The sequence below is a fragment of the Elusimicrobiota bacterium genome (assembly GCA_041660925.1).
Classification (GTDB): domain Bacteria; phylum Elusimicrobiota; class Elusimicrobia; order UBA1565; family UBA1565; genus JBAZUV01.
Genome location: JBAZVI010000001.1, coordinates 571772 through 613526, shown reverse-complemented (window position 1 = coordinate 613526; position 41755 = coordinate 571772). Strand labels below are relative to the sequence as shown.

The window sequence follows — 41755 nt, the reverse complement described above, 5'->3', positions numbered from 1 at the left end:
GCGCTTTCGGCCTGCGGCTGCGTTGCTCGTCGCTCAGATAGCTCAAGCTATCCTCGCTCCTCGCGCCTTGCCTCGGCTCGAAATCGCCCGGCCAAAACGCACGCTATTACTCGGACGGACTCCTAGGAGGCGCTCAGCAGCGCCGAATTGCGGCACTCCGCGCCGCGGCGGGGGGAAAGGAAGGCGAAGACGGGCGTGAAGGCGGAGATCCTCAGGCAGCGGCGAGCATCGACCGACCCCGCCGCGCGCAGCGCGCGGCGCAGGGTGCCGGCGTCGTTGAGCGTCACGAGCACGTCGGAGTCCTCCAACATCGGGTGGGAAGAGTCCGCGAAAACGAGCGTGCCGCGCACGCGCGCGCGCGGCAGTCCCAGCCGCCCGGCCTTGTAGTAGGGATCGGTGTAGAGGGAGAGGACGGGGCTGATCCACCAGTCTTTCGGTCCGCTCGTGCCGTCGAGGAACACCACGAGGCGCCGGGTCTCGTCGGCGACGGCGCGCACGTCCTGAGGCGTGGCGAAGGTCCCCTCGTGGATGAGCGCCTCGAGCCGGCGGCCGCCGTTCAAGGAGACGGCGCAGAGCGCGAGCAGCAGCGCGAGCGCCGACGCCCGGAGCCGGGCGGGGCGGGCCGTCTTTTCGCGCAGGGAGCAGTAAAGCCCGAGGACCGCCAACGGCGGCGCCGCGCCCGCCAGCCACTGCACGTAGTGATGGATGTGGCTCTGGTTGCGGAAGACGCAGACCCAGGCGAGGGCCGAGAGCGCGGCCATCCCTCCGAAGAGCGTCAGCGCATGCGCGCGGCGGCGGAAGCGGGCGAGGGCGTAGGCGAGGCACGCGCAGGCCGCGGCTAGGGCGCCCCAGCCGAAGTTGCTCCCGGCGAAGGCGAGCTGGTTCCCCGCCCACGCGGACAGGGAGACGCTCTCCAGGCCCGAGTTCATGCGCAGGACGGCCTGCGCCCGCATGCCCGCCGCGTCGGCGCCGAGGGCGTGGAGGAGGAGGACGTTCAAAGCGGCCGACGCCGCGGCGACGGCGAGGGCGCGCGGAGCCAGGGCGTCGCGGCGCACCCAGCGGAGATAGGCGAGGATCGCCGCGCCCATCGGGTAGGCGGCCCAGCCGGCCTGGAAGAGGAGGAAGAAGAGGACGGGGAACAGCCGCCGGGCGGTCGGCCGCTCGAGTTCGTAGAGACAGAGCAGGACGGCCCACGTGAAGAACGACACGAGGACCTCATGCTTCCAGGCGTCCTGGTAGTTGTAGTAGAGGGGCAGGAGCAGATGGAGCAGCGTCGCGGCGAAAGCGAGCAGGGGGTCGTCGGCCGCGCGCAGGAGGAGGAGGAACACCAGGGCCGTCGTGAGCAGCGAGAAGAGGAGCGAGAAGCTGCGCGGGGCCCAGAAGCCGTAGCCGGTGAGCCGGGTACAGGCGTTGAAGAGGAGGGAGGGGAGGACGGGGTGATGGGCGTAATGCTTCGCGGACGCGACCTCCCCGTCCGCTCCGTACTCGAAGCGCTTGAGGCCGAAGACGTCCAGCGGACCGCGGCGGGAGGGCTCCTGACTGTGGATGGCCCGCAGCAGGAAGCCCGCGCTGTCGATGTCCCAGTGCGCGCGGCCGTCCAGGAAGGGCTTGTTGAGGCGCGGCAGGGAGATCAGGACCTGGACGGCGAGGAGGCCGGCCAGCAGGAGCAGGCGTCTGTGAAGCATGGAGCCATTCTATCACACCGGGCTCCGTCGGCCCGATCCGCGGTTCTCTCAGACCCCGGGCGGCGGAGGGGTCTTCTTCAGGTGCGCACGGAAGGCGGGCCAGACCTTGTAGGCCGCGAAGGCGTAGGCGAGGCCGAGGAGCATCGCCATCGAGTTCCCGGAGTTCGCTCCCAGGAAGACGTTCGAGAGGTCCTGCAGGGCGTAGAAGCCGTTGTGCAGGCCGTGCATGGCGATGGAGCTCTTGAGGCCGCCGCGCATGTAGGCCCAGGAGAGCATCAGGGAGCCCGCCAGGCGGATGGCGAAGAAGACGGGGTCGGCGGTCTCGTGTCCGACGACGAAGAGCAGGGACGTCGCGAGCGCGGCGATCCACGGAGCATGGCGGCTCAGCGGCGTCAGGACTTTCGTCAGCCAGCCCATGAGGCCGGCGCGGATGAGGAACTCCTCGATGACCGGGGCGACGACCGCCGCCTTGAGCGCGCCGACGAGATGCATGACGGGCTCGACGGTTCGAGCGGCGCTCGGCGGCAGATAGTTGGGGTGCGGCGTGTAGCCGGTGAGGAGCCCGATGAGCGGCGGGAGGGCGTACTCCATGAGGAGCTGGAGCGCGACGAGGACGGACCCGATCCCGAACGCTTCCTTCCATCCGACGGAGGGGGCCGGGACGGGCTTCGGCGCGGAAGGGGAGGCCGCGGTCTTCCCCGCGGCGCTCAGGCCCGTGACGGACGCGTCCGAAGGGGCGGCCGGGACGGCGTCCTCGGCGAAGGCGCGCGCGCGCGACGATTCGAAGAGGCGCGAGAGGATGGAGGAAGATTTCTCGCCGGAGGCGTCCTTCGAGAGAGCGGTCCCCGTCTCCTGCAGGGTCTGGATCGCGGCGGGCTGCTCCTCTGCGGCGGCGGCCGGGGCGGCCGCCGCACCGAAGGCGGGGCGCGCGATCGCGCCGGGGACGACGGCCGCCGGCAGGGCGAGGGGGAGAGCGGCGACGACGGAGCCCTTCGCGGCGGACTCCCCCGTACGGAGCGTCGGGACGAGGCCGGAGGGGAGAGCGATGCCGGCGCCGGAGAGCGTCAGCGTCGGAGAGAGGCCCGGAGTGCTCGCGGCGAGGTCTCCGGTCCGGACCGTTGCGGCGAAGACCGGGACGGAGACGGGTGCTCGGAGCGGGGCGGCGGCGACGACCTGGGCCATGGCGCCGGCGGGAGCGCAGAGGGAGAGGGCCCCCGCGAGGAGCAGGCACAGCGAGCGGCGAAAGAGGTTCGTTTCCATGCTCAGAGGATACCGGATGACGGCTTCCTGCGCGTGGGACCATCGCGCACGTCGGAGGGCCTCATGCGGCCTAGGGGTTCCGTAGGCCCGTGGCCCGAGAGGGGGGGGCCGGCTATTTCGAGGCGGAGACGACGGACCAGTCGGCCGACTTCCCGCCGGCGGGGCGGGCGTGGAGGGTGAAGCTCCCGGTCCGGCCTTTGAAGTCCTGCCGGAAGGTCAGCGCCGCCTCGCCGCCCTCCTTCTTGAGGCCGACGTACTTCAGCACGAGCCCTTCGTCGGCCGCGTAGAGCATGCTGCGCGGCATCCACTCCGTGAAGGCCTCTCCATCGGAGGCGAAGAGGCGGGAGTAGTCGGCGGCGGCCTTCACGGCGTCGTCGCGGAGCTTGCGGCGGTAGAGGGCGCGCAGGCGGAGGAAGCCCTCGAGGACCCGCGGGCCGAGCCGTTCGAGCGGGGCCCCCTCGCGGCGGCCGACGAGCCGGTAGTCCTCGCCGTCGAGCTGGCGCGCGAGGAGCGCCTTCTTGTCGCCGGAATAGAGCCAGGACTCGTCGAGGATGGAGAGGGTCCCGTCCGGGCCGCGCTCGAAGCTCACGCCCGTGACCGAGTCGTCGCGGGAGAGCGTGCCGTCGGGGTCGAAAAGGGCGAGCGTGAGGGCCGCGTGCCGCGCTCCGCGCCGGAAATGCGCGAGAGGGACGAGCTTCCAGCCCGTGCGCGGTTCGCTCTGGAGGCGCAGGGCCGTCTCCACGGAGCGCTGCTCCTCCCGCAAGGGGAGCTCCCGCGCGCGGACGCGCAGGGACGGCGCGGAGCGCGCGCTCGGCGAAGCCGCGGCGTCGGGAAGGGGCGCGGCTTTCGGCGCGGGAGCCGCGCCCTCGCGCAGGCCTTCGACGACGTCGCGCAGATGCTCGCCGTCCTCGGCGGCGACGAACTTGTAGAGCAGGCGGCGGCCTTCGGCGACGACCTCGACTTTCGGCGCCGGCTTGGAGGTGCGCACGACGAAGGCCGGCAGGCCCATCCCGTAGCCGTCGAGCTCGAAGACGTCCCCCCGCTCCGTCCGGGCCCGGCGCATGGACTCGCGCATGAAGTCGAGGTCGGCCGTCACTCCGCCGAAATCGGGGTCGTCCTTCGCGACCGCTTCGACGCGCACGAGACCTCCGTCCCTGGGCGGCGCCTTCCCCGCCCGGGTCCAGCGCTCGAAGTTCTTCGGCGAGAGCAGGAGCAGCTCCGTGCCCTGCCGGCGGCCCTTGAAGGCGCGGGTGAACGCGTAGTCGAGGGGCAGGTCCAGCCGCCAGCCGAGGACGCCGTCGAAGGGATAGGTCTGGAGGGGCCGCCTCGTCGCGGCCGCCGCGCCGGCGGGGAGGAGCGTGATTCCGAGGAGCGCGGCGAGCGCGATGCGCATGGGTCGATTATACCAAGACTTCTCGACGGGAGACTTGAGGCGCGCCCCCCGCGATTGATACGATAGCGCCCGCCATGTGCTTCTCCGCGAACGCCAGCTTCGCCGCGAGCGCCGCGCTCATCCCGGGCGGCGGCTTCTGCGTGCTCTCCGTGCTGCGCGCGCGCAAGTACCGCTATCTCCCGCTGAGCGTGGTCCCCGTGTTCTTCGGGGTGCAGCAGTTCTTCGAAGGGCAGGTCTGGCGCGCGCTGGCCTACGGCGACGCCGGGCAGGCCATGTGCAAGATCTACTCCCAGCTCTTCCTCTTCTTCGCTCTGTCCTTCTGGCCGGTCTGGATGCCTTTCCTCGCGATGACCGCCGAGAAGCGTCCGCGCTGGCGCCTCTTCATGGCCACGATGATGGTCGTCGGGCTCGCGCTCGGGGACCTCATGTTCGGCCCGGTGGCGAGCGACACGACGGGCTGGCTGAAGACCGTCGTGGTCTGCAACTCCATCTCCTATAAGTACACCGGCGCGCTGATGTTCCAGACCGTGACGACCGACCTGATGCGCTTCCTCTATCTGCTGGTGGCGGGAGCCCCGCTGCTGCTGTCCTCGGACGTCATCGTGAAGCGCTTCGGCGTCCTGCTCGTCGTTTCCGCCGTCGCGTCGCACCTCTTCTTCACCTATGCGTTCTCCTCGGTCTGGTGCTTCTTCTCCGCCGTGATGTCGGGTTATCTCTGCTGGGCCCTGCGCAGCACGACGGAGCCTTCCTTCTTCCGCCTGCCGAACTTCGGCTTCAACTTCCGTTAACGGGCCGGGAATCCCCGTTCGGGGATCCCCGGATTCATTTCCGCTTCAGCCACTCGTCCATCATCAGGGCGGAGGTGATGTCTCCGACCACGTTGATGGCGGTGCGGGACATGTCCAGCACCCGGTCCACGCCCATGATCAGCGCGATCCCCTCCAGCGGGATGCCCACCCCGCCCATGACCGTGGCGAGGATGGCCATCCCGGCGCCCGGAGCTCCCGGCGTGCCGAGCGAGGAGGCCAGCAGCACGGCGAGGACGTAGAGCAGGGAGGCGGGGGGGAGCGCGACGCCGAACGCCTGCGCGAGGAAGAGCACGGCCACCGCCTGGTAGAGGGCGGTCCCCTCCATGTTGACCGCGGCGCCCATGGTGATCATGAGGTTCGCCACGGGGGGGGAGACCCCGAGCTTCAGAGCGGCCTTCAGCGACACCGGCATCGTGGCCGACGAGCTGGCCGTGGAGAACCCGGTCAACATCGCATCGCGCAGGCTCGAGAGGTAGGCGAGCGGAGAACGCGCGGCGCAGACCTTGACGAGGACGCAGTAGAAGCCGAGCAGGAGCGCCAGGCCCAGCAGGACGGTCCCCACGTAGGCGCCCATCCCCGCGAGCGCGGAGATCCCCGCGCCCGAGAAGAGCCTCGCCGTCATGCCGAAGACGGCGAGCGGCGCGGAGAACATGATCCCTTGGACCACGCGCATGACGAGGCCCTGCGCCGCGGCCGCGCCCTGCACGATCTTCCGGCCGGCCTGCCGCGTCCGTTCGGAGCGCGTCATCCCCAGCGCGAGGACCGTGATGCCGGCGAGCACCGCCATGAACACGATCTGGAGGGTGTTCCCGGTCAGGAACGGGGTGAGGGGGTCGGAGGGGACGATGCCGGCGAGGAAGGCCCCCAGGCCGGGGGGCGCGGCGGCCGCGGCACGGGCCGCTCCCGCCGCCGGCAGGGCGAAGCAGCGGCCCGGCTGCAGGAGCGTCGCCAGCCCGATGCCGATCCCGCAGGCGACCGAACTGGTGAGGACGAAGTAGAGGAGCATCTTCCAGCTGAGGCTCCCGAGCTGCTTGGGGTCTTCGTGGCCGCCGATGGCGCCGATGACGGAGGAGAAGACGAGGGGCCCGGCGAGATGGCGCAGGCTGGAGATGAAGAGCCCGCCGAACGCCTGCGCGCCGGAGACCGCGGCTCCGAGGGCCGGGAAGGTCGGAGCGAGGATCCCCGCGCCCGCGCCGGCGGCCAGCGCGACGAGGATCCAGAACCAGAGCTGGCGGACGACCCCGCGCTTCGCCGGGGCGGGGCCCTCCGCGGACGGGGGGGCGGGCTCCGCGCGCGCCGCGGAGGCGGTCCGTCCGGCTCGGAGTCCGGAAGGCGCGGCGGTCTGGACGCCCGAGAGAGGGACCGGCTCCGCGCCGGCGGCGCCGCGTCGCGACGCCTCGAAGAGGCGGGAGAGGAGCGAAGGGGCGCGTCGTTCCGCGGAGTCCTTCGCGAGGTCCGTGCTCGTCCTGTGCAGGGACTCGAAGGCCGTCGGGACGCCCTTCCCGGACGCGGTCGCGGGAAGCGGCGAGGTCCGCGCGAGCCCGAGCGTCATGCTCTGCGACGGGAACGCCGCGGGGAGGGCGGCGGTCGGGAGCGCGGCGCCGGGGGGCGTCTTCACCGCGGCCTGCGCCGCGGGCGTGAGCCGGAGGGAGGGGAGGGGCGTGAGCGCCGCTCCCGTCCATGAGACGAGGGGGAGCGGCATGGTGACGGGGAGCGGGGAGAAGAGGCCCGTCGCGGACGGAGCCGCCCCCGCGACGAGGGCGTTCACCGTCGGGGAGGCGTTCGCCGAACGGACGACGCTCACGACCTGGGGTAGCGCCTCGCTCGATTGCGCGAGGACGAGCGCGAGCGCGAGAAGGGCGGCGAGCGGACGGCGCAGAGGGGCCATCGTCATCGACGCCACGATAACAAGGAAGGGGGGATGGCGATATGGGCCGGATGGGCCCTGCGGCGGTCTCTTACGGCCTACGCCGCAGGGGGGGGCTGGAGGGCGTCGAGGACGCGCAGGAAGTCCTTCGCCGACTGCAGGCGCTTGTTCAGGTCGGGGTCGAGCGCCCGGTCGACGAGCTCGTCGACGGCCTTCGGCAGGGTCCGCAGGACGGCGGAGGGCTTCGCGTAGGCGCGCTCCATCTTCTGCGCGAGCGCGTGCGAGCCGAAGGGGCGCGCGCCGGTGAGCATCTCATAGAGGACGACCCCGAGCGAGTAGACGTCCGAGGCGGGAGTGACGAGGCCCTCTTCGGCTTCCGGGGGCATATAGGCCGGCGTGCCGGCCACGGTCTGGGTGCGCGCCATGGGCAGGCCGGCGGGAAGCGTCCCCCCCTCGGCGCCTCGCGAGGCGGAGGCGTCGTCGCCGATGCGCCGGGCGATGCCGAAGTCCATGACCTTCACGAAGCCCTCGTCGGTGACCATGATGTTCGCGGGCTTGAGGTCGCGATGCACGATGCCCTTTCCGTGCGCGAATTCGAGCGTCTCGCAGACCGTGCGCAGGATCTCCTGGACCCGCGGCAGCGGGAGGCGCTTCTGCTCGGCGAGCAGGTGGGCGACGGTCTTCCCCGAGAGGAGCTCGAAGACGAAGTAGAGCCCCTCGTGCAGGTCCAGGATCTCGAAGACCGCCACGATGCCCGGATGGTGGAGGCTCGCGAGCGTGCGCGCCTCTTTGATGTAGAGTTCGCGGCCTTTCGAGCCCGGCGGCGCGTCGTCGAGATAGACGCGCTTGATGGCGACGACGCGGCCGAGCGAGTGGTCCCGGGCCTCCCAGACCTGCCCCATGCCGCCCTTGCCGATGACGCGCAGGAGCTCGTACTTCCCGCCGAGCCGCTCCTCGGCGGCCGATGCGGCGACGGGGCGGGCGCGAGGGGTGGGGACGGAGGCGGAGAGGCGGCGGCTGATGGTCGTCGTCGCGTTCAGGAGGCGGCGGCGCAGGAGCCAGAAGCCGGCGCCGACGAGCCCGACGAGGAAGAGGAGGAAGGCCTCCTCGATGGGGAAGCGGGTCCGGCGCGCGGAAACGGCCTCGAGCAGCTGCCAGCTGTCGTCGGACTCGGGGTCGAAGATGCGGTCGCCCGCCTTGGCCGAGCGCAGGCGGCCGTCGTACTGCGCGGGGTCGAGCCGGGCCGCCTCCTCGAGGGAGCGCAGGCCCTCCTCGCGGCGGCCGAGGGCCTCGAGGGCGGCGGCGCGGATGTAGTGGGCGGCCGCGCTCGAGGGGTTGAGCTGGAGCGCGCGCTCGGCGCTCTCCAGCGCTTCGGCGTACTTCTTGAGCCGCAGTCGGGACCAGGAGAGCTCCTCCCAGGCGGCGCCGTCGTTGGGGTCGAGCCGCGTCGCCTCGCGAGCCGACGCCTCCGCCCGCTCGTAGAGGGCGCGGCGCTTCGCGGAGGGGGAAGAGTCGGCGAGTCGGTTGAGGGAGAGGGCCTTGAGCGTGTGCGCCTCGGCCGTGGGACGGACTCCCAGGGAGAGTTCGGCCTCGGCCAGCACGCCGTTCCAGTCGTTGAGGCGGAACTTCGCGCGCGCCGTCCGCAGATGCGCCTCGGCGCGCGATTCGGCGAGGGCGTCGGCGTCGCGCTTCATGCGCGGGACGGCGACGCGCCCGTCGACGAAGGCGGGGCCGTCGCCCACGAGGCCGCGCGGCATCTGGGGAGCGTTCGTCGGGGCGGCGGGGCGGCCGCTGCCGCGCCGGGCGAGCTCGCGACGGATCTCGTCCTCGCTCATCGGCCGCGCGTTGCCGAGCCCGGGGACGTAGTAGTTCTGGACGGGGGCCTCGTTGCTCCTCCCCTTCGGGGCCGCGCCGCCGGGGCGACCGTACTCGATGCCCGCGGGGTTCGTCGCGCCGGCGGAGCGGTCCTCGGGGGTGATGAGCGAGAGACTGTCGCCGCCGGGGCCGCCCGACGAGCCGGAGCTCCCCAGGGCGGCCGGGGAGCCGTCGGGCGCGGTCTCGACGCCGTTCTTCGAGAGCTTGCGCTGCGCCTCTTCGACGCTCGAGCGGGTCGGGAAGATGGAATCCTTCCCCGGAGCGAGGTTGTCCGCGGAGGCGGCGGCGGGATAGGAGCCGCCGGAGGAGCTTTTCTCCTTTTCGTCCTTCGAGGGGGTGCCGGAGCCGGCCACGGCTCCGCCCGTCAGCGCGTTGAAGAAGCCCGCGACCTTCCCGCCGAAGGGGCCGTCCTTGTAGGCCTGCTGGCCGACGCGATAGTCGTCGTTCCAGGCGCCGGCGCGCGCCGGCGGCGCGGCGAGGAGGAGGGTGAGGCTCAGGAGCGCGGGGACGGCCGGACGCATCCTCATGAGGTTAGTATCCGACTCCGGACACGGGGTGTCAAGTGACCTCGGGCCTTCCTCTCAGCGCGCCTTCTCGGCGTGCACGAACTCCGTTTCGAGGTAGGGTTCCCCATCGGTGCCCCAGGGGGGGCGCAGAGTCCCGCGGACGAGCACGGGGTCCTTGGCGCGCAGCGAGGAGACGACGGCCTTGTCGCGCGAGGACAGCTTGCCGTAGCGGCAGCGCAGGCGTTTCCCCGCCTCGACCCAGAAGTATTGCGACGCGGCTCCGACCTCTCCTCCGCTCACGAAGGCGCCGCGCACGGACACGCGCGTGTCCAGGAGGTCGTTGCGGCGCAGAAGCACGTCGGGGGCGGTCGCGGGCCGGCCCAGCAGCTCCCGCTCCGTCTCCGCGAGCTTCGCGCGGACCTCTCCCTCCCGTCCGGCGGAAGGCGACTGCAGCGCCTCGAGCAGCGCGCCGCGCGCCGAGTCGAAGTCCCTCTCCCGGATGTGTCCGAGGGCGCGGTCATACGGGCTCTCGGCGGAACGGGCCCCGTCGAGCGCGACCTCCCCGCCCCCCGGAGGGGGGCTGTGGGCGCCCCCGCTCGGGGGAGCCTCTTCGGCGGGCTCCTGCGGCTCGTCGCCGCAGGCCGCCAGGGCGCAGGCGAAGGCGCAGACGAAAAGGAGGATCGGGATCTTGCGCGCGGACGCGGACAGGTCGGGTGTCATCGGGCCCTCCGGGTCCTAGTGTAGACTTCGGTCCCGGTCCCGTCAAGAGAGCCGCGCGGAGAATGGTATCATGGCGGCGATGATGCTCCTGACGCTCGCGCTCATCCTCGGGACCGTTCCGGCGTCCGCGGCGGACGCGGGAACGGGCGCCGGAGTCGCCGTCTCCACGGTTCCGGCGGCGGCCCGGACCCCCGAACTGCGCGTCGTCTGGCCCGCCGAAGGCGCCCGCTACCCGTACCTGCGCCGCAGCTTCGTCTTCGGCACCGCCGGTCCCGGGGCGACCCTCGCGGTCAACGGCTCGACCGTCCCCCTCCAGCCCGACGGGGCCTTCCTGGCGATGGCGCCTTTCTCGACGGGGACCTTCGCCCTGCGCTTCGAGGCCCTGCGCGAGGGGGCGACGGCCTCCCTCGTGCGGACCGTCCAGGTCGCCGAGCCCTTCGAGGCCGGCGGGATGAAGAAGGCCGAGGCCCTCGAGCCGCATGAGGACCTGCTCCTGCTCCCCGGCGACTGGCTCTTCGTGCGCGCGCGCGGTCCGGCGGGCGTCGAGGGGCGCTTCCGCGTCGGCTCGCTGGCCAAGGACCGTCCTCTCGTCGAGGTCTCCAGCGGCGTCTACGAGGGCCGCTGGCGCGCCGAGGCGGGCGACCTCGGCCGCGACCTTCTCGTGGAGGTCCAGCTCCGCGGCAAGGACCTCAAGCTCAAGGACGAGGCGCCGGGCAAGGTCACCGTCCGCTCCTCCGGACATCTGGAGGCGGCGGTCACCGCCGCGCGCAGCACGATCCTGCGCTCCGGGTCCGGCGGCTACTCGCTCTTCCTCCCGCCGGGGATCGCGCTCCCCGTCTCCGGCCGCGCCGGCGGCCTCCTGCGCGTGCCGCTCGCGCCCGACTTCGAACTCTGGGCCGACACCGCGCAGGTCCGCGCGGCGCCCGAGGGCTCCGCGCCCGCGCCCGGCACGGTCGGGCGCTACCTGGGCGTCTCGGTCTCGAGCGACGCGGTGAAGCTCTCGGTCGCGGTCGACCGGCCGCTGCCTTTCGAGGTGAGCCACCGCATCGAGCCCTTCGAGCTCGAGGTCCGCTTCTTCGGCGCGCGCCAGCGCCTCGACCGCGTGCGCTATGCGGCGGAGGACCCGGTCCTCACGGAGGTCGTCGGGCGGCAGGAGGGGACCGAGACCGTCCGCCTGCTCGTGCGCACGCGTCTGCGCTGGAGCGCGGGTTACGGCGCCTACTACGAGAAGGGCCGTTTCGTGCTCGAGCTCCGCCGTCCGCCGGACCTCGCCGGGACGGGGAGTCCGCTCAAGGGCCGGCGCGTCGTGCTCGACCCCGGGCACGGACCCGACCGCGGGGCGCTCGGTCCCCGCGGTTCGGAGGAGCAGAACCTCAACCTCGCGCTGGCCTTCCGCCTGAAGTCCCTGCTCGAGGCCGAGGGCGCCGAGGTTTTTCTGACCCGCGCGAGCTCGGCCGGGCCGGCCCTCGCCGACCGCGCGTTCATCGCCTGGGACCTTCGCGGCGACGTCCTGCTCAGCATCCACAACAACTCCATCGGCGTCGAGGACGATCCTTTCGCCTCGCCGCTGGGCTACATGACGCTCTACTACCAGCCGCAGAGCCGCCCTCTGGCCGAGGCCGTCCACGCCTCCTACCGCCGCCTCTCGCCCCTGCCCGACAACGCGCTCGTCTGGGGCGACCTCGCCGTCTGCCGAGCGACCTGGATGCCGGCGGTGCTCACCGAGTCGGCCTACGTCCTTCTCCCCGAGCAGGAGGCGATGCTTCTCTCTGCCGACGGGCAGGAACGCTTCGCCCGCCAGCTTCTCGAGGGCCTGCGCTCCTACTTCGAGGCCTGGAGGAAGGTTCAGAAGGACTATCCGGACGACCGGCGCGCCGTCCGGGGCCCGACTCCTCCTCGGCCCTAAGACCTATACCCTCTAGGGCCTTTTCCGGCCGAAAAACACCCTGTTCGACCCATACGGGCTTGCGGCGTCGCGAGTATCATTAAGGAACGCGATGCATACGACGCGCCCGGAGACACCTCACATGCCCTTCTCCCGTCTCATCGCCGCGATCCTCTCCGCCTCCATCCTCCTGACCTGTCCCGGCCCCGGCGTCGGCGCCGCGCTCGCGCAGACCGTGAGCGGCTCGGCGAGCGGGACCTCGGCCGCCGGCAACACCGGGGTCGCGGGGGTGCAGACGGGCGCGGCCCCGCTGCAGCCGGGCGTCTCCGGGACGCCCGCACTGAAGCTCTCCCCCGTCGTCGACCTCTCCCTTTCGAATGCGCCGACCCTCAAGACCCCCGCGGCGCAGGCCTCGGCCCTGCCCGTGGCCGTCTCCGCGGGGCGCGCCCTCGTGCCCGCCGCGCAGCTCCCCGCCGCCGTCCGGCTTCCGGCCGTGAAGAAGGCCGTCGTCGTCCCTGCCGTGAAGGCCGCGGCCGGCGAGCCGGTGAAGGAGAGCCCGCGTGAGAAGCTGCTGTCCGTGGCCGGGGAACTCCCCGCCATGCTGCAGGGGGGGGAGAACTCCGCGAAGGTCGAGGCCGCGCGTCCCTTCGACGCGAACGGCTTCACCCGCCGCGCCGCCGAGTCCGTCCCCGTCGTGCGCGCGCAGACGGAGACCCGCCGCCCGGGGCTCGGGCGCTCCGCGTCCTCCGATGCCGTCGAGACCGTGGTGCCCGCCCCGTCCGACTTCCCGGTCTCCCCGCGCTCGGGCCTGCAGTGGCAGCGAGCCCTCCCCGCCGTCGTCGTCGGGGCCGCCATCGGCCTGCTCGCCCTCGAAGAGGCCTTCTCCGGACCGCTCGCACTCGGGCTGATCGCGATCGCGGTCTACGGCGCGCTCTTCACGGGAGGCGATCGCGGCTACCGGACCAACCCGCCTCCTTCCGGGAAGCGTCCGGCGCCTCCGCCCGCTCCGCCGGCGCCCGCACGCTCGACTCTGAAGAACGTCCTCCCCGGCGTCCTCGTCGGCACCGCCGCCCTCGGCCTGCTCGCCGCCTTCGGCCTCGTGACGCCCTACGCCGCCGCCCTTCCCATGTTCCTGCTCGCCGGGACCCTCTCGGGCGACTCCGAGGCGCCCCCCGTGGAGAAGGCGCTCGCCGAGCTCCAGCGCCGCTGGGGGAAGGGCGAACGCGTGAGCGAAAAGGACCTCAAGGGCATCGTCGTCGCGGCGGGGATCGCCAGCAAGAGCCTCCTCGTCGACGCCGCCGTCGAGCGCGGCCTCCTCATGCCCATGGCCAACAAGGACTATCTGCGCCTCGGCATCGAGTCCCTGGGCCGCAAAGCCATCCCCGGCCGCTCCGAGACCTTCGACGACTCCAGCGCCAACGAGCTGCTGCGCCAGGCGCTCGCCGACAGCCTCTCGGCGAAGAGCGAAAGTCATGCCGCCGCCGCCTACCGCATCCTGCTCGCTCTTCAGCAGTACGCGACCTACAAGAAGGACTTCGCGCAGGCCCATCCCAACGAAGCCCTCGCCAACCAGATGTTCACGAACGCCGCGCTCAACACCGTGAAAGCCCTGCTGGGCGAGGCGGCGAGCGGTCTGCGCGGCCTGCCCGACACCGACAGCCGGCACGATCCTTTCGACGAGCTCGGGAACTGGGTCAACGGGCAGTATGCGGCGGGCCGCTACCAGCCCACGCCGATGCCCGCGAAGGCGCTGAAGGCCGCTCTCCGGCTGCTCGGCAGCGCCGAGGAGCGGCCCGGCGTCGGCGACGAGTACCTCTCCGCCTACCGGACGGTCGCGGGCTACCTGCGCGACCACCTGGGCCGGCCCGGCCCCGACGCCGCGCCGGAAGCGCCGCGCACCGCCGACGCCGAGGACGTGCGCGAGCTCCGCGGGGAGCTGATCGCCTCCGCCGACGGCGGCGACGTCCTCTCGGAGACGGCCGTCCGCGCCAGCGCCTACAAGCTCAAGATGACCGGCGAGATCCTCGAACAGGTCCTCGCCCGTCTGCAGGCCGACGGGGACCTCGTGCGCCTGCACACCGGCGAGTGGATGGTGACGGTCCTTCACCTGGCCCCGGGCGGGCGGAACTTCGACGACGGCGACGCTCAGCAGCGCCTGCGCATCGCCCTCCACGAGTTCCCGCATAAGAGCCTCGAGGACCGCGCCGGCGTCCTCGTCGGCCTGAGCTCGGTCGTCGACGAGTTCGCGCGCTACCGCGAGGAGACGGGAGACGACCATCCCAACGCGAAGATGGCCCTGGCCCTGCGCAACGACGCGGCCATGGCCCTCGCGCTCCTGGTCGCCGAGAAGACCGGGGGAGAGGGGAACCCCGCCCTCGAGGCCGCGAAGACCTACCTGCGGCGCAGCTCCTTCGCCGCCGGCCGCGCTCCGGCGGGGCCGACGCCCGCCGAGAGCGCCGGCTTGGGCGTGCTCGCCAACCTCGTCCTGAAATTCGGCGCCCAGGGGCCGGTGAACCCCGCGACGGGCGTCGCCCTCGGCGCCGCCGCCGCCTTCATGGGCGAGCTCGCGAAGCAGCCGGCACCGGCCGCGCTTCCCGCGCCCGCCGCTCCCGACGAGCCGAAAGCGCCCGCACCCAAGCCGTATGTCAAGCTGAGCGCCTCCGAGTTCCCGAACCTCGCGAAGTACGGCTCCGACCTCACGGCCGCCGCCGCGGAGGGCAAGCTCCACCCCCTCATCGGGCGCGACAAGGAGATCCGCCAGCTCGTGAAGGTCCTCCAGCGCGTCGAGAAGAACAACCCCGTCGTCACCGGCGAGAAGGGCGTGGGCAAGACGAAGGTCGTCGAGGGCCTCGCCCAGCGCATCGTCGACGGCTCGCTCCCCTCGCTCCAGGGGAAGATCATCGTCAAGCTCGACATGGGCGCGATGCTCGCCGGGACCAAGTACCGCGGCGACTTCGAGGAGCGCATCAAGGGCGTGCTCGCCGAGGTCAAGAAGTCGAACGGCCGGGTACTCCTCTTCATCGACGAGATCCACCAGATCCTCGGCATGGGCGACTCCGACAAGAGCGGCACCGACGCCGCCGGGCTCATGAAGGAGGCGCTCGTCGGCGACATCTCCGTCATCGGCGCGACCACGCTCAAGGAGTACACCCGCCTCGAGAAGGACCCGGCGCTCGCGCGCCGCTTCCAGGAGGTCCGCCTCGATGCGCCGACCCCCGAGGAGGCCGTGGCCATCCTCGAGGGCGTGAAGGCGCGCTATGAGAAGAAGCACGGCGTGAGCATCCCGGCCGAGACCGTGAAGGCGGTCGTGAAGCTCGCCGCCCGCTACCAGAAGGAGCGCGCCCTGCCCGACTCCGCCCTCGACCTGCTCGACGACGCCGCCAGCGAGGTCCAGCTCCAGGCCGAAGAGGCCGCGAAGGCGGGGAAGACGCAGCGCACCGAGGTGAAGCCCGAGGACGTCGCCTTCGAGGTATTCCTGCGCACCGGCATCCCGGTCCAGAGCCTCTCCGAGGACGACAAGGCCCTGCTCCAGCGCATGCCGGTCGAGATCAAGGCCGCCGTCATCGGGCAGGACGAGGCCGTCGACACCGTCGTGCGGGCCGTCCGCCGCGCGCGCATGGGCTATCGCGACCCCAACCAGCCCATCGGCGTCTTCACCTTCCTCGGCCCCACCGGCGTCGGCAAGACCGAGCTCGCCAAGGCGCTCGCCCGCTTCCTCTTCCAGAGCGAGGCCGCGCTCCTGCGCTTCGACATGTCGGAGTACATGGAGAAGCACAACGCCAGCCGCCTCGTGAGCGCTCCGCCCGGCTACGTCGGCTACGAGGAGGGCGGCCAGCTCACCGAGCCGGTGCGCCGCAACCCCTACCGCGTCATCCTCCTCGATGAGATCGAGAAGGCGCACCCCGACGTGCTCAAGATGTTCCTGCAGGTCTTCGACGACGGGCGCATGACCGACGGCCACGGGCGCACGGTGGACTTCACGAACACCGTGATCATCATGACCTCCAACGCCGGCGGCAGCCTCGCGCAGAGCAAGCACCCCATCGGCTTCGGCGACGGCCGGGGCGAGAAGACGGAGGCCGACGCCGTCCAGCGGGAGACCTACGTCGACGCCTTCAAGGACCTCGTGGCGCCCGAGTTCTTCAACCGCATCGGCAAGGACCACGTGCTCGTCTTCAAGACGCTCGAGCGCAAGGCCCTCGAGAAGATCCTGGACATCCGCCTCGCGGTCCTCAATAAGACCATCCTGGCGCCCAAACGCATGAGCGCCGCGCTGACCCCGGCCGCGCGGGAGCATCTGCTCGCGACGGCGGGCAGCGCGGAGAACCTCGCCTACGGCGCGCGCCCCATCAAGCAGATGGTCGAGCGGCAGGTCTACGACGCCCTCGCCGACGCCGAGCTCGAAGGGAAGCTCTCCGAGGGGGACCAGGCCGAGGTGGACTTCTTCGACGGGTCCTTCGTCGCCCGGCGGGCCGCTCCCGTCGAGACGAAGCTCAGCGGCTGGCTGCTGGCCGGCGCCCCGATCCTCGCGGCGCTGCTGCCCGCGGCCTGGACCGTGCCGGCGGCGCTCGTCCTCGCCGCGGCCGCGGCCGTCTACTGGCTCGCGCGGCGTCCCGCCGGGCTCGAGCTCTCACGCGCCTATCTCGCGCGCAAGCGCGCCGCGGCGCTGCTCGCGGTCCTCGGCGTCGCGGGTTCCGCCCCGCGCCTGTCCGCCGCCGACCGGGAGGCGCTCATCGCGCGCTTCCAGGCCCGTCCTCCGAGGGCGGTCATCATGGACTACGACGACACCTTCATGGACAACTCGTCGGGGAAGGGGCTCGTCGTGACGCCCGAGCGCCTCGCCCTGCTCCAGGCCCTGAAGGACGCCGGCATCCGGCCGATCTTCGCCACCAACCGCCCCCTCAACGGGGGGCCGCACGGGATGGAGAACATGCTGATGGACCGCATGGACGCGTCCCTGCGCGAAGGCTTCATCCTCTCGGTGGGCGGCGGCGCCGAGGTCTACCAGTACGGCCCCGACGGCGAGAAGCCGACGGCCCCGGCTTTCTCCGAGACCCCCATGACCCTCGAGGAGAAGGGACTCATCCTCTCCCTGATGAACTCCGCCGCGTCGGAGACGGGATTCGCTTCCGCCGACTGGCGGGAGGACGGCAAGGACCACGAGTTCACCTTCGTCCTGAAGAACGACCGACCCGCGGCGAGGAAGCTCGCCGCCGCCTTCGAGAAGCGCTTCGCGGGGAAGTTCGGCCTCGAGTTCAACGTCACCTACAAAGAGCCGCCGAAGGAGTCCCTGGAGCCCTACATACGGATCGCCAAGGCCACGAAGGCCCGCGCGATCGCGGGGATACTCAAGACCCTCGAGGCGGAGGGCTCGGCGCCGGCCCCGGCCGACGTCGTCATCTTCGGCGACGACTTCACGAAGCCCGGCTACGACGCCGCGATGGCGCGCGCGCTGCCGGGCGCCGTGGTCTACGCCGTGGGCAAGGACGCCGACCCGCGCCTCGACAACGTCTACCTCTCGCCCGTGGTCGGGCCCGACTCGACGGCGGAGTTCCTCGAGGAGCTCCTGCCCGCCGGGCCGGCCGTCCGCGCGCCGCGGCTGCCGCTCTCCTACCGCATCCGGCGCACGGCGGCCGCGCTGCTCGCGGCGCTCGGTCTGGCCGTTTCCGCGCCTCGTCTCCCCGCGCAGGGCGAGCAGGCGCTGCTCGAGCGCTTCCGCGCGCATCCGCCGCGCCTCGTCGTCCTCGACTACGACCGGACCTTCATGGACGTCTCCGGCGTCGGCACTCCCGTCAGCGCCGAGCGCATCGAGCTCCTCCGCCGCCTGAAGGCCGCGGGCATCCGGACGGCCTTCTCGACGAACCGGCCGCTGACCGGCGGGTTCTGGGGCATGCAGAAGCTCGTCATGGACCGGCTGCCGGCGGACCTGCGCGAGGGCTTCCTCCTGGCCACCGACGGCGGCGCCGAGGTCTACCGCTACGGGAAGGACGGGGAGCCCCCGTCGTCCCCTTTCTTCGCCGTGCCGGCGGCGACCGACGCGGAGGCCGTGCGCGTCGTGGAGCTGCTGGAGACGACGGCGAAGGAGCTCTCCTTCGCGCCGCAGGACTGGCGCGACGACGGACGCATGCTCGAGCTCTACACCCGCTTCGACAAGGCCTTCCGCGCGGCCGGGTTCTCCGACGAGAACCGCGTCCTTCTGCGCTACCCCGAGGATCTCTCTCTCCCCGCCGAGGTCCGGGTCGTGCGCGCGACCAAGGCGGACGGTCTGCGCGGGCTCCTGGGCGCGCTGCGCGAGGAGCGCGTCATGGTCGCGGACCGGGACATCCTCATCTTCGGCGACGATTTCGCCCTGCACGGGCAGGACGCCGCGATGGCCAACGCCCATCCGGGGGCTACGACGCTCGCCGTCGGGAAGAGCGCGGACCCCCGCGTCGGCGGTGTCCATCTGCTCCCTTCCGTCGGACCGGACGCGACGGCGGGGTTCCTCTCCGGGATCCTCCGCCCGCCGTCGGCGCCGAAGACCGGAGCGCTCCCGCGCGCGCTCGGTTCCCGCCTCTGGCTCATGGTGCTGGCGGCGGTCCTCCCGCACGCCCTCCACGTCGCGGAGCTGCCGGGCTCCGCGACCGCGACCATCGCGCCGTATGAGCGCGAGGTCGAGCTCCACCCCGACCTCGAGACTCCGACCCGCCGCGAATCGACGCAAAGGCCCCTCCTCAACGACGTGCCCACGACCTCGGAACCCGCGCGGAAATAAGCCGGGTCACAGGGCCCAGACGCCGGGGGAGCGAACACCACACGGCGCATGGGCCCTTGGCCTGGCACGGTCCCCTCCGGACCGCGCGTATAATCCTCCTATAGCACGACGGAGGACGACATGACGATGGATCCCCGGCTCCTGAAGAAAATCACCGCGACGACGCTCGCGCTCGCCCTTGTGGCGCTCGCCCCCGGCCTCGAGAGCTACCGGCTCTTCGCCCAGGCCGTCGTCACCCACGCCGTCCCGACCGCGAACTCGGCGTTCGGCGCCGGCGCCGCCGTCGGCACGAACCTCATCGCTCTCCCGGGCACAGGCCGCGCCGCTTCCTCTCCGCTGAGTCTGCAGAACGGCCTTCTTCCGAGCCTCGCGCCGGCCGGCGTCGTCGTCAAGACGCAGGCCGCCGCCGTCCAGGCCGCCGTCCCCGCGGCCTCGGCGCAAGCTCTCCAGACGTCCGTGTTCTCCCGTTCGAAGGCCGTCCCCGCCGCCGCGCAGAGCGTCCCGGCCGCCGGCTCGGAGCAGCGCGCCGCGGACCTCAAGACCCTCCTCGCCGAGCCGCGCGCGGTCGCGCTGCCGGTCCGGGAGATCGAGGCCATGCCCGCCGCCTCCGCGAAGAGCGCCGGCGCGCGCATGATGGACCTCCTCCTCGGCCGCCGCTCGGTCGAAGCGGTCGACCTCACCGAGGGTCCTCAGGCGCCGGAGGCCTCGTCCCTTCAGGCGAAGGTGGAGGCGGACCTCGCCGCCCTGCGTTCCGCCGACGGCTTCCTGAGCTACAGCATCGAGCCGGGGGATCCGACTCAGAAGATGTCCTACATGCGGGAGACGCACGTCCTCGTCCGCATGGGCCATCCCCGGGACCTCGAACGCCAGAAGACCGTCTATCGGGCCGGCGGGATGCCGGTGGTCTACGACTTCTCCAGTCATGAGGGCGTCGAGCGGATGAGCATCGCTCTGCACGAGGCGGCGCCCGCTTCCGTCCGCGAGATCCCGGACGCGAAGTCCGTCGTCCCGGTCCCCGCCCAGGCGCCCGAGCCGGCCCGCCGCGGCCGCGTCGCGGACACTCTCCTCTCCGTCGCCCGCATCACCCTCGCCGGCGCGGCGGTCTACGGCCTCCAGCTGGCGGCCGCGACCTTCCTGCCCGCGCTCTTCGGCTTCGTGCCCGTCGCCGCGCTCTGGACGCTGAGCTCCGGCGTCGTCCTTGTGCCGGCCGCGCTCTACGCCCGCTACCGCCTTTCGCTGCGCGATTCCCCGCGCCTGGGCGGGGTCAAGCTCACGCTCGACCTCCTCCTCGGCGCGTACCTCGGCGCCGCCGCCGTCGCCCTGCCCGCCTTCCTGGGCGGCGCGGCCGTCGCTCATTTCCTCGCGGCCACGCCGCTCGTCGCCGCGGCCTCGGCCGTCGGCCTCTCGGCCGCGGCCAAGGGCAAGGGCGAGGGCTGGCTCGGCAAGATCGTCACCTGGTTCACCCTCACCCTCCCGGCCGCTTTCCTCGGCACCGCCGGCGCGCTGCCGCTGACCTTGAGCGCCGTCGCGAGCCTCGTCGCGCTGCCCGCGATGACGACCGTGGCCTTCTTCCTCGGCTTCCTCATCCGCTCCGCCGAGACCGGACGCCCCTTCGGCGTCCCGGGCTCGCTGCAGCCGCTGCGCTTCCCGTCCTATACCTGGGTGCTGACCGGCGTCGTCTTCGCGCTGCTGACCGGCTACAGCCCCATCATGGTCAACGGGGCCTTCTTCGCCTGGATGTTCCTCGGCAAGGGGAAGGGCTTCGACTATCTCTACGGCGCGCTCGCCGCCTGGGCGGTCTATACGGGTTTCGCCGCGCCGATCACCTTCCTCGTGCTCGCCTTCCTGCCCGAGCGGGCCCAGATCTGGAGCGAACGCCTCATGACGAGGCTCCTGCCGGCGGCCGCGCCCGCGCCTTCGACCGCCCCCGCGCAGGTCGAGCCCGAGTCCGTCGCGTATCCGAAGCCGACCGCCTGGCCGCGCTTCCACTACTGGCTGAAGACCGGGCTCTCGCTCGGCTCGCTCGTCGCCATGGGCGCCGTCATGAGCTTCACGGTCTTCGGCGTGGGCACCCTGCTCGGCAACATCGCCTTCGTGTCCGTGCTCATGGGCCTGCAGCTCTGGTTCAGCAAGGACCTCATCAAGAAGACGATGCAGACCGAGCCGACCGACGAGGCGAAGGACCCCGAGGTCTTCGCTATGATGAAGGAACTCCGCGAGATCATCAACAAGGAGCTCGCGAAGAAGGGGAAGGCCCCCATCCCGATGCCGGAGATCATCAACGTGAAGATGGGCGTGCCCAACGCCTTCGCCACCGGCATCAGCCCGAACAAGGCGCTCGTGGGCGTCACCGTCGAGATCAAGGAGATGCTGCTCGAGCCCGAAGGCCTGCGCGAGGGCCTGCTGCGCCTCGTGAAGATGACCGACCCTTCGAGCAAGTCCTTCGCCGTCTTCCGCACGGCCATCCGCGGCTCCCTCGCCGGCATCCCCGGGAACGCCGGGCAGGAGGAGCTCTCGGCGGCCCTGCGCGCGGCGGATGCGGAGGCCCTCAAGGCGCTCGGCTACCGCGCCCTGCGCGGCGTGCTCGGCCATGAGTTCAGCCACGTGATGAACCGCGACATGATCCTCGGAGCCGTCGCCGGGGGCATGAGCTCGGCCATCGCCTTCTCTTCCTATAAGATCCTCTGGGCGGTCGGCCACGCCAAGGCCGCCCTGCAGCGCTTCTACGACCGGCTGAGCGGCAAACCGGTCCAGCGCACCTTCGTCGCGCCGGCTTTCGGCGCGGCGCTGGGCCTCCTCAAGGTCTTCATCGCCCTCTGGGCGCCCATCGCGGCGTCGCTCGTGCAGATGGCCTCCTCGCGCACCCGCGAGGGGGGGGCTGACGAGGACGGAGCGCTGCTCTCCAGCGACCCGGCCTCGCTCGCGCTGGGCCTGGGGCTGCTCACCAGCTGGCGGCCGAAGCCGGGCGTAACGATCGAGAAGGCCCGCGTGCCGCTCATCGCCGCGCTCGCGCACATGCTCACGGTGAACCCCTTCGAGCAGCTCGCGGCGGCGGGGCAGCTGCCGGAGCTCGACGCGATGGCGAAGCTGGCGGTGGGCAAGGCCGACGACTTCTTCTTCGACCTCTTCGTCACCCACCCCAACACGACCCAGCGCATCGAGCGCTTAGGCGAGATGCAGAAGGCGCTCGACTCCCGGCGCGCGGACCACATCGACCTCACCATCGTCCCGGGCGCCGCCGTCCGCTCGAGCGTCCCCTCGCTGCGGGACGCCTCCCAGGCCGTGCTCCCGCTCGACCCCTCCATCGACCCCGTCAGCGACCGCATGAAGAGCACTCTGGCTCTGCGCGCGCCGCTGGTGCGCGGCGTGCTCGCCGGTCTCGGCTTCGCCGCGGCGGGGCTCTTCACGGGACTCCACTCGGGGCTCCTGACGGCCGTGCTCGGGGCTTTCGTCGCGGCCCCCTCGCTCGGCGTGGCGATGGGCCTCGCCGCCGTCTACGTCTACGAGAAGATCCTGCGCCGCGGCGGCGAGACGACCATCGGGGTCTTCCTCTGGGGCGTGATCGCGGGCGTGGCCGCGGGCGCGGCGCTCGGCTACTTCGCGCTGCCCCTTCCGGCCGCGATCGCCCTGGCCGTCGTCCAGGCCGCCGGCGGCTTCGTCTGGGGCGTCCTCTCCGCGAAGGCGGAGGAGAAGCCCACGGTCGGCTGAGCCGAGCAGGCCGGCCGACGGGCCCCGGAGGGGCCTCCCTCCGGGGCCTTTTTTTCGGGCCCGTTATGTGCCATCATACGGGCATGAAGACGGTCCTCATCGTCGATGATGATAAGGAGATCGTCGATTTCATCTCCCACTGCCTGAGCGACAGCTACCGGGTCCATACGGCGTACGACGGACTCAGGGGGCTCAACCAGGCGCGGGAGCTCAAACCCGACCTCCTCATCCTCGACCTCATGATGCCGGACATGCACGGCTTCGAGGTCTGCCAGACCCTGCGCGCCGACGAGGGCCTGAACGCGATGAAGATCATGATCTCCTCCGGGAAGTCCTACGCCGTCGACCGCAAGGCCGCGCAGACCATCGGCGCGGACCACTACCTCGTCAAGCCCTACACCGCCGACGAGCTGCTCAAGGCCGTGAAAGGGCTCATCGGATGAGCGTCCTCGTCCGCTTCTGGGGCGTGCGCGGCTCGATCCCCGTCCCGGGCGCGCGCACCGTGCGCTACGGGGGGAACACCGCCTGCGTCGAGGTCCGGCGGGACGGGCGCGTCCTCATCTGCGACAGCGGCACCGGCATCCGTGAGCTCGGCCTGCTGCTGATGAAGGAGGCCCAGGGGAAGCCGCTCGACCTCGACCTCTTCATCACGCACACCCACTGGGACCATCTCCAGGGCTGGCCGTTCTTCGTGCCGGCCTACATCCCCAAGAACACCGTGCGCATCCACAGCGCGCAGGGCGCCGGCGCCGACTTCAAGGAGATCTTCCGGCGGCAGATGGGGCAGAACTACTTCCCCGTCGAGCTCGGCGACATGGCCGCGAAGATCGACTTCCACAAGGTCACGAAGCCCTTCGACGCCGGCGGCGTGCCGGTGAAGACCCTCTACACGAACCATCCGGGCGTGGACATCGCCTACCGCTTCGAGTTCCCGGAGGGGAGCGTCGTCTATCTCACCGACCACGAGTGCCATCGCGCGCTCGGCGACGACCGCGACTTCTTCACGGGGCAGGACAAGCTCGTCGCGGACTTCTGCTCCGGGGCCGACCTGCTCATCTCCGACGCGCAGTACGACGACGAGGACTACAAGACCAAGCGCGGCTGGGGCCACAGCCGCTGGCGCGACGCCGTCGAGCTCGCCGCGGCCGCGAAGGTCCGGCGCCTGGCCCTCTTCCACTTCGAGCCGCTCAAGTCCGACGACGAGATCGACGCCGTCGTCGAGAAAGCGCGCGCCCACGCGCGCTCCCTGGGCGCCGGCTTCGAGTGCTTCGGCGCCCGCGAGGGCCAGGAAATCCGCATCGGTTAGCCGGGAATCCCTCAGCGGGGGATCCCCGGGGGGCTAAGACCATGGCGACGGCCCGCTCGAGCAGAGTCCTCCGGATCCCACGATGAAAGCGATGCGCAGCGGGCGCTCATTCCTTTTCCGGCTCCCAAAAGGCTCGGACATCGGCATCGAGGTCGCCGCCGCCTGTCGCCGCGCGAAGGTCCGCTGCGCGTGGGTGCAGGCCATCGGCGCGACGGTCAAGGCCCGTCTCGGATATTACGACCAGCGCCGCCGCCGTTACTCCGAGAAGGAGTTCCGCGGAGAGATGGAGATCCTCCATTGCTCCGGCAACGTCTCCTTCAAGGACGGCGTCCCCTTCGCCCACCTGCACGCGGCCCTGGCCGACGCGAAGTACCGCGTCTGGGGCGGGCATCTCTTCGCCTCCGAGGTCTTCGCCGCGGAGGTCTGGCTCCAGGAGCTCCGCGGCCCCGCGCCCGTCCGGCTCTCCGACCCGAAGACCGGCCTCGCCCTCTGGCGCCTCCCTGCGGGTCGACCGCGGCGTTGATTGCCCGCCCGCCGGCAAGGTAGAATCCCCCGTCGTCCGAAGAAACCAGGAGCCTTCCTCTATGAACGCCCTATTGCGCTACGTCGGCACCTCCATCGGCAAGAAGCAGCTCATCGCCCTGACCGGGCTCATGCTCTGCGGCTTCCTGGGGGGGCACCTCGCCGGGAACTTCCTCCTTTATAAGGGGATGGAGGCCTTCAACCACTACGCCGAGTTCCTCTCCGAGAACATGGCCCTGCCCATCGTCGAGCTAGGCCTCCTCGGGATCTTCGCCCTCCACATCGGCCTGGCCTGCTGGGCGACCTGGGAGAACTGGGCGGCACGGCCGGAGCGCTACGCGGTGCGCGAGAACGCGGGGGGGCGCACGCTGGGCTCCGCCACGATGATCTACACCGGCCTGCTCCTGCTGACCTTCCTGCTCGTTCACGTCACCAGCTTCCGCCTGCTCGAGAACGAGGACCCCAACGGGGTCTTCGGCATGGTCATCGCCTGCTTCCAGCGGGGGGGCTTCGTGCTCTTCTATCTGGCGGCGCTCGCGGTACTCGGAGTGCACCTGAGCCACGGGGTGCAGAGCGCGTTCCAGACCCTCGGCGCCGACCACCCGAACCTCACGCCGGCGGTCAAGAACGGCGGCCTGCTCTTCGCGGTCGCGGTCGCGGCGGCCTTCGGCATGATGCCGGTCTGGGCGCACCTGGTCCACGGAGGCTGACATGGCCGTCAAACTCGACGCGAAGATCCCCTCGGGGCCCATCGAGAAGAAGTGGGACGCCCGCCGCTTCGACGCGAAGCTGGTCAATCCCGCCAACCGCCGCAAGTTCGACGTCATCGTCGTCGGCACCGGCCTCGCGGGGGGGTCGGCCGCGGCGGCCCTCGGCGAGCTCGGCTACAACGTGCTCGCGCTCTGCGTCCAGGACAGCGCGCGCCGGGCCCACTCCATCGCCGCGCAGGGCGGCATCAACGCGGCCAAGAACTACCCCAACGACGGGGACAGCGTCTGGCGCCTCTTCTACGACACCGTCAAGGGCGGCGACTACCGGGCCCGCGAGGCCAACGTCTACCGTCTCGCGCAGGTCTCCAACGCCATCATCGACCACTGCACCGCGCTCGGCGTTCCCTTCGCACGCGAGTACGGCGGCCTGCTCGACAACCGTTCCTTCGGCGGGGCCCAGGTCTCGCGCACTTTCTACGCGCGCGGGCAGACCGGACAGCAGCTCCTGCTCGGCGCCTACAGCGCGCTCATGCGCCAGGAGGCGACGGGCCGGGTGAAGGTCCTGCCGCGGCGCGAGATGCTCGAGGTCGTTCTCGTCGACGGGCGCGCACGCGGCGTCGTCTGCCGCAACCTCGTCACCGGGAAGACCGAGTCCTACGCCGGCCACGCGGTGTGCCTCGCCACCGGCGGCTACGGCAACGCCTTCTTCCTCTCCACCAACGCCAACTCCTGCAACGTGGGCGCGGCGTGGCGGGCCTGGAAGAAGGGCGCGCTCTTCGCCAACCCCTGCTTCACGCAGATCCATCCGACCTGCATCCCGGTCTCGGGGAGCTATCAGTCGAAGCTCACGCTCATGAGCGAGAGCCTGCGCAACGACGGCCGCGTCTGGGTGCCGAAGAAGGCCGGCGACGCGCGCACCCCGGACCAGATCCCCGCCGACGAGCGCGACTATTTCCTCGAGCGCCGCTACCCGGCCTTCGGCAACCTCGTCCCGCGCGACGTCGCCTCGCGCGCGGCGAAAGCGGTCTGCGACGAGGGCCGCGGCGTCGGGCCCTCGAAGCTCTCGGTCTACCTCGACCTGCGCGACGCCATCGCGCGCGACGGGGTCAAGGCCATCCGCGAGAAGTACGGGAACCTCATCGACATGTACCATCACATCACCGACGAGGACCCCGAGAAGCTCCCGATGCGCATCTACCCCGCGGTCCACTATACGATGGGCGGGCTCTGGGTCGATTACGACCTCATGACCACCGTGCCGGGGCTCTTCTGCCTCGGCGAGGCGAACTTCTCCGACCACGGCGCCAACCGCCTGGGCGCGAGCGCGCTCATGCAGGGCCTGGCCGACGGCTTCTTCGTCATCCCGGCCACGCTGAGCTCGTATCTCGCGAGCGAGAAGCTGGGCAAGGTCTCGACCGGCGACGCGGCCTTCCGCGAGGCGGAGGCGGCCGTCGACGCCCGCACGAAGAAGCTCCTCGCGGCCGACGGCAAGCGCACGCCGACCGAGCTTCACCGCGAGCTCGGCCTGCTCATGTGGGAGCACTGCGGCATGGCCCGCAGCGAGGCCGGCCTCAAGAAGGCGCTCGCGCGCATCCCCGAGCTCCGCGAGGAGTTCTGGAAGAACGTCCGGGTCCCCGGTGCGGGCGAGGACTTCAACCAGACCCTCGAGAAGGCCGGCCGCACGGCCGACTACCTGGAGCTCTCGGAGCTCATGGTGCGCGACGCCCTGGAGCGCCGCGAATCCTGCGGAGGCCATTTCCGCGAGGAGTCCCAGACGCCCGACGGGGAGGCGCAGCGCGACGACGAGCGCTTCAGCCACGCCGCGGCCTGGGAGTACAAGGGCGAGGGCGCGGCGCCCGAGCGGCACGTCGAGCCCCTGACCTTCGAGCACGTGAAGCCGTCGCAGAGGAGCTACAAATGAGCGGCATGAATCTGACGTTGCGGATCTGGCGGCAGAAGGGTCCCGGGATCCCGGGCGAGCTCAAGACCTACAAGGTGGAGGGCATCCTGCCGGACATGTCCTTCCTCGAGATGCTCGACACGCTGAACGAACAGCTCATCGGCCTGGGCGAAGACCCGGTGGCCTTCGACCATGACTGCCGCGAGGGCATCTGCGGCATGTGCAGCCTCGTCATCGACGGCCGCCCGCACGGAAAGGACCCGCTGGCCACCAGCTGCGACAACCGGATGCGCCGCTACAAGGATGGGGACACGATCACCGTCGAGCCTTTTCGCGCGCGCGGCTTTCCGACCGTGAAGGACCTCGTCGCGGACCGCTCGGCCTTCGACCGCATCCTCCAGGCGGGGGGCTTCGTCTCGGTGAACACCGGGTCGGCGCCGGAAGCCAATGCCGCGCCCGTGCCCCGGCATAAGGCGGAGCTGGCGATGGACGCGGCCTCCTGCGTCGGCTGCGGGGCCTGCGTCGCCGCCTGTCCCAACGCCTCGGCGATGCTCTTCGTGGCCGCGAAGATCTCCCAGCTCGCCCTGCTCCCCCAGGGCGGTCCCGAGCGCGAGCGCCGCGCGCTGGCGATGATGCGCCGGCACGACAAGGAGGGCTTCGGGAACTGCACCAACGAAGGCGAGTGCGAGGCCACCTGCCCCAAGGGCGTCAAGCTCTCGAACATCGCCCGCCTCAACCGCGAGTTCCTGCGCGCTTCTCTGCGGACCCCTGTCGAATGACGTTCGTTGACCTCTCGGTGCCCGGCGCCGCCTGGGAAGGATAATACCGCGTGCGCTTCGACCTCTCCGGGCCCCAGGCGTTCAGCGCGGGGGTCCTCCTGCAGCTCCTGCTCATGCTGCAGGGCGCACGGGACCGCTGGAACAAGCTCGCCTTCCTCGCCGCGGTCACCGCGGGGGTCGCGCTGGGAGCGTACTTCAGCGGGGTCGCCGATCCCGCCGCCGCGGTCGGCTACTTCTCGTTCTTCGTCCCCGTGCTCCTCGTCACCACCTACAAGGAGGACCTCCTCGACCTCGTCGACGAGGAGACCCTCCTCGTCAACACCCTCGCGTTGTGGTACGCCTTCCGGGGGACGCTGTTCTCGGGAACGCCCGGGAGCTACGCCCTGCTGGCGCTCTGCGCCCCGGCCACGGCGGCGGTCCTTTCCCTCGTCGTCGTCCGCGTCCCGCTGCCGGACGCCGCGAAGTTCCTCGGCTACCTCTGGCATCTGCTGACGGTCGTCCTCTTCGGCGCCTATCAGCTCAAGACGGGCTGGCTCGACGCCCGGCAGGAGCCGGGGAGCGCCGAGTTCTTCTTCATCGGGATGGCCTATACCTACGTCTTCGTGCACGCGGTCTGCCTCGGCCTGCTGGCCCCCTGGCCTTCGAGGGGCCAGAGTTTCCGCGCGCGCCTGCGGGAGGTGGGGGAGAACGCCCGCCTCATGGTCGGGAGGTATTCCGATGAGCCGGTGGGCCGGTTCCAGCTCCTGTCCGCGGTCGGGCTCCAGGCCCTGCTCTTCGGGCTCAACGCCCGCGGGCGCTGGGTGCCCGACGGGCTTCTGGTGAACGTCATGGTCCTGGGCTTCTTCCAGGTGCAGGCCTATCGTTCGAATGCTAGGATGGCGGCAGGATACCCTTCGGATCGGGAGCGCCGCCGCGCGATGCGGAAGGGCGGCGCGAGGTAGGAGCTCCGGAGACCGCGAACGAAACGCGGATCCGGCCGTAAAGATAAGCGCAGGGGCGGACGCCCCTCAGGAGGCCGTTCATGAAGTTCATCTCCGCATTCGTCCTCTCCGTGCTCCTCATCCCGGCGTTCGCCGCCGCTCAGAACGACGACAGCGGCAAGAAGGACCAGGGAGCGACGCCCGCGACCCCGGCGACACCGGCCGACCCGAAGGCGGGCGCTCCGGCGACCCCGGCGACTCCCGCGACCCCGGCCGTCGGCCAGGGGAAGGTCCGCCACGGCCAACGCATGGAACGTCAGGGCGAGCGCCGCGAGCAGCGCGGCGAGCGCCTGGAGAAGCAGGGCGAGCGTCGTGAGAACCGCGGCGAAGCCCTGGAGAAGCGCGGCGAGCGCCGCGAGGACCGCGGCGAGGCCCTGGAGCAGAAGGGCGAGCAGATCGGCGGAGCCAGAGGAGAGGCCCTGGAGAAGCGCGGCGAGCGGATGCAGAAGCAGGGCGACCGCCTGCAGGACCGCGGCGAGCGCATGCAGACGCAGGGGGAGCGGCGCCAGGGACGCGGCGAGCGCATGGAGCGCCAGGGCGAGCACCGCCAGGAGCGGGGCGAGCGCAAGGCGCGCGGGAAGGGACACGGCGGCCGCAAGTAGTTTCGACGCCCAGCGGACCGGCGGCGGGCCTGCGGGACGCGGGCCCGCCGCCTCTTTTGTATCATAGGGACCTATGGCCAAGATCGCCCAGGATGCGACGAAACTCGTCGGGAACACCCCGCTGGTCTTCCTGACGAAGACGGCACGCGAGGAGGGGGCGAAGGCTTCCCTCGTCGCGAAGCTCGAGTCTTTCAACCCCGGCTGGTCGGTCAAGGACCGCATCGGCCTCGCGATGATCGAAGCGGCGGAGCGTGAGGGGCGCCTGAAGCCCGGGGCCGTGCTCGTGGAGCCCACCAGCGGCAACACGGGGGTCGCGCTGGCCTGGGTCTGCGCCCAGCGGGGCTACCGCGCGGTCCTGACGATGCCCGAGACCATGAGCATCGAGCGCCGCAAGCTCCTCAAGGCCTTCGGCGCCGAGCTCGTGCTCACCCCGGGACCGGAAGGGATGTCCGGCGCGATCCGCAAGGCCGAGGAGCTGCTCCGCCAGAACCCCGGCTGGGTCATGCTCCAGCAGTTCGAGAACCCGGCCAACCCCGAAGTCCACGAGCGCACCACGGCCGAAGAGATCTGGCGCGACACCGACGGCGAAGTCGACGTCTTCGTCGCCGGCGTGGGGACGGGGGGGACGCTCACCGGCGTGGGCCGCGCCCTCAAGAAGCGCAAGCCCTCCGTGCGGATCGTCGCCGTCGAGCCCGCCGCCTCCCCCGTGCTTTCCGGCGGGAAGGCCGCCCCGCACAAGATCCAGGGCATCGGCGCCGGCTTCGTCCCGAAGATCCTCGACCGGACGGTCCTCGACGAGGTCGTGAAGGTCGAGAACGACGAGGCGGGCCGAGCGGCGCGCGCTCTCGCCCATCGCGAAGGACTCCTGGCCGGCATCTCTTCGGGCGCGGCCCTCCATGCCGCGCTCCAGGTGGCGCGCCGCGACGAGAACGCCGGCCGGCTCGTCGTCGTCCTCCTGCCCGACACGGGGGAGCGCTACCTCAGTACCTGGTTATGGGAGGACGCATGAAGACCCGCGCGACGAAGTCCCCGGAGGCCCGCGGCGCCCTGGGCGAGGCCCTGCGCACCGCCGCCGACGCTCTGAGCTGGAAGGTCGACGAGAACGTGAGCCCCCTGCGCCGGCCGCGCACCGGCGAGCCGCTGCCGTCGAACGCCCGCGTGCTGGAGGCCGTGGAGCTCCTGCGCTCGGCCCTCTTCCCCGGCTACTTCGCCGACGAGGAGAGCTCCCCGGACGGGATGGCCTTCCACGTCGGGGCCGAGCTGGACCACGCCCAGCGCATCCTCGTCGAGCAGATCCGCCGCGCCTTCTGCTTCTTCTGCGAGGGCCGCGACGACTGCACCGCCTGCGCCGCGCGCTCCGAAGAGCTCGTCGCCGCCTTCCTTCGCCGCCTCCCCGAGGTGCGGGCCCTCCTCGTCAGCGACGTGCAGGCCGCCTACGAGGGCGACCCGGCCGCGGTCTCCCCGGCCGAGACGGTCTTCTGCTACCCCGGGGTGCTGGCCATCACCTATCAACGCGTCGCTCACGAGCTCTACGCGCTCAAGGTCCCGCTCATCCCGCGCATGATCACCGAGCACGCGCACTCCGTCACGGGCATCGACATCCATCCGGGCGCCCGCATCGGCGGCCGCTTCTTCATCGACCACGGCACCGGGGTCGTCATCGGCGAGACCGCGGTCATCGGCCGCGACGTGCGCATCTACCAGGGCGTGACCCTGGGCGCCAAGAGCTTCCCGCTCGACGCGCAGGGGCGCCCGGTCAAGGGCGTCAAGCGCCACCCCGACGTCGAAGACGGCGTCATCATCTACGCCGGGGCGACCATCCTCGGGACCGTCACCATCGGGAAGGGCTCGACGGTGGGCGGCAACGTCTGGCTGACCGAGTCCTGCCCTCCGGGTTCGCAGATCCTGCAGAGCGGGGGACGGACCGTCGCGAGGGGGAAGGGATGAGCGTCGAGATCGACGTGCTGTACGAAGGGGACCTCCGCTGCCTGGCGTCCCACGGCCCCTCGAAGGCCGTGTTCTCGACCGACGCGCCGACCGACAACGGCGGGAAGGGCGCCGCCTTCTCGCCGACCGACCTCGTCGCGGCCTCGCTGGCGTCCTGCATGCTCACGATCATGGGGCTCGCCGCGCAGCGCGCCGAGCTCGACATCTCCGGCGCGAGGGTCCGCGCCGTGAAGACGATGACGGCGCAGCCGCCGCGGCGCATCGCGGAGCTCGCGCTGGTCGTCTCCCTGCCCCGGCCGCTCGAGCCCGCGCAGCGCGCCCGGCTCGAGGCCGCGGCGGCGACCTGTCCGGTGAAGCTCAGCCTGCATCCCGAAGTGAAGGTGACGGTGAAGTACGAGTATCCGTCGTGAACCCCGCTCCCGGGACGGTCCGCCTTCCGCTCGAGCTCCTCGAGCGCTTCATGGCCGACGTCTTCCGCGGGCTCGGAGTGCCCGACGCCGACGCGAAGGTCTGCGCCGCCGTCCTCGTCGAGTCCGATCGCCGCGGAATCGACTCCCACGGCATCGCGCGGATGAAGACCATCTACTACGACCGCATCCGCGAGGGCATCCAGGCCCCCGTCACCCGCTTCGAACTCGTCCGCGAGGGCCCGACGACCGCGGTCGTCGACGGCCACGACGGGATGGGGCACGTCGTCGCCAGGCGCTCCATGGAGCTCTGCATCGCGAAGGCCCGCAAATACGGCACCGCGATGGTCGCCGTGCGCAACTCGACGCACTACGGCATCGCCGGCTACTACGCGATGATGGCGGCCGAGCAGGGGCTCATCGGCGCGACCGGCACCAACGCCCGGCCCTCCGTGGCCCCGACCTTCGGCGTCGAGAACATGCTCGGGACCAATCCCCTGACCTTCGCGCTCCCCACCGACGAGCCCTTCCCCTTCGTGCTCGACTGCGCGACCTCGCTGACCCAGCGCGGCAAGGTCGAGATCTACGCGCGCATCGACAAGCCCATGCCCGAGGGCTGGGTCATCGGCGATGACGGGAAGCCCCGGACGGACGCGCGGGCGACCCTTGGAGAGCTGGTGAAGGGGACGGCGGCGCTCACTCCGTTGGGCGGCATCGGCGAGGAGACCGCGGGCTACAAGGGCTACGGCTACGGCGCGGTCGTCGAGATCCTTTCGGCGGCGCTCCAGGGCGGCGCCTTCCTCAAGATGCTGCTCGGCTTCGAGAACGGGAAGAAGGTGCCCTATCGCCTCGGGCATTTCTTCATGGCCTTCGACGTCTCCGCCTTCTGCGAGCTCTCGGAGTTCAAGAAGACCGCCGGCGACATCCTCCGAGGGCTGCGGGCCTCGCGCAAGGCGCCGGGCCAGGATCGCATCTATACGGCCGGAGAGAAGGAGCACCTGTCTTCGCTCGAGCGCGAGCGTCTGGGCGTGCCGCTCACTCGCGAAACGCAGAAGGAGATGCTCGCGATGCGCGACGAGCTCGGCCTCAAGGGCTGGAGCTTCCCCTTCGAGGCGGCGCCTTGAGGCCCTGGACGGCCGAGACCCTCGCCGCCGCGGCGCGCGGCTTCCAGGCCGCCGGGTTCCGCTCCGTCCGCCTGCTCCACCGCGACGAGGGCATGCACTCCCTCGTCGAGGCCTGCAAGCCGCGCGCATGAGCGCAGCCCGCTTCGAGCGCTTCGCGGCGTCGGCGCTCGGTCTGCTGCTGCTCTTCGCGGCGCTCGCCCGGGGGGCGCACGACCTGTGGGCGGCGGCCGCGGTCCAGGTCGCCGTGCTCGCGCTCGCGCTCGCGGTGCTCCTGCGCCGCTGTTGGCCCGCCGACGCTCCCGGGCTCCGGACGGCCCTGCTCCTTCCCTCCGCCTGCGCGGCCGCCGCGTTCACCGCCTCCTTCCGCGGCTCCGTGAACCCGGGCGAGTCCTGGATGTCCTGGACGGCCGGACTCAGCGCCCTCCTCGTCCTCCTCTGCGCCGGAGAGACGATGGCCTCCGACGACGCTCCCGACGCCCTGCTGCGGATCGTCGCCCCGCTCTTCCTGATCGAACTCGCGCTGCTCCTCGGCCAGCGCTGCCGTGCGGATTCGTTCATCCTCGACGAGGCGCCCGGAACGATGGTGAACTCCAACGTCCTCGCGGCGTTCGTCCTGCCCTGGATCCCGCCGCTCGCGGCCCGGGCCGCCCGCGCGTGGGAAGAACGAGGCGCGCGGGTCTTCTGGACCTTCATCGCCGCCGCCGCCGTCCTCGACCTCCTCCTCACCAGCAGCACCTGGGCGATGGTGATCCTGGCGCTCGGGCTGCCTTTCCTCTCCGGTCCGCGGCGCCTGAAGGGACTTCTCTCGAGCCGGAAGAGGCGTGCCGCCGGCGGAGCCCTCTGCGTCCTGGTCGTCGGCCTGCTGGTCTGGAAGTTCGCCTTCCGCCAGGGCTGGGCCGGGGACCCGGCCGCTCCCGTCGAACGCCTGAGTTGGTGGGCGAGCGCCTGGCGCATGTTCCTCGAGCGTCCCTGGACCGGCGTCGGGCTGGGGAACTTCGGGAGCGCGTACCTGGCCTACAAGGCTCCGGGGGCGCAGAACACGCTCTTCGCGCACAGCGCTCCGTTCGGCCTGCTCGCCGAGGCGGGGCTTGCGGGAGCGGTCGGCGTCCTGTTCCTGCTCGGCGCCTGGGGGCGCCTCGTGCTGCGGGTCCCCGAAGCGCTCGAGCGGCGCTGGCCCTGGGCGCTGGGAGCCGTCCTTCTCCTCTCCTTCTCCCTCGCCGATCTGAGCGTCGAGTACTTCGCGGTCCTTCTCCTCCTCGCGGTCTTCCTCGGCGCCGCCGTCTCCTCCGCCCCGAGCGCTCGCCTGCGTCCGCGCCGCGCCGCGACGGCGGTCCTCGCCGCCGCCGCGCTCTCCGCGGTCCCTGCGCTGCTCGCTCCGCTGCTGGCCAGCCGCATCGCGGTCGCGGCCGAGGCCCGGCTGACGGAGGGCGACGTCGAGGGCGCTCTGCGCGGCTTCGCCTCCGCGGTCGCGGCCGATCCCCGCGCGTTCGAGAGTCGCCAAGGCTGGGCGCGAGCCCTGCACGCACGTTTCCTCTCCTCGCGCGACCCCCGGGACATCGAGGAGGCCGTGCGGCGCCAGCGCGAGGCCGTCGAACGCAACCGCCTCTGCGGCCGGTGCTGGGCCGAGTTCGGCGCCTACCTGCAGTCCGCCGGCCGCCGGGAGGAGGCGCTCGCCGCCTGGCAGCGCGCCGTCGCGCTGAACGCCCCGGGCGCGGAACCGCGTGCGCGGGTCGTCCTCCTCTCTCACCGTCCTCCGGGGTATTGACCGGGTCCCCGGAGGGCCCGCGAAGCCTTCGAAAGCGCGCTGGCTTCCAAACGTCCCCGGCGAATGTTATTCTACGCCGCATAGCCCATAGATTTGGAGGAGTCATGCCCATCAAGATCGACGGAAAGTCCCTCAAGATCGAAGACGTCGTCCGCGTCGCCCGTCACGGAGAGAAGATCGAGCTCGCGTCCGAGGCCGTCGAGCGCATCAAGAAGTGCCGCGGGATGCTCGAGAAGAAGATCGTCGCCCGCGAGATCATGTACGGCGTCAACACCGGCATCGGCGAGTTCTCCGAGGTCGTGCTCACCGACGAGCAGGTCGGCCAGTTCCAGAAGTACCTGATCTACAACCACGCCGCCGGCATCGGCGAGCCCTGCCCCGTCGAGCACGTGCGCGCCGCCCTCCTCAGCCGCATCAGCGTCCACTCCCGCGGGCACTCCGGCTGCCGGCTCGAGATCACGCAGACCTACGTCGACATGCTCAACAAAGGCGTCACCCCGGTGGTCTGCGAGAAGGGCAGCGTCGGCGCCTGCGGCGACCTCTCGCCGATGAGCCAGGCCGCCCTCACGCTCATGGGCGAGGGCGAGTGCTTCTATCAGGGGCAGCGCATGCCCTCGAAGGACGCGCTCGCGAAGGCCGGCATCCCCGTCCCCGGCCTCAAGGCCCGCGACGGCCTGGCGGCGATCAACGGTTCCAACCTCATCACCGGCATCGGCTGCATCGAGCTCTTCGACACGGAGCGCTGGGTCAAGCAGGCCGAGATCACCGCCGCGATGAGCCTCGAGGCGCTGCTCGCGAACATGAAGCCCTACGACCGCCGGCTCCACGAGCTGCGCGGCTTCCAGGGGGCGGTGACGACCGCGGAGAACATCCGCGCGGTCTGCGCCGGCTCCGACCTCGTCACCGGCAAGCTCAAGGTGAAGGTGCAGGACGCCTACTCGATGCGCTCGACGCCGCAGGTCATCGGCGCCTTCCGCGACCACCTGGCCTACGCGCGCAAGCAGTTCGAGATCGAGCTCAACGGCGTGGCCGACAACCCCATCTTCCTGCCCGACAGCGACACCGTGCTCACCGGCGCGAACTTCCAGGGCACGCCGATCAGCATGCCGCTCGACATGGTGGGCGCGGGCATCACGATGGTGAGCGTCCTCTCCGAGCGGCGCCTCAACCGCCTCCTCAATCCCGCGCTCAGCGTGGGCCTGCCCGCGTTCCTGACGAAGGGCGCCGGGATGTTCTCGGGGCACATGCTCAGCCAGTACACGGCCGACATGCTCGTCGTCGAGCAGCGCATCCTCAGCACGCCCTCCTGCATCCAGTCCATCCCCGCCGCGGCCGATCAGGAGGACTTCGTCAGCATGGGGATGAACGCCGCGCTCAAGACCAAGCAGATCCTCAAGAACGCCTTCGGGGTGCTCGGCATCGAGATGATCGCCGCCGCGCAGGGCCTCGACTTCCGGGAGTTCACGCCCGGGAAGGGCACGAAGGCGGCGCAGGCCGCCATCCGCAGGGTCGTCGCGCACCTCGACGTGGACCGGCCGCTCTTCACCGACCACAACAACATGATGGCCGCGGTCGAGCGCTGCGAGATCCTCGAGGCGGTCGAGGGCGAGATCGGTCCGCTCAAGAGCTCCTGGTAAGGGGGGGAACACGATGGATAAGCACGTCATCTTCGGCGTCCACGTCACCGAAAGGACGAGGAACGCCGGCCGGATCCAGTCCGTGCTCACGAAACACGGCTGCCAGATCAGGACGCGGCTCGGCCTGCACGACGCCGACGAGAGCCGCTGTTCTCCCAACGGACTCATCCTCCTCGAGGTCGTCGGGAAGCCCGCGCAGGTCTCCGGCCTCGAAAAGGGGCTGAAGTCCATCCGCGGCCTCGAAGTGAAGCGCATGACGTTCGGCCGCTGAGGCCATGCCCGCCGCCTCGCCGGTCGAGGCCGAACTCGACGTCCTCATCCGGGCCCGCTATCCGCTCATCTACCTGCTCAGCTGGGAGGAGCGCCGCGTCGAGGCGCTGCTCGCGCGGCTGGCGTCGGCGCACGGCAAGCGCCTCTTCCTCTGGACCTCGACGCGCGGGATCCATGGTGCGGGCGGGGCCGTCGACAGCGCGCTCAGCGACCCCCTGGCCGCCCTCGACTTCATCGCGCGCTGCGCGGAGCCCGCGCTCTTCGTCCTCAAGGACTTCCATCCCTGCCTGCAGTCGGCGCCGGTCGTGCGGCGCCTGCGCGACCTGATCGCCGACCTCAAAGACAGCCGCAAGAACGTCGTCCTGCTCTCCCCGACCCTGACGGTCCCTGTGGAGCTGGAAAAGGACCTCACGGTCGTGGACGTCCCTCTTCCCGGCGCCGACGAGATCCGCGCGCTCCTGAGAGGCGCGGTACTCTCGGCCGAGGGCGGAAAGCGCTTCAAGGTCGAGCTCAGCGAGGCTGAGAGCGAGTTCCTCGTTCAGGCCGCGCTCGGGCTGACCCTCTCCGAGGCGGAGAACGCCTTCGCCAAGGCCATCGTCCGCGACGGCAAGCTCAGCGGGGAGGACGTCGGCGCGGTGCTCGAGGAGATCAAGCAGATCGTCCGGAAGTCGCGGGTCCTCGAATACTACGAGGCGCAGCCGCGGCTCGACGAAGTCGGAGGGCTCGGGGAGATCAAGGACTGGCTGGCCCGCCGCGGCCCGGCGTTCGGCGCGAAGGCGCGGGCCTTCGGCCTTCCCCAGCCGCGCGGGCTGCTCCTGCTCGGCGTCCAGGGCTGCGGGAAGTCGCTGGTCTGCAAGACGATCTCCGGCCTCTGGAAGATGCCGCTGCTCCGCCTCGACATGGGCTCCCTCTTCGGGACCTACATCGGCCAATCCGAGGAGAACATGCGCCGCGCCGTGCGGACCGCCGAGGCCGTGGCGCCCTGCGTGCTCTGGATCGACGAGGTCGAGAAGGGGCTCGCCGGCACCGGCTCCTCGAACCTCTCCGACGCGGGGACGACCGCGCGCGTCTTCTCCACCTTCCTGACCTGGCTCCAGGAGAAGGAGAAGCCCGTCTTCGTCGCGATGACGGCCAACGACGTCCGCCAGCTGCCGCCCGAGCTGCTGCGCAAGGGACGCCTCGACGAGATCTTCTTCGTGGACCTCCCCGAGGCGGCGGAGCGGCGGGAGATCCTCTCCATCCACCTTCGCCGCCGCCGCCGCGACCCGGCGCGCTTCGACCTCTCGAAGCTCGCGGCCGCCTCCGAAGGCTTCTCCGGCGCCGAGCTCGAACAGGCCGTCGTGGACGCCCTGCACGAGGCGTTCTTCGCCGGGCGCGAGCTGGAGGGCCGCGACCTCGAGGGCGCGCTGGCCCGTTCGGTCCCGCTCTCGAGGACGATGAGCGAGGACGTGGCCGAGCTCCGGCGCTGGGCGTCGACGCGGGCCCGGCCGGCCGCCTTGCGGGGGACGGCGGCGGCCGCCGCGTGAACGCCGCCTCGGAAGGCGGCCGCTTCGACCGGCTCGAGCCGTCCACTCCTCCCGCGCGGCCCCCGGCGGCGCTCCCGCAGGCCCCGCGCTTCGGCCAGCTCGAGATCGGGGAGCAGGGGCCTCCCCCCGAGGTCCCGGCCGGAGACGTCCGGATCCTCTGCGCCCACTGCGGGCGTCCCAATGAGCGGCAGAGCGAACTCTGCTGGGCCTGCGGAAAGCCGGTGACCCCGCTCCCGGGCGCCGCCGCGGCTCCCGACAAGCCGGCGCCCGGCCAGCCCGTCCAGCTCGTCCTCGACGGACAGACCTACCGCTCCGACGATCCGGGGATCCCGGCCGATATCCGCGTGCTCATCGAGCGCGTGCGCAAGGAGGGCTACACCCCCGAGCTCCTCGGACGCTGGCGGGAGTGGCGTGCGACGCGCAACAGCCCGAAGCCGGCGGAGCTCCCCGCCGCCGCCCCGGGACCGGTCCTGCGCGTGGACGGCCGCCTCTACCGCCCCGGCGACCGCGAAGTCCCGCCGGAGCTCAAGGCCGTCTTCGATTACATCCAGATCCACGGGGTGACCCCCGAGCTTCTCGAGACCCTGCGCGCGAGCGGCGGTCGCGTGAAGCTCCGCCCGCGCGACAGCGCGGTTCCCAGCGACGGCGACCTCGCCTTCTGGGGGGAGGCCTCCCGTCTGGAAGAGGGGGGCGCGAGCGCGAACCCTTCGGCCTCGGCCGTCCTCATCCTCTTCGTCCTCCTCGCCGGCGTCTTCGCCGTCGCCGCCCTCGTCCTGCGCTGAGAGGAAGCTGGGCCCAGGGCCCCCTTTCCGGGGGGGTCTTTCGCCCATGTCCCCGAACGCGCGCCCGCGTTAATATATCCAGGATGAGGTCCGCCGTCTCGGCGCTCCTGCTGGCGCTCCTGCTCTCCGTTCCCGCGCGCGCGGAGAAGGAGGGACCGGCGTTCACCTACATGGGGTTCCCGTCCTTCTCCGTCCCGTCGCTCGATGCCGGCAAGGAGGGGGAACCCCAGCTCCTCGTCGAAGCCTCTCCCGCGGCCGACGACTTCAGCGCGGTCATCTTCCATGGCCGCCTTCAGAAGACCGCCGCGGTCGTCATCGAGGGCGCGGTCCGCTGCGGGGGGGACTGGGGCGAGTGGACGCGTGCGGAGGTCGAGGTCTTCCGGCGCGGCCGCTTCTGGGGGCGCGTCGAGGTCGCGGGGGAGAAGGGCTGCATCCTCGGACTGCGCGTGCTCCGTCCTCAGGGACCGGGCGCGTCCATACTCTTCTTCGAGGTCGAGGGCGTGCCGCTCGATCAGGCGGCCTACGACATCTCCCGGCCGCGCAAGGTCTCCTATCTTGCCGGGGAGCCGGCACTCCCCACGGTCGCGATCGTGGCCCGCCGCGAGTGGGGCGCGCGTCCCGCGGCCGCGCCCTACGAGCCGATGTATCCCGAGCTCATCACCGTCCACCACACCGAGGGGGAGCTCCTCACCGATCCGGACGACGCGCTCGACGAGATGGCGGTCATCCAGCGCTACCATCAGCGCGGGCGGGGCTGGAACGACATCGGCTATCACTACCTCATCGACGGGGCCGGTCGCGTCTATCGGGGGCGTCCGGCGAACGTGGTCGGCGCCCACGTGGGCGTCAACAACGAGGGGAACATCGGGGTCTCCCTGATGGGGAACTTCATGGGGAAGCGGAAGCCGACCGAGGCCCAGCTGGCTGCGCTCGCCGTGCTCCTGCGCGGGCTCACGCACGCCTACGGCATCGAGCCCGAGCGCATCCTCGGCCACCGCGACCAGATGAAGACCTCCTGCCCGGGCACGAACCTCTACTCCCGCCTCCCCGACCTGCGCAAGGCGGCCGCCGAGCCGGTGCCGCCGCCGCAGAAGGGGCCGACGCTCACGACCTCCCTGCGCCTGCCGGTCCTGGAGATCTCCTTCGACGGCTCCGGGGGGGGCTGGTGACCGGCTCCCTTCTCTGCCTGCTCCTCGCGGTCCCGCTCAAGGCCGGGGAGTTCACGGCCTCGCTGGGAGAGGAGCTGGGAGCATCCCTGCCCTTCCGTGCGACGACCGTCGTCTATAAGGCGAAGAAGACCGTCCGGACGAAGAAGCCTCCCCCTCCCGCGCCGCGGGAGCCGGAGCCGGCGCTGCGCGTGGGGGATCCCGACTCCTGGCGGCGGCTCGTGGAGAAGGCGGAGACGAAGCCGCACCGGCGCTTCACCATCGAGAACGACGGGGGACGCTACGAGGTCTGGGAGCTCTCGACGAGCACTCCCGTCGCCGGGCAGGTCTGCAGGGGCGGGAGCGTGAGGAACACCTTCTTCGTGACGAAGCCGCTCGACGGCGCCGACATCGCCGTCTATCCGACGCGCCTGGCGGCGCACTGCCGGGTCCCGACGCAGACCCGCGACGCGGTCGTCGTCGACGCCGACCGCGACGGCGTCGTCCTCCTCTCCATCCTCCAGGGTGGGAACTTCGGCATCCCCGAGCGGCGCGTCCGCAAGGGTCCGCCGACGCCGGACCGCAGGGCCCTCGAGGCGTTCCTCGCGAAGCTCGTCGAACTCTTCTTGTCCCTGGACTGACGGCGCGTCAGCGGCTCGGGGCGGGCGGCTGCGCCGGCGCTCCGCGCAGGAGCTCGAGGATGCGGCGGGTCCCGCCCTCGGCTTCCTTCCCGTCGGTGTAGGCATCCACGATCCCGTCCACGGCTCCGCGCAGGTCCTTCGCATAGCCGCGCAGGGACATGACGTGCCCGATCGTCGGCGCGCCCGTGAGCAGGAAGCTCGTGAGGCCGACGCCGAGGGTGAGGATGTCGGTGAACGCCGCCTGCAGGACCTCGCGCAGGGCGTCGAAGTTCGCGTAGATGCGGAAGAGGTCGAGCATGGTCTTCAGGAAGCCGTCGACGCCCTCCCGGTAGCTCTCCACCGCCGCGTTCCGGCCCGCCTCGTCGGCGGGAAGCCGCGCGAGATGCTCGGCCGCGATGCGCGTCGTGTCGGCTCCCTGGGTCGCGGCCCGTTCCTGCAGCGCGGCCGAGCGCCGTCCGTAGCGCCAGGAGAGCCAGCCGAGCAGCGGCAGGGCGACGAGGGCGATGGCGGCGATCAGGGGGCTCGAGGCGACGAGGAAGCCGGTCGCCAGGGCGAACTGGATGACGAGGTGCGGGAACTGGATGGGGATGGTGACGTTCTTCGTCGTGATGCGGCCGACGTCGACGGAGAGGCGCGAGGCGAGCTGGGCGGCGTCCTCTCCCGGGTCCTTCATCCGGAGCAGGATCTCGAAGAGCCGGAGGCGGAAGTCCCGGCGCAGGCGCTCGCGCAGGCCGCTCGCGACCACCGCGTAGAAGCGCTGATTCACGGCCTTGACGACCGTGACCGCCGCGAGGGCTCCCAGCCAGAGCATCACCGACGGGAGGGCGCCGGCGAGCGCCGCGTCCACGAGGGCCCCGACGGAATACGCCATGGCCGTGCTCAGGCCGGCCTTGGCGATGAGCATGAGTCGCGCCGCGTTCATCTGCCGCCGGTAGGGCTCGAGCAGCGGGGCGACCTCCGCCTGTCCCAACGCCATCTCGCGGACGACCGCGGCGACGCCTTTGAACCCCCGCGGGCCGCGCGCGGGCTCCGGTCGGGCCAGACCGGAAGGCGGGAGGCCCACCGAAGAGAGGTCCTTTCCCCCATCCTCGGAGCCTTCGACGGCGTCCGGGTCCGGGGCCTCGACGCCGCGGCGCGCGCCGTCGAAGAGGAGGCGCAGGGAGGCCGAGGGCGCGTTTCGCGCGTCCTTCACGGTCGCGCTCAGCGTCCCGAGAGCCGCGTCGGTCTTTTCCGGCTCCATCGCGGGAGCG

At 71.4% G+C, this 41755-nt stretch carries 31 protein-coding genes (1 of these 31 only partly in view); 24 read left to right on the top strand and 7 right to left on the bottom strand.

Going from position 1 to position 41755, the window contains the following annotated elements:
* Positions 1-122 precede the first annotated feature (122 nt).
* The 3 genes from WC969_02575 to WC969_02565 all read right to left on the bottom strand — a co-directional run bounded on the left by WC969_02575 (position 123) and on the right by WC969_02565 (position 4338).
* Entirely contained in the window at positions 123-1685 is a 1563-nt protein-coding gene (locus WC969_02575) for a hypothetical protein (GenBank protein ID MFA6028721.1), read from the bottom strand.
* 48 nt (positions 1686-1733) lie between these two features.
* Complete coding sequence (locus WC969_02570) at positions 1734-2945, bottom strand: CPBP family intramembrane glutamic endopeptidase (protein ID MFA6028720.1); 1212 nt, start codon at positions 2943-2945, stop codon at positions 1734-1736.
* A gap of 112 nt (positions 2946-3057) precedes the next feature.
* Positions 3058-4338 carry a hypothetical protein gene (locus WC969_02565; protein MFA6028719.1) on the bottom strand — a complete coding sequence of 427 codons (1281 nt, stop codon included), beginning with the start codon at positions 4336-4338 and terminating at the stop codon, positions 3058-3060.
* 74 nt (positions 4339-4412) lie between these two features.
* Between WC969_02565 and WC969_02560 the strand changes: the two genes are divergently transcribed.
* Entirely contained in the window at positions 4413-5126 is a 714-nt protein-coding gene (locus WC969_02560) for a DUF6629 family protein (GenBank protein ID MFA6028718.1), read from the top strand.
* 34 nt (positions 5127-5160) lie between these two features.
* Here WC969_02560 and WC969_02555 read toward each other — a convergent pair whose 3' ends face one another.
* The 3 genes from WC969_02555 to WC969_02545 form a co-directional block, all read right to left on the bottom strand.
* Positions 5161-7041, bottom strand: coding sequence for a cation:dicarboxylase symporter family transporter (locus WC969_02555; GenBank protein ID MFA6028717.1), 1881 nt, complete (start codon positions 7039-7041; stop codon positions 5161-5163).
* Positions 7042-7112: 71 nt separating this feature from the next.
* Complete coding sequence (locus tag WC969_02550; GenBank protein MFA6028716.1) at positions 7113-9416, bottom strand: protein kinase; 2304 nt, start codon at positions 9414-9416, stop codon at positions 7113-7115.
* Positions 9417-9470: 54 nt separating this feature from the next.
* Complete coding sequence (locus WC969_02545; GenBank protein MFA6028715.1) at positions 9471-10115, bottom strand: hypothetical protein; 645 nt, start codon at positions 10113-10115, stop codon at positions 9471-9473.
* 70 nt (positions 10116-10185) lie between these two features.
* Here WC969_02545 and WC969_02540 point away from each other — a divergent pair, with 70 nt between their 5' ends.
* The 23 genes from WC969_02540 to WC969_02430 all read left to right on the top strand — a co-directional run bounded on the left by WC969_02540 (position 10186) and on the right by WC969_02430 (position 40505).
* Entirely contained in the window at positions 10186-12021 is a 1836-nt protein-coding gene (locus tag WC969_02540) for an N-acetylmuramoyl-L-alanine amidase (protein ID MFA6028714.1), read from the top strand.
* Positions 12022-12142: 121 nt separating this feature from the next.
* Positions 12143-18754 (top strand): AAA family ATPase, encoded by a 6612-nt coding sequence (locus WC969_02535; protein MFA6028713.1) that lies wholly within the window; start codon positions 12143-12145, stop codon positions 18752-18754.
* Positions 18755-18874: 120 nt separating this feature from the next.
* Positions 18875-22462: a M48 family metalloprotease gene (locus WC969_02530; protein ID MFA6028712.1), complete on the top strand. Its 3588-nt coding sequence runs from the start codon at positions 18875-18877 to the stop codon at positions 22460-22462.
* Between the two features lie 83 nt (positions 22463-22545).
* On the top strand, positions 22546-22905 hold the full coding sequence (locus WC969_02525) for a response regulator (protein ID MFA6028711.1): 360 nt from the start codon (positions 22546-22548) through the stop codon (positions 22903-22905).
* A complete protein-coding gene (locus WC969_02520; GenBank protein ID MFA6028710.1) occupies positions 22902-23768 on the top strand; it encodes an MBL fold metallo-hydrolase in 867 nt (288 codons plus the stop codon). The genes WC969_02525 and WC969_02520 overlap by 4 nt, the downstream gene beginning before the upstream one ends.
* Positions 23769-23850: 82 nt before the next feature.
* A complete protein-coding gene (locus WC969_02515; protein MFA6028709.1) occupies positions 23851-24291 on the top strand; it encodes a DUF296 domain-containing protein in 441 nt (146 codons plus the stop codon).
* 61 nt (positions 24292-24352) lie between these two features.
* Entirely contained in the window at positions 24353-25000 is a 648-nt protein-coding gene (locus WC969_02510; GenBank protein MFA6028708.1) for a succinate dehydrogenase cytochrome b subunit, read from the top strand.
* A 1-nt stretch (position 25001) separates the two neighbouring features.
* On the top strand, positions 25002-26921 hold the full coding sequence (locus WC969_02505) for a fumarate reductase/succinate dehydrogenase flavoprotein subunit (protein MFA6028707.1): 1920 nt from the start codon (positions 25002-25004) through the stop codon (positions 26919-26921).
* A gap of 5 nt (positions 26922-26926) precedes the next feature.
* A complete protein-coding gene (locus WC969_02500; protein MFA6028706.1) occupies positions 26927-27679 on the top strand; it encodes a succinate dehydrogenase/fumarate reductase iron-sulfur subunit in 753 nt (250 codons plus the stop codon).
* Between the two features lie 50 nt (positions 27680-27729).
* Positions 27730-28620 carry a hypothetical protein gene (locus WC969_02495; GenBank protein ID MFA6028705.1) on the top strand — a complete coding sequence of 297 codons (891 nt, stop codon included), beginning with the start codon at positions 27730-27732 and terminating at the stop codon, positions 28618-28620.
* 80 nt (positions 28621-28700) lie between these two features.
* Positions 28701-29261, top strand: a complete 561-nt coding sequence (locus WC969_02490; GenBank protein ID MFA6028704.1) for a hypothetical protein — start codon at positions 28701-28703, stop codon at positions 29259-29261.
* Between the two features lie 73 nt (positions 29262-29334).
* Positions 29335-30270 (top strand): cysteine synthase A, encoded by a 936-nt coding sequence (cysK, locus tag WC969_02485; GenBank protein ID MFA6028703.1) that lies wholly within the window; start codon positions 29335-29337, stop codon positions 30268-30270.
* On the top strand, positions 30267-31208 hold the full coding sequence (epsC, locus tag WC969_02480; protein MFA6028702.1) for a serine O-acetyltransferase EpsC: 942 nt from the start codon (positions 30267-30269) through the stop codon (positions 31206-31208). Before cysK ends, epsC begins: the two co-directional genes overlap by 4 nt.
* On the top strand, positions 31205-31618 hold the full coding sequence (locus WC969_02475; GenBank protein ID MFA6028701.1) for an OsmC family protein: 414 nt from the start codon (positions 31205-31207) through the stop codon (positions 31616-31618). Before epsC ends, WC969_02475 begins: the two co-directional genes overlap by 4 nt.
* Positions 31615-32739: an Ldh family oxidoreductase gene (locus WC969_02470; protein MFA6028700.1), complete on the top strand. Its 1125-nt coding sequence runs from the start codon at positions 31615-31617 to the stop codon at positions 32737-32739. Before WC969_02475 ends, WC969_02470 begins: the two co-directional genes overlap by 4 nt.
* On the top strand, positions 32736-32870 hold the full coding sequence (locus WC969_02465; protein MFA6028699.1) for a hypothetical protein: 135 nt from the start codon (positions 32736-32738) through the stop codon (positions 32868-32870). The genes WC969_02470 and WC969_02465 overlap by 4 nt, the downstream gene beginning before the upstream one ends.
* Positions 32867-34504 carry an O-antigen ligase family protein gene (locus WC969_02460; GenBank protein ID MFA6028698.1) on the top strand — a complete coding sequence of 546 codons (1638 nt, stop codon included), beginning with the start codon at positions 32867-32869 and terminating at the stop codon, positions 34502-34504. The genes WC969_02465 and WC969_02460 overlap by 4 nt, the downstream gene beginning before the upstream one ends.
* 104 nt (positions 34505-34608) lie before the next feature.
* Positions 34609-36141 (top strand): aromatic amino acid ammonia-lyase, encoded by a 1533-nt coding sequence (locus tag WC969_02455; GenBank protein ID MFA6028697.1) that lies wholly within the window; start codon positions 34609-34611, stop codon positions 36139-36141.
* A 13-nt stretch (positions 36142-36154) separates the two neighbouring features.
* Entirely contained in the window at positions 36155-36412 is a 258-nt protein-coding gene (locus WC969_02450; protein MFA6028696.1) for a hypothetical protein, read from the top strand.
* Positions 36413-36416: 4 nt separating this feature from the next.
* Positions 36417-37937 (top strand): AAA family ATPase, encoded by a 1521-nt coding sequence (locus tag WC969_02445; protein ID MFA6028695.1) that lies wholly within the window; start codon positions 36417-36419, stop codon positions 37935-37937.
* Positions 37934-38719 (top strand): zinc ribbon domain-containing protein, encoded by a 786-nt coding sequence (locus WC969_02440; GenBank protein ID MFA6028694.1) that lies wholly within the window; start codon positions 37934-37936, stop codon positions 38717-38719. Before WC969_02445 ends, WC969_02440 begins: the two co-directional genes overlap by 4 nt.
* An 83-nt stretch (positions 38720-38802) precedes the next feature.
* Positions 38803-39888: a peptidoglycan recognition family protein gene (locus tag WC969_02435; GenBank protein MFA6028693.1), complete on the top strand. Its 1086-nt coding sequence runs from the start codon at positions 38803-38805 to the stop codon at positions 39886-39888.
* The gene (locus tag WC969_02430) at positions 39885-40505 is read left to right on the top strand and encodes a hypothetical protein (GenBank protein ID MFA6028692.1); all 621 of its coding nucleotides are present in this window, start codon (positions 39885-39887) and stop codon (positions 40503-40505) included. The genes WC969_02435 and WC969_02430 overlap by 4 nt, the downstream gene beginning before the upstream one ends.
* Positions 40506-40512: 7 nt before the next feature.
* Here the strand turns inward: WC969_02430 and WC969_02425 are convergent, their stop codons facing one another.
* A protein-coding gene (locus WC969_02425) for an ABC transporter transmembrane domain-containing protein (GenBank protein ID MFA6028691.1) crosses the window boundary here: on the bottom strand, positions 40513-41755 show its 3' portion. It continues 368 nt past the right edge of the window; 1243 of the gene's 1611 nt are visible here — the last part of the coding sequence; its start codon lies beyond the right edge, outside the window; it ends in the stop codon at positions 40513-40515.

Bases quoted from the DNA above. Each gene is read 5' to 3' on its own strand.
- WC969_02575 (MFA6028721.1), bottom strand. From the start codon at position 1,685: ATGCTTCACAGACGCCTGCTCCTGCTGGCCGGCCTCCTCGCCGTCCAG.
- WC969_02570 (MFA6028720.1), bottom strand. From the start codon at position 2,945: ATGGAAACGAACCTCTTTCGCCGCTCGCTGTGCCTGCTCCTCGCGGGG.
- WC969_02565 (MFA6028719.1), bottom strand. From the start codon at position 4,338: ATGCGCATCGCGCTCGCCGCGCTCCTCGGAATCACGCTCCTCCCCGCC.
- WC969_02560 (MFA6028718.1), top strand. From the start codon at position 4,413: ATGTGCTTCTCCGCGAACGCCAGCTTCGCCGCGAGCGCCGCGCTCATC.
- WC969_02555 (MFA6028717.1), bottom strand. From the start codon at position 7,041: ATGACGATGGCCCCTCTGCGCCGTCCGCTCGCCGCCCTTCTCGCGCTC.
- WC969_02550 (MFA6028716.1), bottom strand. From the start codon at position 9,416: ATGAGGATGCGTCCGGCCGTCCCCGCGCTCCTGAGCCTCACCCTCCTC.
- WC969_02545 (MFA6028715.1), bottom strand. From the start codon at position 10,115: ATGACACCCGACCTGTCCGCGTCCGCGCGCAAGATCCCGATCCTCCTT.
- WC969_02540 (MFA6028714.1), top strand. From the start codon at position 10,186: ATGGCGGCGATGATGCTCCTGACGCTCGCGCTCATCCTCGGGACCGTT.
- WC969_02535 (MFA6028713.1), top strand. From the start codon at position 12,143: ATGCCCTTCTCCCGTCTCATCGCCGCGATCCTCTCCGCCTCCATCCTC.
- WC969_02530 (MFA6028712.1), top strand. From the start codon at position 18,875: ATGACGATGGATCCCCGGCTCCTGAAGAAAATCACCGCGACGACGCTC.
- WC969_02525 (MFA6028711.1), top strand. From the start codon at position 22,546: ATGAAGACGGTCCTCATCGTCGATGATGATAAGGAGATCGTCGATTTC.
- WC969_02520 (MFA6028710.1), top strand. From the start codon at position 22,902: ATGAGCGTCCTCGTCCGCTTCTGGGGCGTGCGCGGCTCGATCCCCGTC.
- WC969_02515 (MFA6028709.1), top strand. From the start codon at position 23,851: ATGAAAGCGATGCGCAGCGGGCGCTCATTCCTTTTCCGGCTCCCAAAA.
- WC969_02510 (MFA6028708.1), top strand. From the start codon at position 24,353: ATGAACGCCCTATTGCGCTACGTCGGCACCTCCATCGGCAAGAAGCAG.
- WC969_02505 (MFA6028707.1), top strand. From the start codon at position 25,002: ATGGCCGTCAAACTCGACGCGAAGATCCCCTCGGGGCCCATCGAGAAG.
- WC969_02500 (MFA6028706.1), top strand. From the start codon at position 26,927: ATGAATCTGACGTTGCGGATCTGGCGGCAGAAGGGTCCCGGGATCCCG.
- WC969_02490 (MFA6028704.1), top strand. From the start codon at position 28,701: ATGAAGTTCATCTCCGCATTCGTCCTCTCCGTGCTCCTCATCCCGGCG.
- cysK (MFA6028703.1), top strand. From the start codon at position 29,335: ATGGCCAAGATCGCCCAGGATGCGACGAAACTCGTCGGGAACACCCCG.
- epsC (MFA6028702.1), top strand. From the start codon at position 30,267: ATGAAGACCCGCGCGACGAAGTCCCCGGAGGCCCGCGGCGCCCTGGGC.
- WC969_02475 (MFA6028701.1), top strand. From the start codon at position 31,205: ATGAGCGTCGAGATCGACGTGCTGTACGAAGGGGACCTCCGCTGCCTG.
- WC969_02460 (MFA6028698.1), top strand. From the start codon at position 32,867: ATGAGCGCAGCCCGCTTCGAGCGCTTCGCGGCGTCGGCGCTCGGTCTG.
- WC969_02455 (MFA6028697.1), top strand. From the start codon at position 34,609: ATGCCCATCAAGATCGACGGAAAGTCCCTCAAGATCGAAGACGTCGTC.
- WC969_02450 (MFA6028696.1), top strand. From the start codon at position 36,155: ATGGATAAGCACGTCATCTTCGGCGTCCACGTCACCGAAAGGACGAGG.
- WC969_02445 (MFA6028695.1), top strand. From the start codon at position 36,417: ATGCCCGCCGCCTCGCCGGTCGAGGCCGAACTCGACGTCCTCATCCGG.
- WC969_02435 (MFA6028693.1), top strand. From the start codon at position 38,803: ATGAGGTCCGCCGTCTCGGCGCTCCTGCTGGCGCTCCTGCTCTCCGTT.